General features: G+C 71.2%; 50 protein-coding genes and 5 tRNA genes (1 of these 55 only partly in view). 19 read left to right on the top strand and 36 right to left on the bottom strand.

The features are described 5' to 3' along the window. Positions 1-45: 45 nt before the first annotated feature. The gene (locus tag BKA18_RS25955; RefSeq protein ID WP_366047413.1) at positions 46-3078 is read right to left on the bottom strand and encodes a helicase-related protein; all 3033 of its coding nucleotides are present in this window, start codon (positions 3076-3078) and stop codon (positions 46-48) included. A gap of 57 nt (positions 3079-3135) precedes the next feature. After that, positions 3136-4782, bottom strand: a complete 1647-nt coding sequence (locus BKA18_RS25950; protein WP_366047414.1) for a DAK2 domain-containing protein — start codon at positions 4780-4782, stop codon at positions 3136-3138. 232 nt (positions 4783-5014) lie between these two features. Between BKA18_RS25950 and rpmB the strand changes: the two genes are divergently transcribed. Next, entirely contained in the window at positions 5015-5200 is a 186-nt protein-coding gene (rpmB, locus tag BKA18_RS25945) for a 50S ribosomal protein L28 (RefSeq protein WP_006602870.1), read from the top strand. A 125-nt stretch (positions 5201-5325) separates the two neighbouring features. On the opposite strand, the gene thiD is transcribed toward rpmB, so the two are convergent. Beyond that, a complete protein-coding gene (gene thiD, locus BKA18_RS25940; protein ID WP_366047415.1) occupies positions 5326-6135 on the bottom strand; it encodes a bifunctional hydroxymethylpyrimidine kinase/phosphomethylpyrimidine kinase in 810 nt (269 codons plus the stop codon). Positions 6136-6210: 75 nt separating this feature from the next. Further along, positions 6211-7188 (bottom strand): thiamine-phosphate kinase, encoded by a 978-nt coding sequence (locus BKA18_RS25935; protein WP_006602872.1) that lies wholly within the window; start codon positions 7186-7188, stop codon positions 6211-6213. Positions 7189-7346: 158 nt separating this feature from the next. Between BKA18_RS25935 and BKA18_RS25930 the strand changes: the two genes are divergently transcribed. Together BKA18_RS25930 and BKA18_RS25925 are read left to right on the top strand one after the other, a co-directional pair. Beyond that, complete coding sequence (locus tag BKA18_RS25930) at positions 7347-7580, top strand: Lrp/AsnC ligand binding domain-containing protein (protein WP_006602873.1); 234 nt, start codon at positions 7347-7349, stop codon at positions 7578-7580. Between the two features lie 21 nt (positions 7581-7601). Then, on the top strand, positions 7602-8081 hold the full coding sequence (locus BKA18_RS25925; RefSeq protein ID WP_078568609.1) for a DUF3515 domain-containing protein: 480 nt from the start codon (positions 7602-7604) through the stop codon (positions 8079-8081). 34 nt (positions 8082-8115) lie between these two features. Here BKA18_RS25925 and BKA18_RS25920 read toward each other — a convergent pair whose 3' ends face one another. The 3 genes from BKA18_RS25920 to BKA18_RS25910 form a co-directional block, all read right to left on the bottom strand. Beyond that, entirely contained in the window at positions 8116-9270 is a 1155-nt protein-coding gene (locus tag BKA18_RS25920; RefSeq protein ID WP_359370913.1) for a D-alanine--D-alanine ligase family protein, read from the bottom strand. A gap of 156 nt (positions 9271-9426) precedes the next feature. Next, entirely contained in the window at positions 9427-10428 is a 1002-nt protein-coding gene (locus BKA18_RS25915; protein WP_366047416.1) for an NAD(P)H-dependent glycerol-3-phosphate dehydrogenase, read from the bottom strand. Beyond that, positions 10425-11291: a lysophospholipid acyltransferase family protein gene (locus BKA18_RS25910; protein ID WP_366047417.1), complete on the bottom strand. Its 867-nt coding sequence runs from the start codon at positions 11289-11291 to the stop codon at positions 10425-10427. The genes BKA18_RS25915 and BKA18_RS25910 overlap by 4 nt, the downstream gene beginning before the upstream one ends. A 141-nt stretch (positions 11292-11432) precedes the next feature. Between BKA18_RS25910 and cofC the strand changes: the two genes are divergently transcribed. Beyond that, complete coding sequence (cofC, locus tag BKA18_RS25905; protein WP_366047418.1) at positions 11433-12167, top strand: 2-phospho-L-lactate guanylyltransferase; 735 nt, start codon at positions 11433-11435, stop codon at positions 12165-12167. Here the strand turns inward: cofC and BKA18_RS25900 are convergent. From BKA18_RS25900 to leuC, 5 genes are all read right to left on the bottom strand, one after another. Further along, positions 12148-12351: a hypothetical protein gene (locus tag BKA18_RS25900; protein WP_006602879.1), complete on the bottom strand. Its 204-nt coding sequence runs from the start codon at positions 12349-12351 to the stop codon at positions 12148-12150. The two genes, cofC and BKA18_RS25900, sit on opposite strands and share 20 nt — an antisense overlap. A 90-nt stretch (positions 12352-12441) precedes the next feature. Continuing rightward, a complete protein-coding gene (locus BKA18_RS25895) occupies positions 12442-13092 on the bottom strand; it encodes an HU family DNA-binding protein (protein ID WP_366047419.1) in 651 nt (216 codons plus the stop codon). Between the two features lie 124 nt (positions 13093-13216). Next, positions 13217-13462, bottom strand: coding sequence for an SCO5555 family protein (locus tag BKA18_RS25890; RefSeq protein WP_006602881.1), 246 nt, complete (start codon positions 13460-13462; stop codon positions 13217-13219). 135 nt (positions 13463-13597) lie between these two features. Beyond that, on the bottom strand, positions 13598-14191 hold the full coding sequence (gene leuD, locus BKA18_RS25885) for a 3-isopropylmalate dehydratase small subunit (RefSeq protein ID WP_429638634.1): 594 nt from the start codon (positions 14189-14191) through the stop codon (positions 13598-13600). A 3-nt stretch (positions 14192-14194) separates the two neighbouring features. Continuing rightward, on the bottom strand, positions 14195-15625 hold the full coding sequence (leuC, locus tag BKA18_RS25880; protein ID WP_429638633.1) for a 3-isopropylmalate dehydratase large subunit: 1431 nt from the start codon (positions 15623-15625) through the stop codon (positions 14195-14197). 174 nt (positions 15626-15799) lie between these two features. On the opposite strand from leuC, the gene ndgR reads away from it, so the two are divergent. Then, entirely contained in the window at positions 15800-16516 is a 717-nt protein-coding gene (gene ndgR / locus BKA18_RS25875; RefSeq protein ID WP_006602884.1) for an IclR family transcriptional regulator NdgR, read from the top strand. Between the two features lie 54 nt (positions 16517-16570). On the opposite strand, the gene BKA18_RS25870 is transcribed toward ndgR, so the two are convergent. Beyond that, positions 16571-17053, bottom strand: a complete 483-nt coding sequence (locus tag BKA18_RS25870; protein WP_366048802.1) for a DUF4188 domain-containing protein — start codon at positions 17051-17053, stop codon at positions 16571-16573. An 80-nt stretch (positions 17054-17133) separates the two neighbouring features. On the opposite strand from BKA18_RS25870, the gene BKA18_RS25865 reads away from it, so the two are divergent. Then, on the top strand, positions 17134-17781 hold the full coding sequence (locus BKA18_RS25865) for a MerR family transcriptional regulator (RefSeq protein WP_366048803.1): 648 nt from the start codon (positions 17134-17136) through the stop codon (positions 17779-17781). A gap of 41 nt (positions 17782-17822) precedes the next feature. Here BKA18_RS25865 and BKA18_RS25860 read toward each other — a convergent pair. From BKA18_RS25860 to BKA18_RS25820, 9 genes are all read right to left on the bottom strand, one after another. Next, positions 17823-17898: transfer RNA gene (locus BKA18_RS25860), tRNA-Glu, on the bottom strand. Positions 17899-17938: 40 nt separating this feature from the next. After that, positions 17939-18010: transfer RNA gene (locus BKA18_RS25855), tRNA-Gln, on the bottom strand. 16 nt (positions 18011-18026) lie between these two features. Beyond that, a tRNA-Glu gene (locus BKA18_RS25850) sits at positions 18027-18099 on the bottom strand. 89 nt (positions 18100-18188) lie between these two features. Next, positions 18189-18261, bottom strand: a tRNA-Glu gene (locus tag BKA18_RS25845). A gap of 21 nt (positions 18262-18282) precedes the next feature. Then, positions 18283-18354 (bottom strand) — tRNA-Gln (locus BKA18_RS25840). 88 nt (positions 18355-18442) lie between these two features. Continuing rightward, positions 18443-19237 carry an HAD family hydrolase gene (locus BKA18_RS25835; RefSeq protein ID WP_366048804.1) on the bottom strand — a complete coding sequence of 265 codons (795 nt, stop codon included), beginning with the start codon at positions 19235-19237 and terminating at the stop codon, positions 18443-18445. A gap of 117 nt (positions 19238-19354) precedes the next feature. Continuing rightward, the gene (gene gltX, locus BKA18_RS25830) at positions 19355-20836 is read right to left on the bottom strand and encodes a glutamate--tRNA ligase (RefSeq protein ID WP_366048805.1); all 1482 of its coding nucleotides are present in this window, start codon (positions 20834-20836) and stop codon (positions 19355-19357) included. After that, positions 20829-21602: a fumarylacetoacetate hydrolase family protein gene (locus BKA18_RS25825; RefSeq protein WP_235448151.1), complete on the bottom strand. Its 774-nt coding sequence runs from the start codon at positions 21600-21602 to the stop codon at positions 20829-20831. Before BKA18_RS25825 ends, gltX begins: the two co-directional genes overlap by 8 nt. Positions 21603-21684: 82 nt before the next feature. Further along, a complete protein-coding gene (locus BKA18_RS25820; RefSeq protein ID WP_006602890.1) occupies positions 21685-21852 on the bottom strand; it encodes a hypothetical protein in 168 nt (55 codons plus the stop codon). 602 nt (positions 21853-22454) lie between these two features. On the opposite strand from BKA18_RS25820, the gene BKA18_RS25815 reads away from it, so the two are divergent. The 8 genes from BKA18_RS25815 (at position 22455) to BKA18_RS25780 (ending at position 32822) form a co-directional block, all read left to right on the top strand. After that, entirely contained in the window at positions 22455-26099 is a 3645-nt protein-coding gene (locus BKA18_RS25815; RefSeq protein ID WP_366048806.1) for a nitrate- and nitrite sensing domain-containing protein, read from the top strand. A gap of 9 nt (positions 26100-26108) precedes the next feature. Then, the gene (locus BKA18_RS25810) at positions 26109-26522 is read left to right on the top strand and encodes a roadblock/LC7 domain-containing protein (protein WP_093485348.1); all 414 of its coding nucleotides are present in this window, start codon (positions 26109-26111) and stop codon (positions 26520-26522) included. A 104-nt stretch (positions 26523-26626) separates the two neighbouring features. Beyond that, positions 26627-27037 (top strand): DUF742 domain-containing protein, encoded by a 411-nt coding sequence (locus BKA18_RS25805; RefSeq protein WP_006602894.1) that lies wholly within the window; start codon positions 26627-26629, stop codon positions 27035-27037. After that, positions 27018-27611 (top strand): GTP-binding protein, encoded by a 594-nt coding sequence (locus tag BKA18_RS25800; protein ID WP_211823508.1) that lies wholly within the window; start codon positions 27018-27020, stop codon positions 27609-27611. The genes BKA18_RS25805 and BKA18_RS25800 overlap by 20 nt, the downstream gene beginning before the upstream one ends. Before the next feature lie 403 nt (positions 27612-28014). Continuing rightward, on the top strand, positions 28015-31140 hold the full coding sequence (locus BKA18_RS25795) for a sensor histidine kinase (protein ID WP_366048839.1): 3126 nt from the start codon (positions 28015-28017) through the stop codon (positions 31138-31140). 10 nt (positions 31141-31150) lie between these two features. Then, on the top strand, positions 31151-31564 hold the full coding sequence (locus BKA18_RS25790; protein WP_018087204.1) for a roadblock/LC7 domain-containing protein: 414 nt from the start codon (positions 31151-31153) through the stop codon (positions 31562-31564). Positions 31565-31648: 84 nt separating this feature from the next. Beyond that, entirely contained in the window at positions 31649-32263 is a 615-nt protein-coding gene (locus BKA18_RS25785; RefSeq protein ID WP_040898265.1) for a DUF742 domain-containing protein, read from the top strand. Next, positions 32244-32822, top strand: a complete 579-nt coding sequence (locus BKA18_RS25780) for a GTP-binding protein (protein ID WP_073447656.1) — start codon at positions 32244-32246, stop codon at positions 32820-32822. Before BKA18_RS25785 ends, BKA18_RS25780 begins: the two co-directional genes overlap by 20 nt. A gap of 205 nt (positions 32823-33027) precedes the next feature. On the opposite strand, the gene BKA18_RS25775 is transcribed toward BKA18_RS25780, so the two are convergent. The 4 genes from BKA18_RS25775 to BKA18_RS25760 form a co-directional block, all read right to left on the bottom strand. Continuing rightward, positions 33028-33684 (bottom strand): DUF4360 domain-containing protein, encoded by a 657-nt coding sequence (locus BKA18_RS25775; RefSeq protein WP_006602899.1) that lies wholly within the window; start codon positions 33682-33684, stop codon positions 33028-33030. A 344-nt stretch (positions 33685-34028) separates the two neighbouring features. After that, a complete protein-coding gene (locus BKA18_RS25770; protein ID WP_366048783.1) occupies positions 34029-34238 on the bottom strand; it encodes an acyl-CoA carboxylase epsilon subunit in 210 nt (69 codons plus the stop codon). Between the two features lie 54 nt (positions 34239-34292). Further along, positions 34293-35876 (bottom strand): acyl-CoA carboxylase subunit beta, encoded by a 1584-nt coding sequence (locus BKA18_RS25765; protein WP_006602901.1) that lies wholly within the window; start codon positions 35874-35876, stop codon positions 34293-34295. 220 nt (positions 35877-36096) lie between these two features. After that, positions 36097-38565 carry a polysaccharide lyase 8 family protein gene (locus tag BKA18_RS25760; RefSeq protein WP_366048784.1) on the bottom strand — a complete coding sequence of 823 codons (2469 nt, stop codon included), beginning with the start codon at positions 38563-38565 and terminating at the stop codon, positions 36097-36099. A 243-nt stretch (positions 38566-38808) separates the two neighbouring features. Here BKA18_RS25760 and BKA18_RS25755 point away from each other — a divergent pair, with 243 nt between their 5' ends. Then, positions 38809-39465 carry a YceI family protein gene (locus tag BKA18_RS25755; RefSeq protein WP_366048785.1) on the top strand — a complete coding sequence of 219 codons (657 nt, stop codon included), beginning with the start codon at positions 38809-38811 and terminating at the stop codon, positions 39463-39465. Between the two features lie 91 nt (positions 39466-39556). On the opposite strand, the gene cimA is transcribed toward BKA18_RS25755, so the two are convergent. Both cimA and BKA18_RS25745 read right to left on the bottom strand, forming a co-directional pair. After that, on the bottom strand, positions 39557-41191 hold the full coding sequence (cimA, locus tag BKA18_RS25750; protein WP_366048786.1) for a citramalate synthase: 1635 nt from the start codon (positions 41189-41191) through the stop codon (positions 39557-39559). A 282-nt stretch (positions 41192-41473) separates the two neighbouring features. Continuing rightward, a complete protein-coding gene (locus BKA18_RS25745) occupies positions 41474-42793 on the bottom strand; it encodes an MFS transporter (RefSeq protein ID WP_006602905.1) in 1320 nt (439 codons plus the stop codon). Between the two features lie 242 nt (positions 42794-43035). Between BKA18_RS25745 and BKA18_RS25740 the strand changes: the two genes are divergently transcribed. Next, on the top strand, positions 43036-43353 hold the full coding sequence (locus tag BKA18_RS25740) for a hypothetical protein (protein ID WP_359368351.1): 318 nt from the start codon (positions 43036-43038) through the stop codon (positions 43351-43353). A 98-nt stretch (positions 43354-43451) separates the two neighbouring features. Here BKA18_RS25740 and BKA18_RS25735 read toward each other — a convergent pair whose 3' ends face one another. The 4 genes from BKA18_RS25735 to ureA are packed head-to-tail and all read right to left on the bottom strand — an operon-like array spanning position 43452 to position 47595. Continuing rightward, positions 43452-44069 (bottom strand): TetR/AcrR family transcriptional regulator, encoded by a 618-nt coding sequence (locus BKA18_RS25735; RefSeq protein WP_366048787.1) that lies wholly within the window; start codon positions 44067-44069, stop codon positions 43452-43454. A gap of 34 nt (positions 44070-44103) precedes the next feature. Beyond that, positions 44104-45144, bottom strand: a complete 1041-nt coding sequence (locus BKA18_RS25730; RefSeq protein WP_366048788.1) for an agmatine deiminase family protein — start codon at positions 45142-45144, stop codon at positions 44104-44106. A gap of 43 nt (positions 45145-45187) precedes the next feature. Further along, the gene (locus tag BKA18_RS25725) at positions 45188-46894 is read right to left on the bottom strand and encodes an urease subunit alpha (protein ID WP_366048789.1); all 1707 of its coding nucleotides are present in this window, start codon (positions 46892-46894) and stop codon (positions 45188-45190) included. Then, a complete protein-coding gene (gene ureA, locus BKA18_RS25720) occupies positions 46891-47595 on the bottom strand; it encodes an urease subunit gamma (protein WP_366048790.1) in 705 nt (234 codons plus the stop codon). Before ureA ends, BKA18_RS25725 begins: the two co-directional genes overlap by 4 nt. Positions 47596-47857: 262 nt before the next feature. Here ureA and BKA18_RS25715 point away from each other — a divergent pair, with 262 nt between their 5' ends. Beyond that, positions 47858-49312, top strand: a complete 1455-nt coding sequence (locus BKA18_RS25715) for a cytosine permease (protein ID WP_366048791.1) — start codon at positions 47858-47860, stop codon at positions 49310-49312. An 84-nt stretch (positions 49313-49396) separates the two neighbouring features. Here the strand turns inward: BKA18_RS25715 and BKA18_RS25710 are convergent, their stop codons facing one another. After that, the gene (locus BKA18_RS25710; RefSeq protein ID WP_006602912.1) at positions 49397-50503 is read right to left on the bottom strand and encodes a branched-chain amino acid aminotransferase; all 1107 of its coding nucleotides are present in this window, start codon (positions 50501-50503) and stop codon (positions 49397-49399) included. A 380-nt stretch (positions 50504-50883) separates the two neighbouring features. After that, on the bottom strand, positions 50884-51924 hold the full coding sequence (locus BKA18_RS25705) for a 3-isopropylmalate dehydrogenase (RefSeq protein ID WP_235448077.1): 1041 nt from the start codon (positions 51922-51924) through the stop codon (positions 50884-50886). A gap of 130 nt (positions 51925-52054) precedes the next feature. On the opposite strand from BKA18_RS25705, the gene BKA18_RS25700 reads away from it, so the two are divergent. Further along, the gene (locus BKA18_RS25700; RefSeq protein WP_366048793.1) at positions 52055-53644 is read left to right on the top strand and encodes a purple acid phosphatase family protein; all 1590 of its coding nucleotides are present in this window, start codon (positions 52055-52057) and stop codon (positions 53642-53644) included. Positions 53645-53813: 169 nt separating this feature from the next. On the opposite strand, the gene BKA18_RS25695 is transcribed toward BKA18_RS25700, so the two are convergent. Then, entirely contained in the window at positions 53814-53945 is a 132-nt protein-coding gene (locus BKA18_RS25695) for a hypothetical protein (RefSeq protein WP_006602915.1), read from the bottom strand. A 351-nt stretch (positions 53946-54296) separates the two neighbouring features. Here BKA18_RS25695 and BKA18_RS25690 point away from each other — a divergent pair, with 351 nt between their 5' ends. Continuing rightward, positions 54297-54953: a Uma2 family endonuclease gene (locus BKA18_RS25690; RefSeq protein WP_366048794.1), complete on the top strand. Its 657-nt coding sequence runs from the start codon at positions 54297-54299 to the stop codon at positions 54951-54953. Positions 54954-55023: 70 nt separating this feature from the next. Here the strand turns inward: BKA18_RS25690 and pruA are convergent, their stop codons facing one another. Further along, positions 55024-55913 carry the 3' portion of an L-glutamate gamma-semialdehyde dehydrogenase gene (gene pruA / locus BKA18_RS25685; RefSeq protein ID WP_366048795.1) on the bottom strand. Its footprint extends 751 nt past the window's final position, so only the last 890 of its 1641 coding nucleotides appear in the window; its start codon lies off the right edge, out of view; it ends in the stop codon at positions 55024-55026.

Below are 55913 nucleotides of genomic sequence, written 5' to 3'. Positions count from 1 at the left end.
GGCGCCGGGGCTCCAGGGCCGGGCGCCTCCCGGCCGCGGCCCTGCTCACCCCTTGTCCAGATACTGCTCCCGCTCCTCGTCCAGCAGGGCCGAGAGGGCGATCCGCAGTTCCGGGTAGCCGGTCAGTTCGGGATCGGCGGTGACCAAGGCGGTGGCCTCCTCGCGGGCGGCCGCGATCACGTCCTCGTCGTCGATGACCGCGAGCATCCGCAGCGAGGAGCGGACACCGGACTGCGCCTGGCCCAGGACATCGCCCTCCCGCCGCTGTTCGAGGTCGATACGGGAGAGTTCGAAGCCGTCGAGGGTGCGCGCCACGGCGGCGAGCCGGGCGCGTGCGGGGCTGGCCTCGGGCATCTCGCTGACCAGCAGACACAACCCGGGGGCCGCGCCACGGCCGACCCGGCCGCGCAGCTGGTGCAGCTGGGAGACGCCGAAGCGGTCCGCGTCCATGATCACCATGGCGGTGGCGTTGGGGACGTTCACGCCGACCTCGATGACCGTCGTCGCGACGAGTACGTCCAGCTCGCCGGCGGCGAAGGAGCGCATCACGTCGTCCTTGTCGTCCGGCGCCATCCGGCCGTGCAGCACCGCCACCCGCAGACCGTCCAGCGGGCCCGCGCGGAGCTGCTCGGCGATGTCGAGCACCGCGAGCGGCGGCCGCTTCTCCGCCGCGTCCTCGGGTGAACTCTCCTCGGCCGCCGCGGCCTTGGCGCCCGCCGCGCCCTTCTTCGCCTTGGGCGCCTCCTCCTCGTCGCCGATCCGCGGGCACACCACATAGCCCTGATGCCCGGCCGCCACCTCCTCGCGGACCCGTTCCCAGGCGCGCGCGAGGAAGTGCGGCTTGTCCTTGGCGGGCACCACATGGCTGGCGATCGGCGAGCGGCCGGCGGGGAGCTGGTCCAGGACGGAGGTCTCCAGATCGCCGAAGACGGTCATGGCGACCGTGCGCGGAATGGGGGTCGCCGTCATCACCAGGAGATGCGGGGTCTGCTTTTCCCGCTGGGAGTTCCCCTTGCCGCGCAGTGCGTCGCGCTGCTCGACGCCGAAGCGGTGCTGTTCGTCGACGACGACCAGGCCCAGGTCGTGGAACTGCACCTTGTCCTCGATCAGGGCATGGGTGCCGACCACGATCCCGGCCTCGCCGGTGACCAGATCGAGCAGCGCCTGACGGCGGGCGGCGGCCCCCATGGAGCCGGTCAGCAGCACGACCTTGGTGCCCCGCTCCGCGCCGCCGAGCATCCCGCCCTCGGCCAGCTCCCCCATCATCTCGGTGATCGAGCGGTGGTGCTGCTGGGCCAGGACCTCGGTGGGCGCCAGCATCGCGGCCTGGCCGCCGCTGTCGACGACGCCGAGCATGGCGCGCAGCGCGACCATGGTGTTGTGGGTGACGGTGAAGTGGTCGGTCACGTAGGCGTGGGAGGGATGCGCGACGCTGATGCACTGGACGGGCTTGCGGCCGAGGTGCTCGATGGCCTCGACAGCGCGCCGGACGCCCGGCTCGCCCACGATGGGTGCACCGTTCCCGTCGCTGCGCGCGCGGAACGGCGGGTACCCGGCGGGCAGCGCCACGAAGACGTCGCACGCACCGTCGCGTACGGGGACGGGCCGGGCGGAGCCGCCCAGGGAGCGCACCAGCCACGCCAGGTCGCCGGCGAGCGGGCCGGGGGCCGCGCGGTAGACCGCGGCGGCTCCGGCGGGCCCGCCCCCGGTGTCCATCAGCCCCTGCACCACGGCCAGCCGGTCCTTGAGGGGGGCGTGGCGATAGGCCTCCGGCAGGCGGTCCGCCGGGCCGCCGCCCTCGGCCAGGCGCTGCCCCACCAGATACGGATCGAGCGGCCGGTCCCCGCCCCCGTCGAGATCCACCGGGGTGGCCGCCGCGATCGACCACTTGGGCCGGCCGTCGGGGCCGAGCAGATCGCCCCGCAGCTCGCGCGTGGTCAGCACCCGCTCGCCCGTCTCGCGGGAGCCGACGATCCACAGATGCTCGTCGTCGCACTCGACGGCGCTGCCGTCCGACAGCACCAGTCGCCAGACCTCCCGCTCGCCCTGCGGGAAGACGCCGTCCACCACGGCGCGCTCCCCGCTCGGCACCACCACCTCCGTGCCGACGGCCATCTCCCCCATGGGGCAAAAGCCGCGCGGGGTCAGCACCAGGGCGTCCAGGGGCTGCGCCTTGCCGGAGCCCACCTCGCCCTGGAGGAGGCGGTGCATGGGGTGTTCGGCCGCCAGGTCGTCGAAGATCTCCCGACTGACCTTCTGCTGGCCGTCCGTGAGCGTGAAGGGCAGCTTGGCGTCGAAGGCGTCGAGGATGCCGCCTTCGGTCACCCGCCGTGCCACGGCGGGGAGTTGGGTCTCGGCGAGCCGGCGCCGGGCGAGCGCGACCTGCAGGACGAAGGCCTCGTCCCACTTCAGCCGGTCCCGTGCGGCGGCGATGTCGGCCTTGCTCTCCGGGCGGTGGATCTTGAGCAGAGCCTCGGTGAGCGGGACCAGCGCCCGGCCCTCGCGCAGCGCCCCGGGCAGCGGGTCGACGGCGTCCTGCGCGCTGGGCAGCACCGCGTCGACCGCCTTGGCGATCTTCCAGGACGCCATCTGCTGGCAGGCGGGGTAGATCGGCAGGAGCTGCCGGGCGAAGGCGTCGACCGCCTCGGCCCCGCTGTCGGCGTCGGCGTCGAGGAGCTCGTATTCGGGGTGGGCCAGCTGGAGTTTGTGCTGGAAGACCGACACCTTGCCGGCGAACATCGCGCGGCGCCCCGGGAGAAGGTCCTTGTGGGGCTTGTGAATGCCCTTGCCGAAAAAGACCAGCCGGAGCCGGCCGCTGCCGTCGGTGAGCGTCACTTCGAGGCGCTGTCCCCGGCCGCCGTTGAATTTCAGCACCCGCGAATCCGCGACCTGCGCGACGACCGTGACATGTTCGTCCAGCGGAAGATCCGCGAGGCGGGTCAGTTCGCCGCGCTCGGCATAGCGCCGCGGATAGTGGTGCAACAGGTCGCCGACCGTCTGCAGGCCGAGATGCTCGGCCAGCACCTTCGCGGTGGTGCCACCGAGGATTTTCTTCAGGGGTTCATCGAGCGCTGCCACGTCTCCATTGCACACCACGCCTGTGACAATCGCGGTGCGCCGAGCGCCCCGGCGCCCTCACTCCACACCCATGAGCAGCGGCACTGCATGCTGGCCGCCGTGGTAAACCACCGTGTCCACGGCGAGATGGCGCGCGCGGACGTGCCGCTCCAGCCGCTCGGCGACCGCGTCGGGCACGCCGGCGCCGAGGACCAGGGTCACCATTTCCCCGCCCGCCGACAGCATCCGGTCGAGCACGGTCGTCGCCGTCGGCACGAGATCGGAGCCGATCACCGCCACGTCGCCGTCGATCAGGCCGAGGATGTCCCCGGCCTGGCAGACGCCGGCCATCGTCCACGACTGCCGCTCGGCGACCGCCAGCTCCGCGTAGCGGGTGGCGCCGGCGGCCGCGGTCATCGCGACCACGTCCTCGTCGAAGCTGCGGCCCGGCTCGTGCACGGCCAGCGCCGCGATGCCCTGGACGGCGGAGCGGGTGGGGATGAGGGCGACCCGGACGCCTTCGGTGCGGGCCTGTTCGGCGGCGGCCGCCGCGGTGTGGCGCAGGTCGGGGTCGTTCGGCAGCAGCATCACCTCTCGGGCGCGGGCCTGCCGGATCGCCTGCAGCAGTTCGCCGCTGGCGGGCGGCTCCCCGGGACGTACCGCCACGGGGGTCGCCCCGGCCTGCGCACACAGCCCGGCGAGCCCGGCGCCCGGCACCACCGCGACCACGGCCCGCGCGGTCATCGCCGGCTCCTTGACGCGGGCGGCCCCGCCGAAGTGCGTGATCTGGATCCGGTACGGGCGTCCCGCCTCGATCCCGGCCTCCACGGCGGCCCCGGCGTCGTCGACGTGGACATGGACGTTCCACAGCCCGTCCCCGCCGACCACCACCAGGGAGTCGCCGAGCCCGTCGAGCCGGTCGCGCAGCCGCGCCACGGCCGCGTCGCCGGCCTCCAGCAGATAGATCACCTCGAAGGCGGGCCCGTCCGGGTCGCCGCAGCCGTCCGCCGCCCGGCCCGCGAGCTCGCAGCCGGCCGCCTGCGGGAGCGGGGCGTCGGCCCGTACGGCGACCGGTGTCGCCGAGACCTCCCCGCAGAGCGCATCGGCGAGCGCTCCCAGCACTGCGACGAGTCCGCAGCCCCCGGCGTCCACGACACCGGCCCGGCCGAGCACCGCCAGCTGCCCGGGGGTCGCCTGCAGGGCGGCGGACGCGCCGTCGTGGGCGGCGCGGGCGACCTCGGCGGGCCCCGCGGTCCGGTCGGCGGCGCACGTGGCGGCGGCGTCGGCGGCGGCGGCCGCCACCGTCAGGACGGTGCCCTCCACGGGGTGGGCGACGGCCTCGTACGCCGAGGCGGCGGCCCGGCGCAGCGCCTGCCCCAGGGCGTCACCGGAGCCGTCGGCGGCCGTCAGTACCTCCGTCATCCCGCGCAGCAGCTGCGCCAGGATGGTGCCGGAGTTGCCGCGCGCCCCGATGAGGGCGCCGTGTGCCATGGCGCCGATGGCGTCGGTGAGGCGGGGTGCGGTGCCGGCGGAGCCGTGCCCGTCGAAGGCGGCCTCGACCGCACGGGCGGCCGATTCGAGCGTCAGATAGAGGTTGGTGCCGGTGTCGCCGTCGGCCACCGGGTAGACGTTGATCGCGTCGATCCGCTCGCGTTCCCGGCCGAGCGCCTCCAGTGCCAGCCCGCACCATGAGCGGACCGCGGCGGCGTCGAGCGGGTGCGGCACATCGTCCTCCTGGGTCGCGGGATGCCTCGCACAGTAGCCGCGCTCCGGGAGTGAGGCCGGGGCGGGGGGCCGGGGGTGCGTGGTAGTTTCGTTCTACGGGAGCGGCCGTTGTATGCTGCTCCGGTTGCCCGATGAGAATCGGGCCATTCCTCTCCTGACGGTGCCGGTCGGGCAATGCACTCGGCTCGTCGGGATTTCACCGTAAGTGCATCTGAAGTCTTTGGAGTGACCCGTGGCTGCCAACTGCGACGTCTGCGGCAAGGGGCCGGGCTTCGGCAAGAGTGTCTCGCACTCGCATCGCCGCACCAACCGTCGTTGGAACCCCAACATCCAGACGGTGCGTGCAGTGATCGGGCGCACGCCGAAGAAGCTGAACGCCTGCACCTCGTGCATCAAGGCCGGCAAGGTCTCGCGCTGACGTCTTAGCCGTAGCGCAGCCCAGCCGGTTGCTTGTGAAGCCGGTCCACCTCCGTGGTGGGCCGGCTTTTGCCGTTCCCGGGGCCGGGCGCCGCGCCCGGCCGGGGCACCGCGGTGTCCGTGCCGTCAGTGCCCGTCGCCGAGCCGCCAGCCGTGGTGGACGGGGCCGATGCCCGCGCCCAGCCGGAAGCCGGCCGCGATCGCGCCCGTGACGTAGTCCTTCGCCGCCGCCGCGGCCTGCGGGACGGTGTCCCCCTTGGCGAGCTGCGCGGCGAGCGCGGCGGCCAGGGTGCAGCCGGTGCCGTGGGTGTGCCGGTTGTCGTGGCGGGGGGCGCGCAGCCAGTGCTCCTCGGTGCCGTCGGTGAGCAGATCGACGGCGCCGTCGCCGGCCCCGGCCGGGAGATGTCCGCCCTTGATGAGCGCCCAGCGCGGCCCGAAGTCCAGGATCGCGGCGGCGGCCCGGCGCATATCGGCCCCGTCCTCGACGCGTACGCCGGTCAGCTGGGCGACCTCGTCCAGGTTGGGGGTGGCGACGGTGGCCGCCGGCAGCAGCGCGGTGCGGACCGCTTCCAGGGCATCGGCGGCGAGCAGCGGGTCGCCGTGCTTGGAGACCCCCACGGGGTCGACGACGACCGGGGCCCGCAGGCCGGCGAGCAGTTCGGCGACGGTGGCGACGAGTTCGGCCGAGGAGAGCATTCCGGTCTTGACCGCCTGGACGCCGATGTCGTCCACGACGCTGCGGAACTGCGCGCGTACGGCCTCGGCGGGCAGGTCCCACGCGCCCTGCACCCCCAGGGAGTTCTGGGCGGTGACGGCGGTGAGCACGCTCATGCCGTGGGTGCCGAGCGCCAGCATCGTCTTCAGGTCGGCCTGGATGCCCGCGCCGCCACCGGAGTCGGACCCGGCGACGGTCAGGACGCGTGGAGGGATGTGCATACCGCCGAATCTACTCGGCGGCGTCCGGCCGTCCCACGGCCGGAGGGCGCCGGTCGGCCGGAGGGCGCCTGCGCCTCACAGGTGCGCGTCGGCGTCCCCGTTGTCGCCGAAGTGGTCCCAGCCGGCCTTCACCCAGGGGGCACCGTCCACCGTCACCTGGGGCAGCGCGGAGGGGTGGAGCACCTCGCCGATGACCTTCCACCGGGCGGGCAGCTTCACATCGGGCGGGAAAGTGGCCACGATCGCGTGATCTTCACCGCCGTTGAGCACCCACTGCATCGGGTCCACGCCGACGGCCGTACCGATGTCGGACATCTGCGAGGGGATGTCGATGCCGGCGGACCGCAGGTCGATCCGGACCTTGCTGGCCTCGGCGATGTGCCCGAGGTCGGCGACCAGCCCGTCGCTGACGTCCGTCATGGCGGTGGCGCCGAGTCCGGCGGCCGCGGGGCCCGCGTGGTACGGCGGCTCGGGTCGGCGGTGGGCCTCCACGAAGGCGCGCGGCGAGCGGAAACCACGGGTGAGGACCGCATGCCCGGCGGCGGACCAGCCCAGCCAGCCGGTCACCGCGACGACATCGCCGGGCTGCGCACCGGCGCGGGTGACCGGCTCCTGGTTGCGCAGATCGCCGAGCGCGGTGATGGCGACGGTGATGGTGTCGCCGCGTACGACGTCCCCGCCGACGACCGCGGCACCGGCCACCTGGCACTCGTCGCGCAGCCCGTCCATCAGCTCGGTGGCCCAGGTCGCGGGGAGTTCCGCGGGGACGACCAGGCCCAGCAGGATCGCGGTGGGCACCGCGCCCATCGCCGCGATGTCGGCGAGGTTCTGGGCGGCGGCCTTGCGGCCGACGTCGTAGGCGGTGGACCAGTCGCGGCGGAAGTGCCGGCCCTCCAGGAGGATGTCGGTGCTGGCGACCACCCTCCGGTCCGGTGCGGTGACCACCGCGGCGTCGTCACCCGGCCCGATCCGTACCGCCGGAGTGGAGGTGAGCCGGGAGGTGAGCTCCCTGATCAGCCCGAATTCCCCCAGCTCGCCCACGGTGCCCTTCATGCTGTTGCCCTTCCCATGTGTACGGACGGTCCGTACGTGGCTGACGACTGTGCCGTACTCGCCGTGTTCACCGCGCGGGTCTCCCCGCTCCCCGCGGTGACGCGGTACCGTGGCGTCCCTTCTTCCCACATGATCCTCGTAGCCGCCCTGGAGGTTCCGTGGTACAGGCCTACATCCTGATCCAGACCGAGGTCGGCAAGGCCTCGGCGGTAGCTGAGGTGATCTCCACGATCCACGGTGTGCTGCAGGCCGAGGACGTGACCGGGCCCTATGACGTCATCGTGCGCGCTCAGGCCGACACCGTCGATGAGCTGGGCCGCATGGTGGTCGCGAAGGTCCAGCAAGTGGAAGGCATCACGCGCACCCTTACCTGCCCGGTCGTCCATCTCTAGCTCCCCCGTATCCTCTGCCGGGTGATCTCTGTGCGCCGCCGGTACCTGGCCCTTCCCCCGCTCGCGGTGCTGATCGCCGCGGTGAGCTGTTCCTCGTCCGATGACGTGGCCGTCCCCTCCCCGAAAGGGGAGGCGGCACGGTATTGCCGAGCGCTCCACAAGGAGTTGCCGCGGACCGTGGACCGGCTGGAACGGGGTAGCGCCGAACCGGTCTCGGACTTCACTGCCATGTGGGGCGATCCTGCCGTGAAACTCCGCTGTGGAGTGCCGAAGCCCGATGTCCTGACGTACGGGAGTGAACATTACAACCCCAACGCCGACGCGGCGGAAGTCAACGGGGTGCAATGGCTCTTCGAGAAGCAGGACGACGGCTACCGCTTCACGACGGTGCTGCGGAAGGCGTACGTCGAGGTGACCGTCCCCGGGAAGTACGCCCCCGAGGTCAATGTGCTCACCGACCTCGCGGACGCCGTGAAGAAGACCGTTCCCGCCGGGGTCTAGGGCCGGGGCGGCCGGCCCGGAGGCCGGCCGCGGCTCAGCGCAGTCCCGTGGACCGCTGGAGTGCGGCCTGCAGGAGCCGGTCGATCAGCTCGGGGTAGCTCACACCGCTTTCCTGCCACATCCGCGGGTACATGGAGATGGGCGTGAAGCCGGGCAGGGTGTTGATCTCGTTGATCACGAACTCGCCGTTGTCCTGCAGGAAGAAGTCCGCGCGCACCAGGCCCTCGCAGGACGCCGCCTCGAAGGCCGCGACGGCCAGCTCCTGGACCTTGGCGGTCTCCTCGGCGCTCAGCGGCGCCGGCACGATGCCGTCGGCCGAGTCGATGTACTTGGCCTCGAAGTCGTAGAAGTCGTGCGCGCTGACCGGCGGGATCTCGGCCGGCACGCTGGCCCGGGGGCCGTCGGCGAACTCCAGCACCCCGCACTCGATCTCCCGGCCGCGCAGCAGCGCCTCCACGAGGATCTTGGGGTCGTGCCGACGGGCCTCCTCGATCGCCTCGTCCAGGCCGCCGAGGTCGTCGACCTTGGTGATGCCGATGGACGAACCGGCCCGGGCGGGCTTCACAAAGAGCGGCCAGCCGTGTTCCGCGGCGAAGTCCACGATCTTCTTGCGGGCGGCCGCCCCCTTTTCGCCATTCGGAGCGGCCTGCTCCCACTCACGGGGGCGGATGACCTCATACGGGCCGACCGGCAGCCCGAAGGAGGTGAACACCCGCTTCATGTAGTCCTTGTCCTGGCCCACGGCGGAGGCGAGCACGCCCGAGCCGACGTAGGGGACGCCGGAGAGCTCCAGCAGGCCCTGCAGGGTGCCGTCCTCGCCATAGGGGCCGTGCAGCACGGGGAAGACGACGTCGACCTCGCCCAGCGCCTTGGGCACCGCGCCCGGCTCGGTGTAGACGACCTCGCGGTTGGTCGGGTCGACGGGGAGCACCACGCCGCCCTCGGGGGACTCGGCGAGCTCGGCCACGCTGGGCAGCCGCCGGTCCGCGATGGCCATCCGCTCGGGGTCGTCGGCGGTCAGCGCCCAGCGGCCGTCGGAGGTGATGCCGATTGGCAGCACGTCGTATTTGTCGCGGTCGATGGCGCGCAGCACCGCTCCGGCGGTGAGTACGGAGATCGCGTGCTCGGAGCTGCGTCCGCCGAACACGACGGCGACGCGGGGCTTGTGGGAGGAGGTCTGGCTGCTCATATCGCGTTGAGGGTACCTGCTGACCGGCGCGGAGTCAGTGCTGCTGCGGCCGTCGGGGACCACGCGCCGCCCTGCCGCGGATCACGGGCCCCCGACGGACCGCGCAGAACCGGATGAATCGGTTCCACTGCCGGTGTCACTCGGACTGCGCGCTTGTCAGTGCCGCTCGGACTTGGCGCTGCGCGCCATCAGGTCCTTCAGGGCGGCCATCGACTGCTTGCCCTCGTGGACGATCTCGACGACCGTCTCCGTGAGCGGCATGTCGACGCCGTGCCGGCGGGCCAGATCCAGCACGGATTCGCAGGATTTGACGCCCTCGGCGGTCTGCTTGGTGACCGCGATGGTCTCCTCCAGCGTCATCCCCCGGCCGAGGTTGGTGCCGAAGGTGTTGTTGCGCGACAGCGGTGAGGAGCAGGTGGCGACGAGGTCGCCCATGCCGGCCAGACCGGCGAAGGTGCGCGCGTCGGCGCCCATGGCCAGGCCGAGCCGGGTGGTCTCGGCCAGACCGCGGGTGATCAGGGACGCCTTGGCGTTGTCACCCAGGCCCATGCCGGTGGCGATGCCGACGGCCAGCGCGATGACGTTCTTGACCGCGCCGCCCAGTTCGCAGCCCACCACGTCGGTGTTGGTGTACGGGCGGAAGTACGCGGTGTGGCAGGCGGTCTGGAAGCGCCGGGCGACCGCCTCGTCGGCGCAGGCCACGACGGCGGTGGCGGGCTGCCGGGCGGCGACCTCCTTGGCGAGGTTGGGGCCGGTCAGCACCGCGACCTGCTCCGCCGGCACCTTCGCGACCTCCTCGATGACCTCGCTCATGCGCTTGGCCGTGCCCAGTTCGACGCCCTTCATGAGGGACACCAGAACCACCCCGTCGGGCAGCAGGGGCGCCCACTCGGCCAGATTGCTGCGCAGCGTCTGGGCGGGAACGGCCAGTACGGCGAACTCCGCGCCGCGCGCGGCCTCCGCCGGGTCGGTGGTGGCCCGTACGGACGCGGGAAGCTCGACCCCCGGCAGGTAGTCGGGGTTGGTACGGCCGTTGTTGATGGCGTCGACGAGGGCCGGGCGGCGCCCCCACAGGGTCACCTCGCAGCCTGCGTCGGCGAGCACCATCGCGAAGGCGGTACCCCAGGACCCCGTGCCGTAGACGGCGCAGCGCGTCACTTGCTTTCATCCTCCTGTGCCTGCTGGGTGCTTCGGGCCTGCTGCGATCCGACGGCCGGTTCGGGGGCGGCGGCCGGTTCGGCGGGGGCGGCGGTCGCTGCGGCGCCCCGGCCCGCCTTGGCGGCTTCCCGGGCGGCGCGGCGTTCCCGGGCGACCGCCTTGCGCCAGTCGTACGGTTCGGCCGGCACGGGCTCACCGCGGAGGACGGCCAGCTGCTCGGTGATCGCGGCCATGATGACCTCGGTGACGGCCCGCAGCACCTCGGCGGTCGGCTCCTGGTCGTAGAACGCGCTCAGGTCGACCGGCGGACCCGCCTGCACCAGCAGCGTCTTGCGCGGGAGGAGGCGCAGCTTCTTCTCCTTGGCGTACGGCGGCATCGCCTCATGGGCGCCCCACTGCGCGACGGGGATGACCGGCGCCTTCGTCAGCAAGGCCACCCGCGCGGCACCGGTCTTGCCCTGCATGGGCCACAGCTCCGGGTCGCGGGTGAGGGTGCCCTCGGGGTAGAAGGCGACGCATTCGCCCGTCTCGATGGCGCTGACGGCGGCGCGGAACGCGGTGGCGGCGTCGGTGGTTTCCCGGTAGACGGGGATCTGCCCGGTGCCGCGCATCATCAGGCCGACAAAGCCGCTCTTGAAGAGGCCCGCCTTGGCCAGGAATCGCGGGACCCGCCCGGTGTTGTACTGATAGTGCGCATAGGAGAGCGGGTCGAGATACGAGTTGTGGTTGACCGCGGTGATAAATCCGCCGTCGGCCGGAATGTGCTCCATTCCCCGCCAGTCACGCTTGAACAGAACCAAGAGCGGCGGTTTGCAGATGACCGCGGCCAAGCGGTACCAGAAGCCGATTCTGCGGCGGGACACTGGGACACCCTCCTTGTGGGGACCTGCGAAGCTGCTGCGAGCCGGCAGCCGCACAAGTGTCGCCCCAGGTACCCGCTATGTCGAGAACACCGTAACCCCGACGCTCCCGCCGAGCGGCGGCAGCAGGTGAGAATGGCGCCGATGCGAAGAGACGGAGCAGATGGCGAAGCAGAGACGGCCTGGAGCCTGGTGGTGCCGCTGAAACCGCTGGTGCGAGCCAAAAGCAGGCTCTCCGGGGCCGCCGGTGAGGAGTTCCGCCCCCGACTGGCCCTCGCCTTCGCCCTCGACACCGTCACAGCGGCGCTGGCCTGCAGGAACGTCCGGGATGTGGCGGTTGTCACGGACGACCGGCTGGCGGGTGAGCGGCTGGCGGCGCTGGGGGCGCGGATCGTTCCCGACACACCGGGCCGGGGGCTCAACGCGGCGCTGTCCCATGGTGCGGGCGCGGTCCGGGCGCGTCGCCCGGGCGCGGCCCTCGCCGCGCTCAACGCCGACCTCCCCGCGCTGCGCCCCGCCGAACTGGAACTGGTGCTCCATTCCGCTTCGCTATTTCCCCGCGCATTTCTCGCGGATGCGGCGGATATCGGCACAACACTTCTGACCGCGACTTCCGGCACGGAATTGGAACCGGCATTCGGGGGTGCGTCGCGGGCCCGTCACCTGGCATCGGGGGCGCGGGAGATCACCGCGCCCGGGGCGCCCTCGGTACGCCGGGACGTGGACACCGCCGAGGATCTGCTGGCCGCGCTGGCGCTGGGCGTGGGCCCGCACACCGCGCCCTGGGCCCCGCATCTCGCCGGTGGGGCGGCACGGGGGCACGGCGCGCCCGGGGAGCCCCCGCTGCGGCCGCCGCAGGTCAGAGCGTCTGGAGCGTGATCAGCACGATCCGCCGGTCGTCGCCGTCGCCGGTGACGTCGATACGGACCCGCTGACCGGGGCGCAGCAGCAACAGGCCGCCGGCGTCAAAGGCCGCCGCGTCGAAGGGCAGCGGGGTGCCGTCGTCCAGCAGCACGCTGCCGGAGCGGGTCTCGGAGTCGTACGTGTACGCGGTGGCCTGCATGGGAGAGAGCCTAGACGGCTCCGGAATACACCGCGGGCCGGGCTCCCCGAAGGGAGACCGGCCCGACGCATGCGTCTCGCCGATGCTGCACTACCGCTTGCGGGCAGTGGTCTTCTTGGCGGTGGTCTTGCGCGCCGTGGCCTTCTTCGCCGGGGCCTTCTTCGCCGTTGCCTTCTTGGCGGGGGCGGTCTTCTTCGCCGTCGCCTTCTTCGCGGTGGTCTTCTTGGCCGTGGTCTTCTTGGCGGCGGCCTTCTTGGCCGTCGTCTTCTTCGCCGTCGTCTTCTTCGCGGTGGCCTTCTTCGCCGCCGTGGCCTTCTTCGCGGTGGTCTTCTTGGCCGCGGTCTTCTTGGCGGCGGCCTTCTTGGCGGTGGCCTTCTTCGCCGCGGCCTTCTTGATGGCCGCGCCGCCGGTCAGGCTGCCCTTGGGAGCCTTCTTGACGGAGACCTCGCCGCCCTTGGGGAGCTTCTTCGAGCCGCTCACCAGGTCCTTGAAGCCCTGGCCGGCCCGGAAACGCGGCACCGAGGTCTTCTTGACCCGCACGCGCTCACCCGTCTGCGGGTTGCGGGCGTAGCGGGCGGGGCGGTCGACCTTCTCGAACGAACCGAATCCGGTGACCGATACGCGGTCACCGGTGACCACCGCACGGACGATTGCATCCAGTACCGCGTCGACCGCTTCCGCGGCGTTCTGGCGGCCGCCGAGCTTGTCGGCAATGGCTTCTACGAGCTGCGCCTTGTTCACGTCTTCCCCTTCGGAGACATTGCTGGAAGGAAAGTTCCAAGCTTTTTCGCACGTTAGGCAGATATATACCGCAAATCAAACACGAAACGGGCTAATCACCCTTGTGCCGCAACGAAGTCGACCTTTACGGACTTCCATCGGCGTGCACATCTTCGGGATAACGACCTTCGTCGAGGTCTTCCATGAACCACTCCAGACGCCTTGCCGCGTCCGCAAGATCGTGTTTAGCCGCGGCCGTGATGACGAGCAGCTTCCGGGTCAGCGCCATCCGTACGCCCTCCGGGACTTGCAGTGTCCGCACTCTTGCGTGTGCGTCCTTGAGTCGGTCGGCGACGACTCCGTAGAGCTTGAGTTGCTCGTCGCGTTCCATGCGCTAATTGTGCCATCTGCGGCGAGTTGTCGCTTCACGGGGCCTCAACAGGCGCCCCAACGCAGCGATGCGCCCCCTGCCAACTGCACAGGGGGCGCATCGTACGCAATAACGCTTTGAGCCAAAAACCCGAGGTCAGACCTCGAGGGTACGCGGCTTGAACGGCGGCCTGTTCGCCTCGTACTCCACGATGGACGACTCCTCCCGAAGAGTGAGGCTGATGTCGTCCAGCCCCTCCAGGAGGCGCCAACGCGCATTCTCGTCCAGCTCGAAGTCGGCGGTGATGCCCTCGGCGCGGACCTGCCTGCCGACCAGGTCGACCGTGACCTCGGCGCTGGGGTCGGCCTCCAGCAGCTGCTGGAGACGGTCGACGGTCTCCTGCGGCAGGACCACCGTCAGCAACCCGTTCTTGAGGGAGTTGCCGCGGAAGATGTCGGCGAAACGCGAGGAGATGACGGCCTTGAAACCGTAGTTCTGCAGCGCCCAGACGGCGTGCTCACGTGAGGAGCCGGTACCGAAGTCGGGGCCGGCGACCAGCACGGTGGCGCCCTTGTACCGCTCCTGGTTCAAGGCGAACTCCGGGTCCTTGCGCCAGGCCTCGAACAGCCCGTCCTCAAACCCGTCACGGGTGACCTTCTTGAGCCAGTGAGCAGGGATGATCTGGTCGGTGTCGACATTGCTGCGGCGCAGCGGGACGGCCCGGCCGGTGTGGGTGGTGAAGGCTTCCATGGTTCAGACTCCCGCGGGCGTGGCGACGGCGACGTCAGAGAGATCGGCCGGTGAGGCCAGATGGCCGAGAACCGCTGTTGCGGCGGCGACCTGCGGCGAGACCAGGTGGGTGCGGCCACCCTTGCCCTGGCGGCCCTCGAAGTTGCGGTTGGAGGTGGAGGCGGAGCGCTCGCCGGGCGCCAGCTGGTCGGGGTTCATACCCAGACACATCGAGCAACCCGCGTGCCGCCATTCGGCGCCGGCGGCGGTGAAGACCTTGTCCAGGCCCTCGGCGACGGCCTCCAGGGAGACGCGGACCGAGCCGGGCACGACCAGCATCCGTACGCCGTCGGCGACCTGGCGGCCCTGAAGGATCGCGGCCGCGGAGCGCAGGTCCTCGATGCGGCCGTTGGTGCACGAACCTACGAAGACGGTGTCCACCGTGATGTCGCGCAGCGGCTGGCCCGCCGTCAACCCCATGTATTCCAGGGCCTTTTCGGCGGCGTAGCGCTCCGAGGCGTCCTCGTACGAAGCCGGGTCGGGGACGCTGGACGAAAGCGGTGCGCCCTGGCCGGGGTTGGTGCCCCAGGTGACGAACGGCGCCAGCGCGGAAGCGTCGATGTGCACCTCGGCGTCGAAGACCGCGTCCTCGTCGGTGCGCAGGGTCTTCCAGTAGGCGACCGCGGCGTCCCACTCCTCGCCCTGGGGGGCGTGGTCGCGGCCCTGCAGGTAGTCGAAGGTGGTCTTGTCGGGGGCGATCATGCCGGCCCGCGCGCCCGCCTCGATGGACATGTTGCAGATGGTCATCCGGGCTTCCATCGACAGTTTCTCGATGGCCGGGCCGCGGTACTCCAGGACGTAGCCCTGGCCGCCACCGGTGCCGATCCGCGCGATGATCGCCAGGATCAGGTCCTTGGCGGTGACGCCCTCGGGCAGCTCACCGTCCACGGTGATCGCCATGGTCTTGAACGGGGCCAGCGGCAGCGTCTGGGTGGCCAGGACGTGCTCGACCTGGCTGGTGCCGATGCCGAACGCCAGCGCGCCGAAGGCGCCGTGGGTGGAGGTGTGGCTGTCACCGCAGACCACGGTGGTGCCGGGCTGGGTCAGTCCCAACTGCGGTCCCACGACGTGGACAACGCCCTGCTCGACATCGCCCAGCGGGTGCAGCCGCACCCCGAACTCCGCACAGTTCTTGCGCAGCGTCTCCAGCTGCGTGCGCGAGACCGGGTCGGCGATCGGCTTGTCGATGTCGAGGGTCGGGGTGTTGTGATCCTCGGTGGCGATGGTCAGATCCGTCCGACGCACCCGACGACCCGCCTTACGCAGACCATCGAAGGCCTGCGGGCTGGTGACCTCGTGCAGCAGGTGCAGATCGATGAAGAGAAGGTCGGGCTCGCCTTCCGCGCGCCGGACGACATGATCGTCCCAGACCTTCTCCGCGAGTGTCCGTCCCATCGCTTTCCCTCCGGCCGGCCGCATTGCCGGCCTTGCTCGTCCGTGCGCGATGCCGGCAGAAATCCCCTTGCCGGGCCGTACGCCGGGCCCTGGTAGAGGGCCACACCTACAGATTGACGACTTCCCCGGAAAATTGAACTTGCGTTTCACAGTGTGAGACGCGAATATCGTTGCATGGACAACTCTAGCGGCGTCGGCGTTCTCGACAAGGCAGCTCTGGTTTTGAGTGCCCTGGAGTCCGGTCCGGCCACCCTCGCCGGGCTGGTCGCGGCGACCGGGCTTGCACGGCCCACGGCCCACCGTCTGGCCGTGGCTCTGGAACACCACCGGATGGTGGCGAGGGACATGCAGGGCCGGTTCATCCTGGGCCCACGGCTCTCCGAGCTGGCCGCGGCGGCCGGCGAGGACCGCCTGCTGGCCACGGCGGGACCGGTGCTCACGCATCTGCGCGATGTGACCGGCGAGAGCGCGCAGCTCTATCGCCGGCAGGGCGATATGCGGATCTGCGTGGCGGCGGCGGAACGGCTGTCCGGACTGCGGGACACCGTCCCGGTCGGCTCCACGCTCCCCATGAAGGCGGGCTCGGCCGCCCAGATCCTGATGGCCTGGGAGGAGCCCGAGCGGCTGCACCGCGGCCTGCAGGGCGCGCGCTTCACGGCCACCGCCCTGTCCGGCGTACGGCGCCGCGGCTGGGCCCAGTCGATCGGCGAGCGGGAGCCGGGCGTGGCCTCGGTCTCCGCCCCCGTACGCGGCCCCTCCAACCGCGTGGTGGCCGCCGTCTCGGTCTCCGGCCCGATCGAGCGGCTGACCCGCCATCCCGGGCGGATGCACGCCCAGGCGGTCATCGACGCGGCGGCCCGGCTCTCCGAGGGCCTGCGCCGCAGCGGCTGAGACGGCTCCCGGCGCCCGGCCCGCAGACCGGCGGGACGGGCGCCGCCCGTCCGCTCAGGCCGCCAGCCGGTCCGCGGCCCGCTCCCCGCGACGGCCGACCGGCACCGTCCCCTGGGCCGCGCCCAGGCCGAACTCCGGCATGTTGATGTAGATGCTCTCGTACGCGCCCGCCGGGACGACGAAGGTCTCGTGCCAGAAGCCGACCTTGCCCTTGCCCTCGCGCGCCCGCCGGTTGAACGCCGCCCACGCCGGCCGGTGCTCGCCGTCCCGGTCCGTGGCGTAGGCCAACAGCTTCTCCTTCGACTCCCAGTACTGCAGGACGGCGATGCCCCTCGGGAGCCCCGGCAGCAGGCGGTAGCCCAGCATCCCGCTCTCCGGGTCCCGGGCCAGCTCCCTGATCATGCGCGGCATCGCCCGGAACACCGGCAGCCAACTGCGCACCGCACGCCAGTTGTTGACCCGCATCCCGATGAGGAAGACCACCACCTCCCCGGCACCGTCCGCCGTCATCCGTCCCTGCACCGGCTCACCGCTCATGGCAGCCTCCTCGGTCGCATTGGATAGCATCGCTATCCTTAGTTAGATAGTGACACTCCCCAAGGGAAGGCGCAAGGGGTATGCGACTGGCGGAACTGAGTGAACGCAGCGGCGTGCCCACCGCCACGATCAAGTACTACCTGCGCGAACGGCTGCTGCCGGCGGGCCGCCGGATCACCGCCACCCGGTCCGCGTACGACGAGGAGCACCTGCGACGCCTGCGGCTCGTCCGGGCCCTGATCCAGGTCGGCCGGATACCGGTGAGCACCGCGCGAGAGGCGCTGGCCGCCGTCGAAGACGACTCCCTGGACCAGCTCTCCCGCCTGGGCGTCGCCGTGGAGGCACTCCCCCACGGCCCGGGGCCCGACGAGAGCTCCCCCTCGACGGCCGTCGCCCGGCGCACCGCCGCCGAGTTGCTCCGGCAGTGCGGCCGGCACGTGAACCTGGAGATCGCGGACGGCTCCCGGGCCTTCGGCATGCTCGTCGCGGCCCTCGCCGCACTGCACCGCCTCGGCTACGCCTGCGACACCGCGCATCTGCTGCCCTACGCCCGACAGGCGGCCCAACTCGCCGTCGTCGACCTGGATCTGGTCGAGGAGTGCGCCACCCCGGCGGAACAGGTGGCGGCGGCAGTGGCGCTGACCGTGCTCTACGAGCCGGTGCTGCTGAGCCTGCGCCGGCTGGCGGCGGCCGAGGAGTCCAACAAGCGCTACGGAAGCGGCAGTTGACGCGAAAGAGCCCCTCGCCTGAAGCGAGGGGCTCTTTCGTGTGGTACCCCCGACCGGATTCGAACCGGCGCTACCGCCTTGAGAGGGCGGCGTGCTAGGCCGCTACACAACGGGGGCAAGTTTTCCTGCAGTTGAGCTGTCACGAGGACACGCTGCGCTGGGCTACCAGGACTCGAACCTAGACTAAATGAACCAGAATCACTCGTGCTGCCAATTACACCATAGCCCATGGTGGTTTAGACCAGTACCCCCGACCGGATTCGAACCGGCGCTACCGCCTTGAGAGGGCGGCGTGCTAGGCCGCTACACAACGGGGGCCCTAGCGATCCCCACCCGACGGAAGCCGGATGTTTGTCTCCGTGAGCGACAGTGGGTGCGACCCGGACTGTCCCCCTGGGAAGGATCTGTACCCCCGACCGGATTCGAACCGGCGCTACCGCCTTGAGAGGGCGGCGTGCTAGGCCGCTACACAACGGGGGCTTTGCAGATGAGCTCTGCGAGCTGGCCTACCAGGACTCGAACCTAGACTAACTGAACCAGAATCAGTCGTGCTGCCAATTACACCATAGGCCATCAAAGCGCAACCCCCCGCGGGGGGCTTGATTTGATCTGCGCTTCCCGGCCCGGCCTTTCGGCCCTCTCGGGCGGCGCAGGAAGAACATTACCTGATCGTGGACGGCGCACCAAAACCGATAACTCCGCGCAACAGCTCGGGGAGCTCCGCCAGACCCGCGATCCGCCGCACCCCCGTCGGCGGCTCCTCCCCGGTGTCCGTACGGTCCAGCCATACGGCGGCCAGGCCCGCGTCCCGGGCGCCGAGCGCGTCGATGTCGAGCTTGTCGCCGACGTAGACGACCTCGGCGGGCGTTAGGCCGAGCGCCTTACAGGCACTGCCAAACGCCTCGGCGGCGGGCTTGGCGTGCCCCAGTTCATCGGCGCAGAGCACCGCCTCGAAGCGTCCGCGGATGCCCAGGGCGGCCAGCTTGCGTTCCTGGTTGGCGGTGGTGGAGTTGGACAGCACCGCCTGGCGTACCAGCGGGGTCAGCGCCTCCAGTACGGGCGGCGCGTCCGGGAAGAGCGTCCAGCACGCTTCATAGTGGGCGACGTAGCGGCCGAACCAGGCATCCGCCTCGGCGTCGGAGAGCGGCAGGCCCAGAAACGTCCGGGCGCGCGCCCGGCGGTGATCGAGAAACCCGAGCTCACCGGCGAGGAAGCGGGCGAACTCGGTCTCCATGGCATGGCGCCAGCGCGCGAGTGCCGCCTCCTCGCCGCCGTAGGTGTCCAGGAGCCCTTCGGTCCGCAGATGCCGCAGCACGCCGGCCCGGTCCGACCCGGTGTAGTCGAAGAGGGTGTCGTCGAGGTCCCAGAGGACGGCGCGCAACGGGGTGTCGGCCGCGCCTCCGGGCGGGGTGCGGTCCGGTGCCGGGGCGTGCGGGCCCTCGGTGCGCGCGGTCATGCTCAGCCCTCCTGGTGCCGGTGCGGCCATTGTGCCCGCAGCGACCGGCCCCCGTCCCGGCATATACCGAGGGCCCGGAAGCCGTGGTGGCTTCCGGGCCCTGAGGGCGGTACGGGGTCAGCCGGCCAGCTTGGCCAGTGCCGCGTCGATCCGCTGGAGGGTGCGCTCCTTGCCGAGGATCTCCAGGGACTCGAAGAGGGGCAGGCCGACCGTGCGGCCGGTGACCGCCACCCGGACGGGAGCCTGGGCCTTGCCGAGCTTGAGGCCGTGCTCCTCGCCGGCGGCCAGGACGGCCTCCTTGAGGGGGTCGGGACCGGAGGTCCAGTCGGCGGCGTCGAGCTTGGCGCGGGCCGTGGTGAGCAGGGCGACGGGGTCGCCCTTCATCGCCTTCGCCCAGGAGGCCTCGTCCTCGACCGGCTCCTTGAGGAAGAGGAAGTCGACATTGGCGGTGATCTCGGAGAGGACGGTGAGGCGGGTCTGGGCGTGCGGGGCGATGGCCCGCCAGGCGGCCTCGTCGAAGTCCTCGGGGGCCCAGTTGGCGTGCGGGGCCTTCAGCCAGGGCTCACAGGCCGTGATGAAGTCCGCCACGTCCAGCTGCCGGATGTGGTCGGCGTTGATCGCCTCGGCCTTCTTCAGGTCGAAGCGGGCCGGGTTGGCGTTGACGTCCGCGATGTCGAACGCCTCGATCAGCTGGGACACCGAGAAGATGTCCTGGTCGGCGGAGAAGGACCAGCCGAGCAGGGCAAGGTAGTTGAGCAGGCCCTCGGGGAGGAAGCCGCGCTCGCGGTAGAGGTTGAGGCTGGCCTGCGGGTCGCGCTTGGAGAGCTTCTTGTTGCCCTCGCCCATGACGTACGGGAGGTGGCCGAAGGCCGGGATCTCCTTGGCCACGCCCAGCTCGATCAGCGCCTGGTAGAGGGCGATCTGGCGGGGGGTGGAGGAGAGCAGGTCCTCGCCGCGCAGCACGTGGGTGATCCCCATCAGGGCGTCGTCGACGGGGTTGACCAGGGTGTACAGCGGGGCGCCGTTGGCGCGGACGATGCCGTAGTCCGGGACGTTCTCCGGGGTGAAGGTCAGCTCGCCGCGCACCAGGTCGGTGAAGGTGATCGGCTCGTCGGGCATCCGGAAGCGGACGATCGCGGTGCGGCCCTCGGCCTCGTAGGCGGCCTTCTGCTCCGCGGTCAGCGTGCGGCACGTGCCGTCGTAACCGGAGGGCCGGCCGGCCTTGCGGGCGGCGTCGCGGCGGGTGTCCAGCTCTTCGGTGGTGCAGTAGCAGTGGTAGGCGTGGCCGGCGGCGAGCAGCTTGTCGGCGACGTCCCGGTAGAGGTCCATGCGCTGGGACTGGCGGTAGGGCGCGTGCGGGCCGCCGACCTCGGGGCCCTCGTCCCAGTCGAAGCCGAGCCAGTGGAAGGAGTCCAGCAGCTGCTGGTAGGACTCCTCGGAGTCGCGGGCCGCGTCGGTGTCCTCGATCCGGAAGACCAGGGTGCCCTTGTGGTGCCGTGCGTAGGCCCAGTTGAACAGGGCGGTACGGATCAGGCCGACATGGGGGTTACCGGTCGGGGAGGGACAGAAACGGACGCGGACGGGGGTCGCGTTAGCCACGCTTGATCACCTTGTTGGTGAGAGTGCCGATGCCTTCGATGGTGACGGCGACCTCGTCGCCGACGTTGAGGGGGCCGACCCCGGCCGGGGTGCCCGTGAGGATGACGTCCCCGGGGAGCAGGGTCATCGCCTCGGTGATGTGGACGATCAGGTCCTCGACCGGGCGGACCATGTCGCTGGTGCGGCCGAGCTGGCGCTGTTCGCCGTTGACGGTGCACTGGACGGCGAGGCCGGCGGCGATGTCCGCGGGCTCCAGGCCGGTCTCGACCCAGGGGCCGAGCGGGCAGGAGCTGTCGAAGCCCTTGGCCCGGGCCCACTGCTTCTCGCGCTGCTGGACATCGCGCGCGGTGACGTCGTTGGCGCAGGTGTAGCCCAGGATGACGTCCTTGGCGCGCTCGCGGGGCACCTCACGGCACATCCGGCCGATGACGACGGCGAGCTCCGCCTCGTGGTGCACCTCCTGGGAGAAGGAGGGGTACCCGATGGGGTCGCCGGGGCCGATCACCGAGGTGGACGGCTTGAAGAAGGTGACCGGCACGTCCGGGACGGCGTTGCCCAGCTCGGCGGCGTGCTCGGCGTAGTTGCGGCCGATGCCCACGACCTTGTTGGGCAGGACGGGCGGCAGCAGCCGGACCTTGTCGAGGGGGACCTTTTGGCCCGAGCGCTCGAATTCGGCGAAGGGATGTCCCTTGATGACGTCGAGTTCGTCGCCTTCGACGACGCCGAATCCGACGTTGCCGTCGATGGAGAATCTGGCGATGCGCACGGGTTGCCGCTGCCCCTCATTGATCACTGGCCGGAGTTGACACTCCAGGCTATCGCGGGGCCGCTGCCGCTCCGTCGCCGCTTTACGCCGACACGTCCTGCGTGGGGGCGACCATCAGGACGGTCCGGCGGGGGTTGGCCGTCTGGGCCGGCAGATCGACGGAGTGCTCCGCGGCCTCGGTGCCGAGCTCCTCGGCGTCGTCGAGGTGGGCCAGGGTGGTGCGCCGCGGGTTGGCTATGTTGCGGAACATCGTCGTCTTCACTGCTGCATGCCTCGCGTCATCAAGAGATCGGAAAGGGTCTTACCACAGCTGCCTTGTCGCTCTGGGCAACTGTGTAAAGCGTCAGGCTATGCACGCTATTCCCGACGACGTGCGCGGGAACTCGACGATCTTCCTGTGAGTTTGCTCACGACCTGTACGACAAATGCCGCAATTACCATGATCAACAACCTTGGGCGAATCGGACAATGGCGGATTGAACCGCACGTTCCGCGCCCGATCACCCCACCTGGGACAGCGGATGCGGGCGGTCGACTCGCGGATAAAAGTCCGTTATCGACGGCGAAAACTTCTACAAGTCGTGACGCGGTCCGTACATTGCGTCACCCAAGTCACAGTGCATGACTCCGCTCTTGTTGGAGATCCTGCACTGTGCTGGAATTCCACGGACCGCCGCACGTTTCAGCCGGCGCGCAGGGCGCAACGTAGCGCCGCGCGGTGGTGCCGCTCTCTCGGCCAGAGAGGGCAGCCCGCCGGTCACTCACGACCGCCATGGGGGACTCAGCGGTCCCCCATACGACTCGACTCCGTCCCGCCGAGGTGGGACGCCTGGTCCAGAGGTTGCGACGCTAGTGCAGGGACGTTTCAAGAGGGATGGCAGCGCTGCGGCGGACCCGGAGCTCCGCGGCGGGACCGATCGCGGCTCCTCGCCCCAGCGCGCCCAGAACCAAGCTTCCGCCGGGGGCACCGTGCCCACCGACGGGGGCGGCCAGGCGCCGGGCAATGACGCCGCGGACGGCAAGCCCAAGGGGCCGAAGGGGTCCAGCGGGCCCGGTTCGCGAATAGCGCTGCGCAACTGGCGCATCAGCACCCGCCTGGTCTCCCTGCTCGCGCTTCCCGTGGTCGCCGCGACCACGCTGGGCGGCATGCGCATCGCCACGTCGATGGAGAACATCGACCAGCTCGACAAGATGCAGATGCTGACCGAGATGACCCGGCAGGCGACCGAACTCGCCGACGCCCTCCAGGTGGAGCGGGACAAGTCGGCCGGTCCACTGGCCGGCAGCGGCAACACCAAGGACGATGCGAACGTCGTCGCGCCCCGCGAGGCGACCGACCGCGCCAAGCTGTCGTTCAACCAGGCCACCGGCGACATCCAGGGCCAGGACGCCACGATGGCCGGTGTCCGGGCGACCGTCCTGGAGATCGGCCGGCAGCTCAACACCCTCAACGAGATCCGCGGCAACGCCTACAAGGACGGCGACAACGCCGCGCGGACCGTCACGAGCTACGACCAGCTGATCAACTCGCTGCTGTCGCTGTCCCAGGACATGGCGCAGGCCACCAGCAACCCCGAGATGATCCGCAGTACCCGTGCGCTGGCGGCGTTCTCGTCGGCCAAGGAGTACGCGTCGATCCAGCGCGCGCTGGTCAGCGCCGGCCTCGCCCACGACGGCGGCCCTCAGCTGTCCGCCAACGACCGGCTGGCCGGCCGTAACGCCGAGGACAGCGAGAAGGCCGCCCGGGACCGCTTCTCGCAGATCTACACGAACAACGCCGGCGCGCTCACCCGCGGTCTGGACGGCAACAACGACGAGATCAAGGCCGCGGTCGCCTTTGCGCACCGCTCCTTCGCCAGCGCCACCGGCATCCGCAGCCAGGACATCAGGTACCTCGACTGGTACGACTCCGACACCGTCAAGATCGACGAGATGTCGCGTATCGAGACGACGCTGCTGTCCGAGATGGAGCAGAAGGCCCGCGAGCTGCGCAACGAGGCCACGCAGACCGCGATCATCAGCGGTGCGCTGATCCTGCTCGTCCTCGGCGTCTCGCTGGTCGGCGCGTTCGTCGTGGCGCGGTCCATGGTCCGCTCGCTGCGCCGGCTGCAGGACACCGCGCAGAAGGTCGCCCAGGACCGGCTGCCCGAGCTGGTCAAGCAGCTCTCCGAGTCCGACCCCCAGGACGTCGACACCTCCGTCGAGTCGGTCGGTGTGCACAGCCGGGACGAGATCGGCCGGGTGGCCGCGGCGTTCGACGACGTGCACCACGAGGCGGTCCGCCTCGCCTCCGAGCAGGCGCTGCTGCGGGGCAACGTCAACGCGATGTTCACCAACCTCTCGCGCCGCTCGCAGGGCCTGATCCAGCGTCAGCTCTCGCTGATCTCCGAACTGGAGTCCCGCGAGGCCGACCCGGACCAGCTGTCCTCCCTCTTCAAGCTCGACCACCTCGCCACCCGCATGCGTCGTAACGGTGAGAACCTCCTGGTCCTCGCCGGTGAGGAGCCGGGACGCCGGTGGACGCGGCCGGTGCCGCTGGTCGACGTCCTGCGTGCCGCCGCCTCCGAGGTGGAGCAGTACGAGCGGATCGAGCTCAACGCCGTTCCGCAGACCGAGGTTGCGGGCCGGGTCGTCAACGACCTCGTGCACCTGCTCGCCGAGCTGCTGGAGAACGCCACCTCGTTCTCCTCCCCGCAGACCAAGGTCAAGGTCACCGGCCATGCGCTGCCCGACGGCCGGGTCCTGGTCGAGATCCACGACACCGGCATCGGCCTGTCCCCCGAGGACCTCTCGGCGATCAACGAGCGGCTGGCCAGCCCGCCGACCGTGGACGTCTCGGTCTCCCGGCGGATGGGCCTGTTCGTGGTCGGCCGCCTGTCGCTGCGGCACGGCATCCGTATCCAGCTGCGGCCCTCCGACTCCGGCGGCACCACCGCGCTGGTCATGCTGCCGGTCGACGTCGCCCAGGGCGGCAAGAAGCCGGCGCCCAGCAACGCCAAGGGCGGCGGCGGTGACCACGGCGGCACGCCGTCCAGCCGGCTCGCGGGGCTCCAGCCGCGCGGTCAGGTCGGTTCGGGTCCCTCGGCCGGCGGGCGCCCCGCGCTGCCCGGCCGCGGCGGTCCCGGTGGCGGTGCGCAGAACGCCTTCGGTGCCGCGGCCCCGTCCGGCCGTACGGCGCCTCCCGGCGCGGCCTCCCCGGGCGGCGACCGCCCGGCCGCCGGCCGCCCCGGCGCCGCGCGTCCCTCGCTGCCCACCCGCGGCCAGGACAGCGGCCCGGCGTCCACCGTGGCCCCGCCCACCGGCGCACCGCGCCGCGAGGAGCGTCCGCAGCTGCCGGCGCGGGGTGCCGCGGCCGAACTGCCCGGCGGTCCGTCCGCCGGCGGTCAGGGCGGCCAGGGCGAGCAGGGCGGTACGAGCTGGGGTGCGCGCCGTGAGCGCGGCGGCTCCGACGACTGGCCGCTGACGCCCCGCGAGGCCCAGGACCGGCCGCGCGGCCACGAGGAATCGGCCGGTACCAGCACCGGCAGCTTCGAGCGGCCCGCGCCCGCCGGCGGCCCCGGTGACACCGCGGCGTTCGCTCGTCCCGACTTCAACGCGCCGCCGCCCGCCGCGGACGACTCCCGCAGTGGGCGCGACCCGCAGGGTGCGGGCAACGGGCGCGGTGACACGGGCCAGTTCCCCCGGCCGGACCGCGAGCCGGCCCGCTACGAGACCGGCCAGTACGAGACGGGTCAGTACGAGACCGGTCAGTACCAGACGGGCGAGTACCAGCGTCCGGACAGCGACACCGGGCAGTACGAGCGGCCCGGCAGCGACACCGGCCAGTACCAGCGGCCCGGCAGCGACAGCGGCCCGTACGACACCGGCCGCAGCCGCCGCCCGGACACCGACCGTGCCGCGTACGCCGACGAGCCGCAGAGCACCGGGCAGTTCCCGGTGCAGCAGCCGCAGGACGGCGGTGCGCAGTCCGGCGACGTGCTCGGCGGCGCGGACGCCGGCCCCGGCGACGGCCGTACGCCGATCTTCGACACCATCGAGTCCAACTGGTTCAACCACCCGGCCGCCGCCGCTGCCGGTGTGCCGCCCCAGGGCTCCGAGCCCGAGGCTGCCGACCTGCCGCGGCGGGGGGCCGCACAGGACGGTGCCGCACGCTCGGAGACCCCGGCCAACGGCACGGAGCGCAACCCGGCCGAGGCCTCGCAGTGGCGCAGTTCGCCGAACGACGAGACCTGGCGGCAGGCGGAGCAGATCCGCCAGCCCGCCGCGGGCGGTATCACCACCTCCGGGCTGCCCCGCCGGGTCCCGCGCGCGAACCTCGTCGCGGGCACCGCGCAGCAGCAGGCCGACCAGAGCGGGCCGCAGGTCTCCCGGTCGCCCAGCGATGTCCGGGGGCGGCTGACCAATCTCCGTCGGGGTATCCAGCAAGGCCGGCAGGCCGGGACGTCGTCCACCGGCACCCACGGCATTGTCGATCCCACTCACCAGCAGGAGCGTTAGTTGAGTCCGATGAGCCAGGCGGCGCAGAATCTGAACTGGTTGATCACCAACTTCGTGGACAACACCCCCGGGGTGTCGCACACGGTGGTGGTCTCCGCGGACGGGCTGCTCCTCGCGATGTCCGAGGGCTTCCCCCGCGATCGTGCCGATCAGTTGGCGGCGGTGGCCTCCGGCCTCACCTCGCTGACCTCCGGCGCGTCCCGCATCTTCGAGGGCGGGAGCGTCAACCAGACCGTGGTGGAGATGGAGCGCGGCTTCCTCTTCATCATGTCCGTCTCCGACGGATCCTCACTGGCCGTGCTCGCACACCCCGAGTGCGACATCGGCCTCGTCGGTTACGAGATGGCCCTGCTGGTCGACCGCGCGGGCACGGTCCTGACGCCCGACCTGCGCGCCGAACTCCAGGGCAGCCTGCTGCACTGAGGCGTCCGCAGCGCCACCCCGTCCAGCACCACCCCACCCCATCGTGCCGCCACCCCCCACCGGCCCAACCCGACGACAGTCCCACTGTCCCGTCCGGAGGACCCATGACCCCGCCACCTGCCACTTCCGGCCCGTACGGCGCGTACAGCCAAGCGCCGTACGGGGACGAAGGTGACCAGCCGCTGGTGCGCCCGTACGCCATGACCGGAGGCCGGACCCGGCCGCGCTACCAGCTCGCCATCGAGGCGCTGGTCAGCACGACCGCCGACCCCGCCCAGCTGCCCGGGCTGCTGCCCGAGCACCAGCGGATCTGTCATCTGTGCCGTGAGGTGAAGTCGGTCGCCGAGGTCTCCGCTCTGCTCAACATCCCGCTCGGTGTGGCGCGGATCCTGGTCGCGGACCTGGCAGAGGCCGGGATGGTGGCGATCCACCAGCCCGGTGGCAGCGGCGAGGCCGGCGGAACACCGGACGTGACCTTGCTCGAGAGGGTGCTCAGTGGACTTCGCAAGCTCTGACAGCGGCTTCGGGGGCAGTGCGGCCCGCGCCACGACGTCCGCCAAGATCGTGGTGGCGGGCGGCTTCGGCGTGGGCAAGACCACGTTCGTGGGCGCCGTCTCAGAGATCAACCCGCTGCGCACCGAAGCCGTGATGACCTCCGCCTCGGCGGGCATCGACGACCTCACGCACGCGCCGGACAAGACGACCACCACCGTGGCCATGGACTTCGGCCGGATCACCCTGGACCAGGACCTGATCCTGTACCTCTTCGGTACACCCGGACAGGACCGCTTCTGGTTCATGTGGGACGACCTCGTCCGCGGCGCCATCGGCGCCGTCGTCCTGGTCGACACCCGCCGCCTCGCCGACTGCTTCCCCGCCGTGGACTACTTCGAGAACAGCGGCCTGCCGTTCGTCGTGGCCCTCAACGGCTTCGAGGGGTACCAGCCGTACGCCCCCGAAGAGGTGCGCGAGGCGCTGCAGATCGGCCCCGGGACCCCGATCATCACCACCGACGCCCGGCACCGCAGCGAGGCCAAGAGCGCCCTCATCACGCTCGTGGAGCACGCGCTGATGGCCCGCCTGCAGTAGCGCGCCGTACGGCCCGCCCGCCATCCGGTGCGGGCCGTACGGCAGTTGTCCCACTCGGGGTATGCCGCCCTTCTCCGGGGCAGGTTCCCGAGATGCCCTAAGTCGATCTGTGTCCTTCGACACGCAGACAAATTTGCTTCATAACGTTTCGACAGTGAATCACAGGTGTTTCGACACCCCGCGCGCATGCCCGGCTTCGCTGCGCTCACATTTCTCCTGCATTTTGACGCGGCTCGCCCTTAACGCCCCTTTTATCTAAGGCACTTCCGCGCCCGCTCCGTCTTTGCCCAGTGTTTGGAACGCACCGCCCTGACGTGCTGAAATTCGCTGAAACTCCGGAGTAGGAACGCCCAGAAGAAACGGCACAGCAAGTCAGTGCCGGCGCCGAGAGGTTGTTGGTCGAGTGAGGCGAAGCAAGGAGAGCCCCGAGCCGCAGGAACCGCGGCGGGGCAACTTCACCCCGCCACCCAGAGGTGGCGTACCGGCTTCCGACGCGCCCGAAAACACGGTCGCGAAGCCTCCGGTCAGTGGTGGGAAGTACTCCCCGCGCAACTGGCGCGTGGCCACCCGTCTGAACGCCATTCTGCTGATCCCGGTGCTGCTCGCCCTGGTATTCGGTGGCCTGCGGGTGAACAGTTCGTTCGCCACCTGGCAGGAAGCACAGGACGCGGAGAACACCGCGAAGCTCGTACGTGCCGCGCTCTCCTACAGCACCGCCATGATCGACGAGCGGGACCGCACCGCGGCGCCGCTGTTGAAGGGCAAGAAGGACGACCCGGTCGTCCAGGAGGCGCGGGACACCACCGACGCCGCCGCCACCAAGTTCCACGAAGCCGCCAAGGCCATCCCGGACAAGCCCGGCCTCAAGCGCCGGCTCACCTCCTTCGAGAAGGTCGAGCCCAAGCTCCAGAAGCTGCGCCAGGTCGCGTACACCTCCAAGCTGCACGGTGTGCAGACCGAAGAGGGGTACGTCGAGATCCAGCACCCCCTGATGGAGTTCGCCAACGAACTCGGCCTGGGCACCGGCAACATCACCTCCTACGGCCGTACCGTCTACGCCATCGCGCTGGCCAAGGCCGCCGAGTCGCTGGAACGGTCCATCGGCACCCACCTCCTGGTCGACCCGGCGACCCCGCAGGGCGGCAAGGAGCACAAGCTCCAGCTGACCGCCTTCGCGTCGTACCGCTACCTGGAGGGCATCGCCATCGGCGAGTTCACCTCCGGCGGCACGCCCGAGGACGTCGCCCGGCTGAACAAGGACGCCGCGGCGCTCAAGCAGACCGCGCAGCACAAGATCGCCCAGGCGAAGGCGCAGGCCCAGGCCGCCGGCCGGCCGTTCCGCACCCCGCCGACGATCGACCAGATGTCGACGCTGATCGCCACCGGCGCGGCGCCGGAGTCCCTGAGCACCCGCGGCATCACCTCCGACAGCTACTTCGCCTCGGCGACCGGCAAGTTCAGCATGTACCGGTCCATCGAGAAGGACCTGGCGGACAAGGCCGTGAACGAGGCGGCGCAGATCTCCGACGACGCCCGGCAGTCCACCTTCGTCGACTCCGGCATCGTGCTGGCCGCGCTGATCATCGCCTTCGTCGTGGCCGGTCTGATGGCCCGCCGGATGAGCCGCAACATGCGCCAGCTGCGCACCGCCGCCTTCGGCATCGCCGAGCAGCGGCTGCCGATGCTGGTCGACCAGCTCTCGCGGACCGACCCGGGCCGGGTCGACACCCGTGTGCAGCCCATCCCGATCTCCACCACCGACGAGATCGGCGAGGTCGCCCGCGCCTTCGACCAGGTCCACCGCGAGGCCGTCCGGCTCGCCGCCGAGCAGGCGCTGCTGCGGGGCAACGTCAACGCGATCTTCACCAACCTCTCCAGCCGCAACCAGGGCCTGATCGAGCGCCAGTTGGAGCTGATCACCGACCTGGAGAACAACGAGGCGGACCCGGACCAGCTGGAGAGCCTCTTCCGGCTGGACCACCTCGCCACCCGCATGCGGCGCAACGGCGAGAACCTCCTCATCCTCGCGGGCGAGGAGCCCGGCCGCCGCTGGAACCAGCCCGTGCCGCTGGTCGACGTCCTGCGGGCGGCGATCAGTGAGGTCGAGTCGTACGAGCGAATAGACCTCACCGGCGTCCCCGAGAGCGAGATCCACGGCACCGCCGTGACCGACCTCGTGCACCTGCTGTCCGAGCTGCTGGAGAACGCCACCACGTTCTCCTCGCCGCAGACCAAGGTGCGGGTCGCCGCGACCAGGCTGCCCGACGGCCGGGTGATGATCGAGATCCACGACAAGGGCATCGGGCTCACCCCCGAGGACTTCGCGGACATCAACCACAAGCTGGCCAACCCGCCGAGCGTGGATGCCGCGATCTCCCAGCGCATGGGCCTGTTCGTGGTCGGCCGGCTGGCCGACCGGCACGGGATCCGGGTGCAGCTGCGCCCCTCCGGCGAGCAGGCGGGCACCACGTCCCTGGTCATGCTGCCCGAGGCGATCACCCACGGCGGTGGCGGCGAGGAGCGGTTCGACGACGACTTCACCGTCTCCCGGATCGTTCCGGAGCACCAGCAGGCGTCGTACGACGGCCAGGGCCGCCAGCCCACCGCCGCCGAGCTGGGCTTCGACGACAGCCGCTACGGCCGCCAGGACGCCGGGGACATGGACATGGTGGGCCGCTCGCTGGTCCGCGAGGAGCGCCGGGCCGCCCTGGAGGCCCAGGCCTCCGGTGAGCAGCCGGTCGGCGGTGACCGTCCGCTGTTCCGTGACGAGGTGCCGTCCGCCGACGCCTACCAGGACTTCCCGGGTCAGGCACAGGACTTCCCCGGCCAGGCTCAGGACTACCCCGACCAGGCATATGCGGAAGCCGATCAACCGCTCTACGACGACCGGTCCCACGGCAGCCAGGCGTTCGCCGACCCGGGCTTCGCAGAGACCACCGGCCAGCAGCCATACGTGTCCCACGAGGCGGCGCAGCCGGACGAGTGGAGCGAACGGCCTGCATTCGAGAGCTACTTCGGGACCGAAGCGGAATCTGACCGGAATACAACTGCCGCTCCCGCTGACGGCCCTGAGCGCGTACCATTCCAGCGTCCGGGCCCCACACCGAGCGACGCACCCCCGCTGACGGATGCCGGCCTTCCGCGCCGCGGAGGCCGCGACCAGCAGGCACCGCAGGTGCAGCAGCAGCGGAGCGCGCCGGAGACCGGCCAGGACGGCTCCGACTGGCGCAGTTCCAACGATGCGCGCTGGGAGCGGGCGGAGCAGCTGCGCGAGCCGAAGGCGGGCGGAGTCACCTCCTCCGGCCTCCCCCGGCGGGTGCCCAAGGCCAACCTGGTCGAAGGTGCCGCGGAGCAGACGCCACAGGGCGGCCCCCAGGTCTCCCGCGCCCCGGAGGACGTCCGCGGCAGGCTGAGTAACCTGCGCCGCGGTGTCCAGCAGGGACGCAGCGTCGGCACGGACCCCTCCGGGGTCCCCCAGAATGACCAACAGGGCTACGGCCCCGGCAGCACCTACGATCAGGAGCGTTAGTGTGAGCCCGATGAGCCAGGCGGCGCAGAATCTGAACTGGTTGATCACCAACTTCGTGGACAACACCCCCGGGGTGTCCCACACGGTCGTGGTCTCCGCGGACGGTCTCCTCCTCGCCATGTCCGAGGGCTTCCCTCGTGACAGAGCCGATCAGTTGGCGGCGGTGGCCTCCGGCCTCACCTCGCTGACCTCCGGCGCGTCCCGCATCTTCGAGGGCGGGAGCGTCAACCAGACCGTGGTGGAGATGGAGCGCGGCTTCCTCTTCATCATGTCCGTCTCCGACGGATCCTCACTGGCCGTGCTCGCACACCCCGAGTGCGACATCGGCCTCGTCGGTTACGAGATGGCCCTGCTGGTCGACCGCGCGGGCACGGTCCTGACGCCCGACCTGCGCGCAGAACTGCAGGGCAGCCTTCTCAACTAACAAACAGGCAGTGCGTTTCCCGCCACCGCGCCTTATGGTTCGGTGGCGCGACCGGCGTCAGACAGGCAAGTTGGAGGAGGAGACGTGGCAACGCCCCCGAGCGGATACCCGTATGGTTCCGGACAGGAGTCCGGGCCTGTGGGCGAGACCCATCACAACCGCTTCAACTTCCCGTCTGCGCCGAGCCAGCGGCCGCAGCGGCCCCAGCCGCCGCAGCAGCCGCAGCGCCCCCAGCAGCAGCCCCGGCCGTACGACTCCCAGCCGTACGAGCCGTCGGTGTACGACCAGCCGCAGGCACCGCGCATCCAGCCGGTGCAGCCGCAGCGGCGGGCTCCCGAGCCCGCCTCCACCGGCACGAACAACCCCCTCGTGCGCCCGTACGCCATGACCGGAGGCCGGACCCGGCCGCGCTACCAGCTCGCCATCGAAGCGCTGGTCAGCACGACCGCCGACCCCTCCAAGTTGCAGGGCCAGCTGCCGGAGCACCAGCGCATCTGCCACCTCTGCCGCGAGATCAAGTCCGTTGCCGAGATCTCCGCGCTACTCTCCATCCCCCTCGGCGTCGCCCGGATCCTCGTCGCCGACCTGGCGGAGGCCGGGCTCGTCGCCATCCATCAGCCCGGCGGGGACGAGACCGCCGGCGGACAGCCAGATGTGACACTGCTCGAAAGGGTGCTCAGTGGACTTCGCAAGCTCTAGCGGTGCAGCCCGCTCCACCACCTCCGCGAAAATCGTGGTGGCGGGCGGCTTCGGCGTGGGCAAGACCACGTTCGTCGGGGCCGTCTCAGAGATCAACCCGCTGCGCACCGAAGCCGTGATGACCTCCGCCTCGGCGGGCATCGACGACCTCACGCACGCGCCGGACAAGACGACCACCACCGTGGCCATGGACTTCGGCCGGATCACCCTGGACCAGGACCTGATCCTGTACCTCTTCGGTACACCCGGACAGGACCGCTTCTGGTTCATGTGGGACGACCTCGTCCGCGGCGCCATCGGCGCCGTCGTCCTGGTCGACACCCGCCGCCTCGCCGACTGCTTCCCCGCGGTCGACTACTTCGAGAACAGCGGCCTGCCGTTCGTGATCGCCCTCAACGGCTTCGACGGCCACCAGCCGTACACGCCGGACGAGGTGCGCGAGGCGCTCCAGATCGGCCCGGACGCGCCGATCATCACCACCGACGCCCGGCACCGCAGCGAGGCCAAGAGCGCCCTCATCACGCTCGTGGAGCACGCGCTGATGGCCCGCCTGCGCTAGGTCGGGTGCGGGCCCCGTGCCCGCAACGCCGTACGACGAAAGGCCCCCACATCGGTCAGGTGCGGGGGCCTTCGTCGTACCCCGCGTCCTCGGGCGCTCAGCGGGGAGCCTGGCCGCCCCTGCCGTCGGCCGGGCTGCTCAGTCGACCGCCCGGCCGCGGGGCCCGCACGCAGCCGCGTACGGGCCCGTGGCCGGCGCTGCGGCCTCACTTGTGCGCGGGGCACTCCTTCCATGCGAAGTGGTACACGGTGTTGATGCTGCCGTCGGTGGAGTCCATGGCCATGTAGCTGGTGGACTTGGGGTCCGCCGACTTGGCGTCCACCCGCATCTCGGTGTTGATGTTGAAGTAGCGCTCCTCGCCACAGGGTGCGTAGACGAGCGCGTCGACACCGGTCTCGTCCGACGTCTGCCAGTTGGCGTCGTAGGCGCCGGTGAAGGTGTGGCTCTTACGGGCCGTCTCCTGCTGGCCCTGGAAGTAGTAGCCCGCCTGCTCCAGTCCCCTGGCGCCCTTGGCCAGGGAGGCGTAGCCGCGGTAGTCGGCCCGGGCGATCGCGTACGTGAAGCCCTGCGGGACATGCACGTTCAGTGCGATCTGGCAGTTCTTGCGGGAGTCGGTCGGCTTGGTGCCGGCGCCCGCCTGGGCGAGGTATTCGCTGTACGTGACGGTGAAGGCGGTGTTGTCGGGCGCGATGGCCACGGCGGCGCTGCCGGGTCTGCAGCCCGATCCGTTGACCGTGGCAACGGTGATCGTGATCTTTCCGGTCGGCGGTTCGTCGCCGAACCCTGCTGCGGCGGTGGGGGATGCCGATCCGGCGAGGAGCAACGATGCCACTGCGGCACCAGCACTGAGCCTGCTGAGCATGGGCTCTTCCTTCCGGTCGTCCTGTGGCCCGCGGCGCGGAACATCAGGAGTGGAATGACGAGCGCATGCCAGCACGGGGACGGGCGCCTTGAACAGCTCTGCTCCCCAGGGTTGGGGCGAACCTACGCCTTGATTCGGACGCGGCATGCCGAACCGGAACACCGGGTCGAAAAAGTGATGTCGCCTCATATCACGGGGATTCAGCGGCTGTTCGGCGGTATATGCCCTGATGGGGATGGCGTGGGGGCGCGGCACGTGCCGCTCCGAGGCTCGCAGGCGCACACGACGCGGGGCCCGCAGCACCTGCCTGCGGGCCCCTCGTTCGTGCGGTGGTGCGTCGGGCGTCAGCGCTGCCAGCTGGTCGCGCCGTGGAAGCCGTTCTGGCGCTCCAGGCGGCGCCAGCGGGCGGCGGTGGCGTGCGGACCGGCCGGGGCGGCGGCCGTGGGCCGGTGGGCGGCGCGGGCCAGCAGGACGGCGGTCAGGGCGGCCAGCTCCTCCTCGCTGGCCTGGCCCTTCTCCACGCGGATGGAATCGGTGCGCTGGGCAGTGTTCACGGTCTTCTCTCCGTCGTCGCGGTGGCGTGGTGCCGGATGCGGGTGCGGGCGTGGTTACTGGGGCGGGTTGCCGTGCTTGCGGGCCGGCAGGTCCGCGTGCTTGGTGCGCAGCATTTCCAGGGAGCGGATGAGGGTGTGGCGGGTTTCGGCGGGGTCGATGACGTCGTCGACCAGGCCGCGCTCGGCCGCGTAATACGGGTGCATCAGCTCGGACTTGTACTCCTTGACCATCCGCATCCGCATGGCGTCGGAGTCGTCGGCCTCGGCGATCTGCTTGCGGAAGATGACGTTGGCGGCGCCCTCGGCGCCCATCACCGCGATCTCGTTGGTGGGCCAGGCGTAGGTCAGGTCGGCGCCGATGGACTGCGAGTCCATGACGATGTAGGCGCCGCCGTAGGCCTTGCGCAGGACGAGGGAGATCCGCGGGACGGTGGCGTTGCAGTAGGCGTAGAGCAGCTTGGCGCCGTGCCGGATGATGCCGCCGTGCTCCTGGTCGACGCCGGGCAGGAAGCCGGGCACGTCGAGGAAGGTGACGATCGGGATGTTGAAGGCGTCGCACATCTGGACGAAGCGGGCGGCCTTCTCGGACGCCTCGATGTCCAGCACACCGGCCAGCGACTGCGGCTGGTTGGCGATGATGCCCACCACCCGGCCGTCGAGCCGGGTCAGCGCGCAGATGATGTTGGTCGCCCAGCGCTCGTGGACCTCCAGGAATTCGCCGTCGTCGACGATCTCCTCGATGACCTTGCGCATGTCGTACGGGCGGTTGCCGTCGGCCGGGACCAGGTCGAGCAGTGCGTCACCGGAGCGGTCGGCGGGGTCCTCGCAGGGCACCGACGGCGGGTTCTCGCGGTTGTTGGCCGGCAGCAGCGAGAGGAGGTAGCGGACCTCCTCCAGGCAGGTGACCTCGTCGTCGTAGGCGAAGTGGCACACGCCGGAGGTCTCGGCGTGCACGTCGGCGCCGCCGAGGCCGTTCTGGGTGATCTCCTCGCCGGTCACCGCACGGACCACGTCCGGGCCGGTGATGAACATCTGCGAGGTCTCGCGGACCATGAAGACGAAGTCGGTCAGCGCCGGGGAGTAGGCCGCGCCGCCCGCGCACGGGCCGAGCATCACCGAGATCTGCGGGATGACACCCGAGGCCTTGGTGTTGCGCTGGAAGATGCCGCCGTAGCCGGCGAGCGCGGAGACGCCCTCCTGGATACGGGCGCCGGCGCCGTCGTTCAGCGAGACCAGGGGCGCACCGGCCTGGATGGCCATGTCCATGATCTTGTGGATCTTGGTGGCGTGGGCCTCGCCCAGCGCGCCGCCGAAGATCCGGAAGTCGTGCGCGTAGGTGAACACGGTCCGGCCGTGCACGGTGCCCCAGCCGGTGATCACGCCGTCGGTGTAGGGCTTCTTCGCCTCCAGGCCGAAGCCCGTCGCGCGGTGCCGCCGCAGCGGCTCGACCTCGTTGAACGAACCCTCGTCCAGCAGCAGCTCGATCCGCTCGCGCGCCGTCAGCTTGCCCTTCGCACGCTGCGCTTCGGTCGCCCGCTCGCTGGGTCCTCGCCTGACCTGCTCGCGGATGGCATGCAGCTCGGCGACGCGCCCGCGGGCGTCGTTGGCGCCGGCGGGCAGATCTTCGACAGTGGTCATGTATCGACGGTACGTGTGCGGGGCGTCCCGCACCGATGTCGGTTTCGTACAACGTCGCATGCGATTTGGTGGGCAGGCAGTACAGAACCGTGCTGTACGTGCCCCGCGTCCCGGCGCCCGTTCGGGTGGCGGAGCGGCGCCGGGTCTGTATGGGACCGACAAATGTAGGGGTCTCCCCAAAGTGCGGCCAGGAAGCGACCGCGCCGCCCGTCCGGGCCGGTCAGCCCAGCCGGACCGTGCAGGTGTGGGTGGCGCAGGCGGTGCCGGGGGTCAGCCGCAGCCGGAGGGTGGGTCCGGCGGCCAGCACCTCGATCGCCGGGTCGTGGCCGAGCACCGCGCGCACCGGCCGTGACCAGATGATCTCCAGCGTCTCCCCGGAGCGCTCCGGCGCGGCCACGCACAGCCGCGCCGTCCGGCCGCCGCCCCCCGGCCGCCGCCCGGGCCGCCGCTCACGGACCAGCACGCTCGCCGGGCCGCTGCTGGTGAGCGGCCCGGCGCTGCCCGCGCGCCAGAAGTTCGCGGCCGTGACGCCGAGCCGCTCGACGGCGATCGCCTGCCGGCCGGCGTCATTGGCGAGCACCGTCAGCCAGCGCCGGTCGGCGGCGCGGGCGGCGAGGGTGCGGCGGCCGGCGCCCGGCATGAGGAGGTAGGCGTAGCCGGCGTCGGCGGGGTCGGTGCCGTGGTCGTGCCAGAGGGTGAGGTAGCGGCGGGTGAACGGGCGGGGGGAGGAGGTGGTGTTGATGTCGTGCCAGGAGCCGGTGCGGGCCTCGCGCAGCGTCGTCAGGGGGGCGCCGCCGGGGAAGACGTAGCCGCCGTGTCCGGCGAGGTGGGCCCAGTGGGCGCAGCGGAAGGAGCGGGTCGCGCCGAGCGTGCCGGGTTGGCGTACCCCGTCGACGGTGAGATGGGCGGTGCCGGACTCGCCCAGGCAGCGGTTGTCGACGACGGTCTCGGCCGGTACCCCGTCGTGGGCGGTGATGCCGGCGCCCAGGCAGACGACGCAGTCCGCGAGCGCGAACCAGGACTTCTTGGCGGTGAGGGTCGAGGCCAGGCCGCGCAGGTCCTGTCCGAGCGCGGCGAACTCCCCGTCGGTGGTGCCGCCGACCCAGCGTGCGGCGGGCTTGGGCTCGCCCCAGCCGCCGCCCTCGTTGTCGGCCAGCCGCTTGGTGGAGACGGTCGTGCCGGGGAGCCGGTAGGGGTCGACGGTCGGCCAGAAGGCGTCCGTGTACTGGTCGCCGCCGAACTCCGCGCCCCACCAATAGAGCATGCCGGCGCCGGTGTGCCAGCCGCGCGGGTTCTCGCCGTTGCCGTTCTCGTAGTACGTGATGCGGTCGGAGGCCATGGCCAGGCCCGCGGCCCAGCCGGGGCGGCGGTGGACGGCACGGTCCATGGCGGGGAAGAGCCGGTGGCCGACGGGTTCGGGGGCGGCCGGCACCGAGCTGTCGGCGATCCGGTGGAGGCGGGCGAGGTCGGCGACCGTGTACTGCCGGTCGGTGAGGACGGGCAGCACGCGGTCCCGGGCGGTCCAGCCCTTGATCATGGCGTGCCAGCGGGCCCGCTCCGCGGCGCTCGCGCCCTCGGCGAGCAGCGCGACGGCGGCGATCAGTGCATGCCCGTGATAGTGGTCGCTGCGCATGATCTGCCGCTCGTCGCTGCGGAGGTAACCGCGGCTGACGGCCCGCCCGTTGACGCTGTCCATCATCAGTCCGTTGTGGAGCAGCGGGGCGTAGGCATGCTCGACGCTGTCGAGGACGATCTGCCGCGCCGGATCGGTGAGCTGCCAGGACGAGCCCCCGAGCAGGGTGAACAGCCGCCCCAGGCCGTCCAGCAGGACACAGCCGTAGGTGCCGGAGTAGGCGACCCAGGTGTGCTGGACGAAGGAGCCGTCGGCGTAGAGGCCGTCGCCGCGGGTGACGTAGGGGAAGACCGGGGAGAGGGCGTCGCGGGCCAGCGCGACCTTGGCGGGGGCGCGGCCGAGGATGCCGCGCAGGGCGACGACCCGGCACAGGTCGACGCGGTTGGCGCCGGTGCTGGTGCCGGTGTAGTCGCCGAGCAGGGCGTCGGGGACGAAGTGGTCGACGGCGGCGAGGCAGCGCTCGCGCAGGGCACCGGGCAGGCCGTCGGGCAGGTGCTCGTCGAGGATCGCGAGGGTGTCGAGGAGGAGTCTGGGGCTGCCGATCTGCCATTCCCACCAGTTGCCGTAGCGAGTGGTGCCGGTGCGGTAGACGGTGGCTTCGAGGTGGCCGAGGCCGGTGAGGACGTCCTCGGCGAGGCCGTGGTCGCCGGTGTGGCCGGTGCCGGGCTGGGCGTAGGCCTGGGCCATGGTGGCGAGCCGGCCGTAGCTCTGGGTGATGCCGGACGGCGGGTCGTAGCGGCAGTCCGGCCAGAGCGAGTCCGCGGCCGGGCGCATGCCCGCCCGGAAGGTGCCGGCGAGCGCGCCGGTCTCCTGGAGGGCGGCGGCGTACGGCGGGGCGGCGGGGTCGAAGCCGGTGCCGAGGGTGAGCGCGCACCAGCGGCCACGGAGGGCGTCGAACTCGTCACCGGCTGACGCGGCGGACGCGGCCGGTCCGGGGGCGGCGTACGAAGGGCGGGCGGCGCGGCCGAGCACGCTCGCGGCGGCGGCGGCGGCGAGGAATCCTCGGCGGGACCAGACGGACGGCGACCAGACGGACGTGGCGGGGGCAGGCGGCACGGTCGGTCCTCTCCATGGCGTCAACCGGTGTGTGGCGCTGCGCACTTGGGAGTTTCCGATGGTCTAGCACGGGCCGTCGCAGCGCGGCAATGACCGCGCCGGAACGCCGCGGGCCACCCGCCCGGCGGAGCCCGATCCGGACAGAGAGGTTGAATATTGAACCATATGGAGTTACGGTGGCGTCTCGTTGAAGGTTAAACAATCTCGGCCCCGGGCCGGGACCACCGTCTTTGAGGAGGAGCCATGGCTCTGTTCAACCGCAAGCGCACCGCCGAAACCGCCGAAACCGCCGACAACACCGCCACCACAGCCCCCGCCGCCACCGCTGCCGTCCTCGACGCGGACCCCGGTCTCGCCGCGCTGACCGGCGACTACACCATCGACCCGGCGCACAGCAGCATCGGCTTCACCGTCCGGCACGCCATGGTCACCAACGTGCGCGGCACGTTCGGCGCGTACGAGGGCGCCCTGCGGCTCGACGGCAGCGAGCCGTCCCGCTCCACCGCCTCCCTCGACGTCGAGATCGCCAGCATCGACACCGGGATCGCGGACCGCGACGGCCATCTGCGCAGCGCCGACTTCTTCGACGCCGAGTCCTTCCCGCGGATGACCTTCCGCAGCACCGCCGCCGAGCGGGTCTCCGGCGACCGCTACCGCATCACCGGCGACCTCACCCTCCGCGACGTCACCAAGCCGCTCACCATCGACCTGGAGTTCCACGGCTCGGCCACCGACGTCTACGGCGCCGAGCGGGTCGGCTTCGAGGGCAGCGCCGAGATCCTGCGCTCCGACTGGGGCCTGACCTGGAACGCCGCGCTGGAGACCGGCGGCGTGATGGTCAGTGACAAGGTCAAGCTCCTCTTCGACATCTCCGCCGTCAAGGCCGCACCGCAGGCCTGACTCCGCACGGCCCGCCACACGACCGCGGCCCCGCACGGCCCCTCTCCCCCGAGGGCCGTGCGGGGCCGCGGTCGTGCCGTGGCCGCGGCGCTCACTCCTGCGGCTCGACCCCGGCCCGCAGCAGTCCGTAGGCGTAGGCGTCGTCCAGCGCCTGCCAGGACGCGGCGATGACGTTCTCCGCGACGCCGACCGTGGACCACTCGCCCTTGCCGTCGCTGGTGGAGACCAGGACGCGGGTGATCGAGCCGGTGCCCAGGTCGCCCTCCAGGATGCGGACCTTGTAGTCCACCAGCTCCATGTGGGCCAGCTGCGGATAGATCCGCTCCAGGCCCATCTTCAGCGCCCGGTCCAGGGCGTTGACCGGGCCGTTGCCCTCGGCGGTGGCGACGATCCGCTCGCCCTTGGCCCACAGCTTCACGGTCGCCTCGTTGGCGTGCGTGCCGTCCGGGCGGTCCTCGACGATCGCCCGCCAGGACTCGACGCTGAAGTAGCGCACCGGCGTGCCCCGGACCTCTTCGCGCAGCAGCAGCTCGAAGGACGCATCGGCGGCCTCGTACGTGTAGCCCGCCAGCTCACGCTCCTTGACCCGCGCGACGAGGCGGCCGACCAGTGCGCGGTCGCCGCTCAGATCGAAGCCCAGCTCCTTGCCCTTGAGCTCGATGGAGGCGCGGCCGGCCATGTCGGAGACCAGCATCCGCATGCTGTTGCCGACCAGCGCCGGATCGATGTGCTGGTAGAGGTCCGGGTCGACCTTGATGGCGGAGGCGTGCAGCCCGGCCTTGTGGGCGAAGGCGGAGACGCCGACGTAGGGCTGGTGGGTGGACGGGGTGAGGTTGACGACCTCGGCGATGGCGTGCGAGATCCGGGTGGTCTCGGCGAGCTTGCCCTCGGGCAGTACCTGACGCCCGTACTTGAGCTCCAGGGCGGCGGCGACCGGGAAGAGGTTGGAGTTGCCGACCCGCTCGCCGTAGCCGTTGGCGGTGCACTGGACGTGGGTGGCGCCCGCGTCCACCGCGGCCAGGGTGTTGGCGACCGCGCAGCCGGTGTCGTCCTGGGCGTGGATGCCCAGCCGCGCGCCGGTGTCCGCGAGGACGGTCCGGACGACCGCGGTGACCTGCGCCGGGAGCATCCCGCCGTTGGTGTCGCAGAGCACCACGACATCGGCGCCGGCCTCGCTCGCGGTGCGCACGACCTGCTTGGCGTAGACCGCGTCCAGCGCATAGCCGTCGAAGAAGTGCTCACAGTCGAGGAAGACCCGGCGGCCCTGGGCGCGCAGATGGGCGACGGTGTCCCGGACCATCGCGAGGTTCTCCTCCGGAGTGGTGCGCAGCGCCAGCTCCACGTGCCCGACATGGGACTTGGCGACCAGCGTGATCACCGGTGCCTGGGACTCCAGGAGCGCCGCGACCTGCGGGTCGTCCTCGACGCGCACCCCGGCCTTGCGGGTGGCGCCGAACGCGACCAGTTGGGCGTGCCGGAAGTCGATCTCCTCGCGGGCGCGCTGGAAGAACTCGGTGTCCCGGGGGTTGGCACCGGGCCAGCCGCCCTCGATGAAGCCCACGCCGAAGTCGTCGAGGTGCCGGGCGATGGTCAGCTTGTCGGCGACGGTGAGGTTGATGCCCTCGCGCTGCGCACCGTCGCGGAGCGTGGTGTCGAAGACGTGGAAGTCGTCGGACACCGCGCCGGCGGGACGGGGGGTGGGGGAGGGTTCGGGTGCGTCCGTCATGCTGGTCTGGCTCCTGTCGGGATCTCGGTCTACCGGAAAAACCGGTTCCACCGCCCCTCCATGCTCCCTCACGCTCCGCCTCCGGTGACGGGTGGGCCGGAAACGAAAAGACCCCTCGCGGGTGCGAGAGGTCTGCGCGCGGGTCTGGGACGACGGTGGCCACGCCGTACTCGGTTCGTACGGGGCGGTCACTGCGGACCGGCGCGCCTGCTGCCAATAATCGTGGCGAACGAGAGCACGGGGGCAGTCTGGCACACGACCACCCCCGGTGCCCGGCCCGTCTCAGGATGCGAGCACGCGGGTGTCGCTGCCCTCGCCCGCGTCCTGCTTGCCGACCTGGTGCAGATCGATGGTGCGGGTCTCGCGCATCGTGACGTAGACGATCAGCGAGACCGCCGCGCAGCCGGCGACGTACCAGTAGTAGCCGGACTCGATGCCGCCGCTCTTGAACCACAGGGCGACATACTCCGCGGTGCCGCCGAACAGCGCGTTGGCGATGGCGTACGGCAGGGCCACGCCCAGTGCGCGGATACCGGTCGGGAACAGCTCGGCCTTCACACAGGCGTTGATCGAGGTGTAGCCGGTGATCACGACCAGCGCGAGCATCGAGAGCCCCAGGGCCGGCCAGAAGCTGCCGGCGTGCTTCAGCAGCGTCATGATCGGCACGGTCAGGAAGGTCGAGCCGACCGCGAAGGTGATCAGCAGCGGCCGGCGGCCGATCCGGTCGGAGAGCTTTCCGGCCAGCGGCTGGAGGCACATGAAGAGGAACAGCGCGCAGAAGCTGACCAGCGAGGCGGTCGGCTTGTCCATGCCGGCGCTGCCCGAGAGGTACTTGGTGAGGTAGGTCGTGTACGTGTAGTACGCGACCGTGCCGCCCATGGTGAGCGCGATGACCAGGAACGCCTCGCGCTTGTGGGCCAGCAGCGCCTTGAGGGTGCCGCGTGCCGGGTCGGCGTGGGCGCCCTCGTCCTCGGCGTACACCTCGGTCTCCAGCATGTTGCGCCGCAGATAGAAGACGATGGCGGCGCCCAGCGCACCGATGATGAACGGGATCCGCCAGGCCCAGCTGTGCAGCGCGTCCTCGGACAGGGTCCGCTGGAGCACGATCTGCAGCCCGAGGCCGAGGAGTTGTCCCGCGGTCATCGACACGTACTGGAAGCTGGAGGCGAAGCCGCGCCGCCCCGGGGCGGACGCCTCGGTGAGATAGGTGGCGCTGGCCGCGTACTCGCCGCCGACCGAGAGCCCTTGCAGCATCCGGGCGAGGAGCAGGACGGCCACCCCGCCGTAACCGGCGACGCCGTACGTGGGCGCGACGGCGATCAGGATCGCCGAGGCGGACATCAGCGTGACGGTCAGCGTGAGCGCGGCCTTGCGGCCCTTGCGGTCGCCGACCCGGCCGAGCACCCAGCCGCCCACCGGTCGCATGAAGAAGCCGACGGCGAAGATCCCCATGGTGTTCATGAGGTTCGCGGTGTCATTCCCCTTCGGGAAGAACGAATCGGCGAAGTAGACCGCGAAACTGGCGTAGACGAACCAGTCGAACCACTCGACCATGTTGCCGGCCGAGCCGACCCAGATCTTCTTCCATTGCTCTCGTCCCATAGCCGGTTACGGTCGCGGACCCGTGGGCCGTCGGCAAGGGCCACGTCAGCAACGATCGCGCGTACTTACGTGCGTTGTGGTCACGGGGCGGGAGGCGGCGGTGGGCCGTGGCCGCAGCGGCGCGCCGCACCCGTACGGCATAGGGTCGCCGTCGAGGCTGCCCACGGCGCGCCACCGCCTGGGTCGCCGCGTGAGGCCCGGGTCGTGCGAGAGAGTCGCGCGCGAGACGAGAAAGAAGCGAGATGTCCGAACCGCAACCGCAAGCAGGGCAACGGCCCATTCCCACCAGCGCCGAGGAGGCGCTGGAGATCGGCCGGGGTCACTTCCCCCAGATCTGGCCGGACGGGGAAGAGCCGACGCTGCACGTCCACGAATTCGACATCGGCTATCTCGTGTACCCGGTGTTCCCGCCCAGGACGGACCCCACCGCCTATCCGCGTGATCCGGGCGGCTCGCACATCGTGATCTCCAAGACGGACGGTGCGGTCAGCGCGCTGCCGAACTACCCGCCGGAGCAGGCCGTCGAGATGTACCGCCGCCACTTCCTGCCGGGGGCGTAGGGAGCTGGACGGGCCGGGGTCCCGGCGCGGGGCGGGGTCCCCGGCGCGGCACGCAGCGTGCGGCGCCGCGGGCTCCCGCAACGCCCGGCCCCCGGCGGTCAGTCCTGCCGGGCGGACAGCGACTCGTCGAAGAAGTCCCTTATGTGGTCCAGCACTTGCTCCCGGTCCGTGCCCGGGAGGCCGACGACGAGGTGGGTGCCGAAGCCGTCGAGGAGGGCACGGGTGCGGGTGGCGAAGCCTTCGGCGTCGACGGGCCGGAACTCGCCCTTGGAGACGCCCTCGACGAGCAGCGCCACCAGATCGCGGTGCCAGGCGAGCTCCAGGTCGAGCTGGCGCTCCCGGGTCTCGTCGTCGGCGTTCTGGGAGCGGTTCCACACCTCCAGCCACAGGGTCCAGCGCGGGTCGCGGTGGCCTTCGGGGAGGTAGAGGCCGACCAGGGCGTCGAGGCGTTCGCGGGCCGGGACGCGGCGGGAGAGGGCGGCCCGGCGCTCGGTGCCGAGCTGCTCCTCGCTCCACTGGAGGGTCTGGACCAGCAGCTCGTCCTTGGTGCCGAAGTAGTAGAGGATGTGGCCGCTGCTCATCCCGACCTCGCGGCCCAGTCCGGCCATGGTCAGCCGGTCCAGGCCCTCCGCGGCGATGGTCGCCATCGCCGCGGCCAGGACCTGCTCGCGGGGCTGGTGGAGCCGGCGCCGGGGACGGCGCGCGGGAGAGGGCACGGGGACCTCCGGAGTCGGCTGGGCGGGCCTGGGCTCAGGCCTTCGGCTGCTGCTGGGTGATGCAGTGGATACCGCCACCCGCTGCAAAGATCGTACGGGCGTCCACGAGGGTCACCGTCCGGCCGGGGAAGAGCCGGCGGAAGAGCGCGGCCGCCTCCTCGTCGCGCGGGTCGTCGAAGCCGCACAGCACCACGCCATCGTTGCAGAGGTAGTGGTTGATGTAGGAGTAGTCGACCGGCTCGCCGTCCACCTCGACGACGGTCGGCGCGGGCACCTCCACGACCTCCAGCCGGCGCCCCCGGGCGTCGGTGGCGGCCCGCAGCAGCTTGCCGGTCTCGGCGCAGATCGCGTGGTCGGGGTGGTCGGGGTCGGGCTGGGTGTGGACGAGGACGGTGCCGGGACGGGCGAAGGACGCGACGAGGTCGACATGGCCGCGGGTGCCGAACTGCCCGTAGTCGGCGGCCAGTCCGCGCGGCAGCCAGATGGCCTTGGTGGTGCCCAGGTGGGCGTGGATCTCGGCCTCGACCTCCTCCCGCGTCCGGCCCGGGTTGCGGCCCGGGTCGAGCTGGACGGTCTCGGTGAGCAGGACGGTGCCCTCGCCGTCGGTGTGGAGGCCGCCGCCCTCGTTGACCAGCGAGGAGGCGTAGCGGCGGGCACCGGCCAGCGCGGCGACCTCCGCGCCGATCTTCTCGTCGCGGTCCCAGCGGGCCCATTCCTGGCCGCCCCAGCCGTTGAACACCCAGTCGGCGGCGGCGAGTCGGCCGCGTGCGTCGGTGAGGAAGGTGGGGCCGGTGTCGCGCATCCAGGCGTCGTCGAGGGGGCGTTCGACGAGGTCGATGCCGGCGCCGAGGAGCGCCCGGGCCCCCTCGGACTGGCCGGGGCCGGCGACGACGGTGACCGGCTCGAAGCGGCGCACGGCGCGGGCGACGGCGGCCCAGGCCCGGCGGGCCCCGGTCAGGGCCTGGTCGCCCTCCTCGCCGAAGGTGAGGTTGGGGCCGGGCCAGGCCATCCAGGTGCGCTCGTGGCGGGCCCACTCGGGGGGCATCCGGAAGCCGTCGGCGTCAGGGGTGTTCATGCGGGGTCCTCAGGGTCTGTAACGGTGTGACAGGCGGGCTGGTTCACAGGAAGTAGAGGCGGGAGAGCGAGACGGTGTCGGCCGGTTCGGAGCGCATCAAAGCGCCGTCGAGGGTGACCAGGCCGCTGCGCCCGTCGACCTGCACCTGACCGACCCGGGAGTTGCGGACGAGATCGCCGGGGCCGATCCCGCGGGTGCCGCGGACGGCGACCCGGCGGCGGCGGGTGGGCATCGAGTCACCGCCCTGTTCGGCCGCGGCGCGCGCGACGAAGGCGACGGAGATCTCGGCGGGGGTCGCGCCGTACGCCCCGAACTGCGGGCCGAGCACCAGGGGTTCACAGGTGTCGGTGGCGGCGTTGGGGTCGCCGGTGACGCCGTAGGCGGGGAAGCCGGACTTCAGCACCAGCTGCGGCTTGGCGCCGAAGAACTGCGGCTTCCACAGCACGATGTCGGCCATCTTGCCGACCTCGATGGACCCGATCTCGTGCGAAAGGCCGTGGGCGAGGGCGGGGTTGATGGTGAGCTTGGCGACGTAGCGCAGCACGCGGGCGTTGTCGTCGTGGGGACCGTCGCCGGCCTCCCCGTTCCGGGGAAGAAGGGGCCCGAGCTCGGCCTTCATCTTGCCCGCCATCGCGAAGGTACGGCGCACGGTCTCGCCCGCGCGGCCCATGCCCTGGGCGTCGGAGGAGGTGATGCCGATCGCCCCGAGGTCGTGCAGCACGTCCTCGGCGCCCATCGTGCCGGCCCGGATCCGGTCGCGGGCCATCGCGGCGTCGCCCGGCAGATCGGTCTTCAGGTCGTGGACCGAGACGATCATGCCGTAGTGCTCGGCGACCGCGTCCCGTCCGAAGGGCAGGGTGGGGTTGGTCGAGGAGCCGATGACGTTCGGGACGCCGGCCATCTTCAGGACGTTGGGGACGTGGCCGCCGCCGCAGCCCTCGATGTGGAAGGCGTGGATGGTGCGGCCGTCCAGGACGCGCAGGGTGTCCTCGACGGTGAGGCATTCGTTCAGGCCGTCGCTGTGCAGCGCGACCTGGACGTCGTGGTCCTCGGCGACGCGCAGCGCGGTGTCCAGGGCACGGGCGTGCGCCCCCATGTCCTCGTGCACCTTGAAGCCGCAGGCGCCGCCCTCGGCGAGCGCCTCGACCAGCGGGGCGTCGCCCGAGGAGGAGCCGCGACCGAGGAAGCCGATGTTGACCGGCCAGGCGTCGAAGGCCTTGAAGGCGTGCCCCAGCGCCCAGGGCGAGTTGACGCCGACGCCCCACACCGGGCCGAATTCCTGGCCGATGATCGTGGTCACACCGGAGGCCAGCGAGGCCTCCATGACGCGCGGCGAGAGCAGATGGACGTGGGTGTCGACGGCACCCGCGGTGGCGATCATGCCCTCGCCGGAGACGATCGAGGTGCCGGTGCCGACGACGACATCGACCCCGTCGAGGGTGTCCGGGTTGCCGGCCCGCCCTATCGCGTGGATACGGCCCTCGCGGATACCGATGGACACCTTGCGGATGCCCTGCACCGCATCGATGACCAGCACGTTGCTGATCACCACATCGCAGGTCTCGCGGACCGCGGCGGCCTTGAGGTGCAGCCCGTCGCGGGCGGTCTTGCCGAAGCCGGCCAGGAACTCGTCGCCGGGCTTCTGGGCGTCGGACTCGACCCGGACGACCAGGCCCGAGTCGCCGAGGACGACCCGGTCACCGGCCCGCGGGCCGTGCACCGACGCGTACTCGTGGGGATCGATGGTCATGCCTGCTCCTCCGCTCCCAGGTAGCCGCAGGCGGCGGCCCGCCGCAGCGCTTCGGTCTTCGCGCCCGGTGCGTCCAGCGGGCCGTCTACGAGACCGGCGAAGCCGATCGCGATCCGGTCGCCGCCGATCGGGACCAGACCGACCTCCGAGCCGCCGCCGGGGTCGAACCGCACCGACGAGCCGGCCGGGACGCACAGCCGCATGCCGTACGCGGCCGCGCGGTCGAAGTCCAGCCGGGGGTTGGCCTCGAAGAAGTGGAAGTGCGAGGTGACGCTGATCGGCACCGTCGCGGTGTTGCGCACCGGCAGCACGACCGCGGGCGCGGGCTCCGGGTCGGCCGGGCCGGGCAGCACGGCGCCCGGTGCGGTCCGCTCCTCGCCGTGGCCGGACGCGGGGCCGGCCCCGATCGGGTCGCTGACCACCGCGAGCCGGGAGCCGTCGTCGAAGACGGCCTCCACATGCACCTCGGTGACGACCTCGGCCACGCCCGGCAGCACCTCGTCCGGGCCGAGCACGCCGCGTGCCGCCTCGATGGCTTGCGCGAGGCGGCGCCCGTCCCGCGCCGCCTCGCAGACTGTGTCCGCGATCAACGCGGTCGCCTCGGGCACATTGAGCCTCAGTCCGCGGGCCCGGCGGGCCCGTGCCAGTTCGGCCGCGCCGAACAGAAGCAGCCGGTCGCGTTCCGTCGGGGTCAACCGCATCCCGTCACACCTCCCACTCGATTAGAGCGACACTCTAACCAGAAAAATCGGCAAGGCGAAAGCATTGACCGAGGGTCAACGGATGGGCGACATTGAGCGCGGTTCTAGAGATGCGGCCCGATAGAGCGCCGATCTAACTGATCTCAGCACGCACAGCGCCCGGTGCGCTCGGCGTCCGCGGCGCGGAAACCGCGCCCCCGCACGGCGTCGACAGCGCGCCGCACTGCCCACACACTGTCGTCCGGCCTCTCAGGGGAGCCTCATGCCGATCGAACAACGCGGAGTCGACACCATCCCGGACGAGGAACGCACCAGCGGCCCTCGTGATCTCGTCTCGATCCTGCTCGGGTCGAACCTCGCCCTCGGCGTGGTGATCTTCGGCTGGCTCCCGGTCTCCTTCGGGCTCGGCTTCTGGCCCTCGGTGACCTCCCTGGTGGCCGGCACCCTCGTCGGCACCCTGCTGACCGCCCCGCTCGCCCTGGTCTCGCTGCGCAGCGCCACCAACCTGTCCACCAGCAGCGGCGCCCACTTCGGGGTGCGCGGCCGGCTCATCGGCTCGGTCATCGGCCTGCTGCTGTCGCTCGGCTACACCGCACTGACCCTGTGGGTCGGCGGCGACGCGGTCGTCGGCACGCTGCACCGGCTCACCGGGCTGCCGTCCGGCGGCGCGGCCTATGCGGTGGTCTACGCCCTGCTGGCCGGCGCCACCGCCCTCGGCGCGGTCTACGGCTACCGGGTGCTGCTGCGGCTGAGCAAGGTGCTCGCCCTCGGCCTGACCGTGCTGCTGGCCGTCGGCATCGTCGCGTACGCCGGCACCTTCACCACCGCCGCGCCGCACGGAAGCGCGTATCTGCTCGGCGGCTTCTGGCAGACCTGGCTGCTGGCCGCCGTCTCCGCGGGCCTGAGCGGCCCGATCGCGTTCATCACCCTGCTCGGCGACTACAGCCGCTACATCTCCCCGCGCCGGCACAGCAGCCGGAAGGTCTTCGGCGCCACCTGTCTGGGCCTGGTGGTGGGGCTGCTGGTGCCGCAGCTGTTCGGTACGTTCACTGCGCTCGCCGTCGGTGCGGGCACCGACTACGCGGGCCCGCTGGTGGCCGGCGCCCCCTTCTGGTACCTGGCATTCCTGCTGCTCAACGCCTCGGCCGGCTCGGTCGGCAACGCCGGGCTGATGCTCTACAGCATGGGCCTGGACCTGGACGCGATCCTGCCGCGCGCCACCCGCACCCAGGCCACCTACGTCGTCGCCGCGGTCTCGACCGCGCTGGTCTACGCCGGTCACTTCCTGTGGGCCGCGCAGGACGCGATGACGTCCTTCGTGCTGCTGATGACGGCCGTCGGCACGCCCTGGGCGGTGATCACCGTGATCGGCTTCGTCCGCTGCCGCGGCGCCTACGACCCGGAGTCGCTGCAGGTCTACAACCGCCGCGCCCGCGGCGGCGTGTACTGGTACCGGGCGGGCTGGCACGTCCGGGCCGCCGTGGCCTGGGCGCTGGGCTCGGTGGTCGGCGTTCTGGGCGTGGACACGCCCTTCTACCAGGGGCCGCTGCTGCCGCTGACCGGCGGCATCGACCTCAGCTTCCTGCTCGCGGCGGCCGTGGGCGGGCTCGCCTACCTGGCCCTCACCGCCCGGGACCCCCGCCCGGTCACCGCCGTACGCGCCCGGCCGCCCGCCGCCCCGGCCGCCGCGCCCCAAGCGCCCGCGGAGGCCGGCTGAACCGGCCCGGACACGGCCGAGGCCGCCCCGGCAGCACGCCGGCGGCGGCCTCGACAAGGCGGGAGGCGGCGGCCTCCGCCGGGATCAGCCCAGGGGGTGCATCCAGCCGTGCTTGTCCTCGGCGACGCCGCGCTGGATGTCCAGGAGCGCCTCGCGCAGCTTCAGCGTGACCTTGCCGGGCTCGCCGTCGGACTGGGTCCACTCGCCGCCCGCGCTCTTGACCGTGCCGACCGGGGTGATCACGGCGGCCGTACCGCAGGCGAAGACCTCGGTGAGAGTGCCGTTCTCGGTGTCGGCCTTCCACTGGCCGATGGAGATCCGGTCCTCCTGTGACGCGAAGCCCAGATCGCGGGCGACGGACAGCAGGGAGTCACGGGTGATACCGGCGAGCAGCGAGCCGGTCAGCGTGGGTGTGACGATCTTGACGCCGTTCGCGGAGTCGTCCTTGTACACGAAGTACAGGTTCATGCCGCCGAGTTCCTCGACCCACTTGTGCTCCACGGCGTCGAGGTAGGCGACCTGGTCACAGCCCTGCGCGGCGGCCTCGGCCTGCGCCAGCAGCGAGGCGGCGTAGTTGCCGCCGGTCTTGGCGTCGCCCATGCCGCCGGGGACGGCCCGCACCCGGTTCTCGGACAGCCAGATGGAGACCGGCTGGACGCCGCCGGGGAAGTAGGCACCGGCCGGCGAGGCGATGACGACGAAGAGGTACTCGTTGGCGGGCTTCACGCCCAGGCCGACCTCGGTCGCGAACATGAACGGGCGCAGGTAGAGCGACTCCTCGCCGCCGTGCGCGGGCACCCAGTCCCGGTCCTGCCGGACCAGCGCGTCGCACGCCTCGATGAAGGTCTCGACGGGCAGCTCCGGCATGGCCAGCCGGCGCGCGGAGGCCTGGAAGCGCCGGGCGTTGGCGTCGGGGCGGAAGGTGGCGACGGTGCCGTCGGGCTGGCGGTAGGCCTTGAGGCCCTCGAAGATCTCCTGCGCGTAGTGCAGGACGTTGGTCGCCGGGTCGAGGGAGAGCGGTCCGTAGGGCACGAGCTGTCCGTCGTGCCAGCCTCTGCCCTCGGTCCACTTGATCGTCACCATGTGATCGGTGAAGTGGCGGCCGAAGCCGGGGGCGGCCAGGATCTGCTCCCGCTCCGCGTCGGACAGCGGATGCGAGGAGGGCTTGAGCTCGATCGTGGGCGTCGTCATGAATGCGTGTCCTTCACTGCGTGTTCCGATACCTGGTGCCCCGCCCAGCGTGAGCTGGAGGAGCGTCACCGGCCCAGCCCTCCGGCCGGGGGCGAGGGGGTCGGCCCCCACCATGCGGCACCGGTGCGGTTTGTCCGGCCGCGCTCGCGGCAGTACCTGAACGTACCGGTCGTTACTGGGACGTCCGAGTTCTCGCGGGCGGCGATGCCACGTCCGATTATCGCTCGTGGGTCCTGGCCGCCGGAACCGTGTGCGCGCTTCGGGTCCGATGGTCCCACCCCGCCGGGCCGCGACGGCGCGCGGGGCAATACGTACAGCGCCGGACCTGGACGTGAGTCCGGGCCCGGCGCTGCGGTGGTGCTTAGGCGCTGCTGCGGGCCTCAGCCCGCTACTCGTGCGGCGAGGGCGTCGCCGATCTCATCCGTGCTGCGCGGGGCGTCGCCGCGGGCCTCCAGGTCGGCCGCGACGGCCTCCTCGATGCGGGCGGCCTGCGGCGCGTAGCCGAGGTGGCGCAGCAGCAGGGCGACGGAGAGGACCGTTGCGGTCGGGTCGGCCTTGCCGGTGCCGGCGATGTCCGGTGCGGAGCCGTGCACCGGCTCGAACATCGAGGGGAACTCGCCGGTCGGGTTGATGTTCCCGGAGGCGGCCAGGCCGATGCCGCCGGTGACGGCCGCGGCGAGGTCGGTGAGGATGTCGCCGAAGAGGTTGTCGGTGACGATCACGTCGAACCGCTCGGGCTGGGTGACGAAGAAGATCGTCGCGGCGTCGACGTGCAGGTAGTCGGTGGTGACCTCGGGGTACTCCTGGCCGACCTTGTCGAAGATGTTCTTCCACATGTGGCCCGCGTACACCAGCACGTTGTTCTTGTGCACCAGCGTCAGCTTCTTGCGGGGGCGGGCGTTGGCCCGCTCGTACGCGTCGCGCACCACGCGCTCCACGCCGTAGGCGGTGTTGAGGCTGACCTCGGTGGCGACCTCGGCCGGGGTACCGGTGCGCAGCGAGCCGCCGTTGCCCGTGTACGGACCCTCGGTCCCCTCACGGACCACGACGAAGTCGATGTCGGGACGGCCGGCCAGCGGCGTGGAGGTGTTCGGGAACAGCTTCGACGGGCGCAGGTTCACGAAGTGGTCGAAGGCGAAACGGAGCTTGAGCAGCAGCCCGCGCTCCAGCACACCGGACGGCACCGACGGGTCACCGATCGCACCGAGCAGCAGCGCATCGTGCTGCTTGAGCGACTCCAGCTCCTCGTCCGGCAGGGTCTCACCGGTCGCATGCCATCGCCGGGCACCGAGGTCGTACTCCTTGGTTTCCAGCTTGACGTCCTGCGGGAGGACCGCGGTCAGGACCTTCAGGCCCTGGGCCACGACTTCCTGGCCGATACCGTCACCGGGGATCACTGCGAGGCGAATGCTGCGAGACATGCTGCGGACCCTACTCTCCGTCCCATTGATTGACACGTAACGTCCGCCATACGGACATGTGGACGGCCCGCCGGCTGCCGTTCACCCCGCGTCCCCACGGCGGTTGGATCATGCTGCGACATTCGGCGGCATGACTGGTACCGCCCCGCAGCCCTCGCACACCCCGCACCTCGGCATACCGGAGCAGCTGGCGGCCCGGATGAGCATGCCCGAGCAGCACGACTACCTCCGTACGAAGCTGACCCGCCGGGGCCTGCTGCGCACCTCGGCCGCCACCGCGGGAGTGGTCGCGGGCTCCGGTCTGCTGTCCGGTTCCGCCCAGGCCTCCTCCCCCACCCTGCTCGCCTCCTCCGCCACCGCCCCCGTCGACGGATCCCTCGTCGCCCCCTTCGGCCGCCACCTCGCCTTCGGCGCCGACCCCACGAGCCAACTGCGGGTGAGCTGGCAGGTGCCGCTCGCGGTCCGGCGGCCGTACGTCCGGGTCGGCCTGCAGCCCTGGGACCTGGGGCGCAAGATCGAGGCCGAGGTGCGCCCGCTGCACACCCCGTCGCTGTCCGCGAAGCTGCCGGCCGTGCAGCAGTACTACCTGCACGCCGCGCTGGACGGGCTGCAGCCGGGGACGACGTACTACTACGGCGTCGGCCACGACGGCTTCGACCCGGCCGGGCCCCGGCACTTCTCCACCGTCGGCACCTTCCGCACCGCCCCGGCCCGGGCCGAGAAGTTCGTCTTCACGGCCTTCGGCGACCAGGGCGTGAGCTACCACGCGCTCGCCAACGACCAGTTGATCCTGGGTCAGGACCCGTCCTTCCATCTGCACGCCGGCGACATCTGCTACGCGGACACAGACGGCGACGGCTCCGAGCACGACACCTACGACGCCCGCGTCTGGGACCAGTTCCTCGCCCAGACCGAATCGGTCGCCAAGTCCGTGCCGTGGATGGTGACCACCGGCAACCACGACATGGAGGCCTGGTACTCCCCCCACGGCTACGGCGGCCAGAACGCCCGCTGGACGCTGCCCGGCAACGGCCCCGACGCCGAAAACGCCCCCGGCATCTACTCGTTCACCTACGGCAACGTCGCGGTCGTCGCCCTGGACGCCAACGACATCTCGTACGAGATCCCCGCCAACCAGGGCTACACCGGCGGCCGGCAGACCCGCTGGCTGGACCGCAGACTGGCCGAACTGCGCGGCACGGACGGCATCGACTTCCTCGTCGTCTTCTTCCATCACTGCGCCTTCTCGACCACCAACTCGCACGCCTCCGAGGGCGGGGTGCGCGACGCCTGGCTGCCGCTGTTCGACAAGCACCAGGTCGACCTGGTCATCAACGGCCACAACCACGTCTACGAGCGGACCGACGCGCTCAAGGGCGGCCGGGTCACCAAGAAGATGCCGGTCGGCGAGAGCGTCGACACGGCACAGGAGGGCCTGGTGTACGTGACCGCCGGCGGCGCGGGCCGGGCCCTGTACGACTTCCCCGTGCCGGACAGCTACGAGGGCCACGTCAAGGACGTCGACCACGTCGACACGTACCACTGGTCGAAGGGCCAGGTGAAGACCAAGGAGACCGTGGAGTGGTCCCGGGTCCGCTACACCGGCTACTCCTTCCTCGCCGTCGAGGTCTCGCCGGGCCACCGCCCGCGGATGAAGGTCACCGCGCTCGCCGAATCCGGCGAGCGCATCGACCACTTCGAGGTGACCCGCTCGCAGTGAGCCGGTCCGCACCTCGCGCCGGGGCGCCCGCGATCCGGGCGCCCCGGGCGGGCGGGGCGGTCAGGAGAGAAAGAGCCAGCGGGCCACGGACAGCCGGATCCGCCAGCAGCAGCGGCAGGGCATCGAGGCCGACCTGGTCGGCACGGACCCGCTTCGCACGCGGAGCATCTCAGTGCCCGGTGGAGCCGCCGTTGTCCCGGCGGTCGAGGGCACGCTGGAGGGCGGCCGCCGCGTTGCGGCGGTCGGCGTCGTTGGTCGTCCGGACGGAGTGACGGGTCCTGCGGACGGCAGTCTCGGCCATGATTCACGTCTCCAATGCCAGAGCCCCGAGAACAAATGGGATGCGTCGATCCAGAAGCGGCCGGAAGGGGCGGGGGCCTCGGCGCCGCAGGGGTCACCTGCGCCATGCACCGGGCCGCATCCGCCTCCGCTCGATGGAGCGGGACGTTCGGCTTCCTACAACGCTAAGACAGCTCGGCCGTGATGTCTGCACAATTACTTGGGCTTCCTACTATCTGAGACGGCGGGGGCGTGCTCGAACGAGTGATCCCCGGACATTCGCAGGTCGAGGGCGTGCCCGGCTCCCTAGCTTGGCGGTGTCGCTTGTGCCACCAGGCCGAGCCCGCCCAGACTGAGGAGGAGGTGCTACACCATGACCGCGCTCGCGCAGGAGGCGCCCGTGACGGCGTCGGAGACCACGACACCGGAGGCGGCGACGCCCGAACCGGACCTGGACGAAGCCCTGTGGCAGGCATGGAAAGCCATGGAACTCCCGGAGGGCCTTCGCGCCGAGATCATCGAGGGGTTCATCGAGGTGTCGCCCACCGGTCGCTTCGCACACGGTCAGATCGCCAACCGGCTCCGTCGCGCCATCGACAAGCACCTGGACCGGGGGGAGTGGGCTGCGTATCAGGACATCTACGTCGTCCACGACCGCAAGGTCTGGATCCCCGATTGCTTCGTCGCGCCCGAAGACCCCGAGGAGCACATCACCGACGACGGCATCGGCATCAAAGCCTCCGCCGTGCAGTTGATCGTCGAGGTGGTCTCTCCCGGTCACGACGGCGTCGAACGTGACCGGGATCGCAAGCGTCGCGCTTACGCCCGTGCCGGCATCCCCGTCTACGTCCTCATCGACGACCACGACGGCCACGGCACGGTCACCGTGCTCAGCACGCCCCGCCCCGACGAGGCGGTCTACACGGACGCGCACTGCGTGGCTTACGGCATCGACGTCATCATCCCCGAAGGCCCCGCCAAGGGCTTCACCATCGGCGAGGCGATCACCGGACCTCCACGCGACGCCTGACGCAACGCCGACGGCCCGGCGCCCCTGGGGAGAGGGGAGCCGGGCCGTCGGCGAACGTACCGCCTGAGGGTCAGCCCATGTGCGGGTAGCGGTAGTCCGTCGGCGGGACCAGGGTCTCCTTGATGGAGCGGGTGGAGGTCCAGCGCATCAGGTTCTGCTTGGCGCCGGCCTTGTCGTTGGTGCCGGACGCGCGGCCGCCGCCGAAGGGCTGCTGGCCGACGACGGCGCCGGTCGGCTTGTCGTTGATGTAGAAGTTGCCCGCGGCGAAGCGCAGCTTCTCGCAGGTCGCGGCGGCCGCGGCACGGTCCTGGGCGATGACGCAACCGGTCAGGCCGTACGCCGAGGCGGACTCCATCTGGGTGAGCATCGCGTCGTAGCCCTCTTCGGACTCGTCGTCGTAGACGTACACACCCAGGATCGGGCCGAAGTACTCGTCCTTGAAGATCTCGTTCTCCGGGTCGGTGGAGACCAGGACCGTCGGGCGGACGAAGTAGCCCTCGCTGTCGTCGTACGTGCCGCCGGCCACGATCTCGACCGTCGGGTCGGCCTTGGCGCGGTCGATCGCCGCCTTGTTCTTGGCGAAGGAGCGCTCGTCGATGACGGCACCGATGAAGTGCGACAGGTCGGAGACGTCGCCCATGGACAGGCCGTCGACCTCGGCCGCGAACTCCTCCTTGAGGCCGCTGTTCCACAGCGAGGCCGGGACGTAGGCCCGGGAGGCCGCGGAGCACTTCTGGCCCTGGAACTCGAAGGCGCCACGGGTCATGGCGGTCTTCAGCACGGAGCGGTCGGCCGAGGGGTGGGCGACGATGAAGTCCTTGCCGCCGGTCTCGCCGACGAGCCGCGGGTAGGTCTTGTAGTTCTCGATGTTGTTGCCGACCGTCTTCCACAGGTGCTGGAAGGTCTTGGTCGAGCCGGTGAAGTGGATACCCGCCAGGTCGGGGTGGGTCAGCGCCACCT

Source organism: Streptomyces auratus (assembly GCF_050433025.1).
GTDB lineage: Bacteria > Actinomycetota > Actinomycetes > Streptomycetales > Streptomycetaceae > Streptomyces > Streptomyces sioyaensis.
This window is presented reverse-complemented; position numbering and strand designations above follow the sequence as displayed.

Excerpts from the sequence above, each read along its gene's own strand:
- thiD (WP_366047415.1), bottom strand. The coding sequence starts at position 6,135 with ATGCACATCCCTCCACGCGTCCTGACCGTCGCCGGGTCCGACTCCGGT.
- BKA18_RS25935 (WP_006602872.1), bottom strand. The coding sequence starts at position 7,188 with ATGAAGGGCACCGTGGGCGAGCTGGGGGAATTCGGGCTGATCAGGGAG.
- BKA18_RS25920 (WP_359370913.1), bottom strand. The coding sequence starts at position 9,270 with ATGAGCAGCCAGACCTCCTCCCACAAGCCCCGCGTCGCCGTCGTGTTC.
- cofC (WP_366047418.1), top strand. The coding sequence starts at position 11,433 with ATGCGAAGAGACGGAGCAGATGGCGAAGCAGAGACGGCCTGGAGCCTG.
- BKA18_RS25900 (WP_006602879.1), bottom strand. The coding sequence starts at position 12,351 with ATGCAGGCCACCGCGTACACGTACGACTCCGAGACCCGCTCCGGCAGC.
- BKA18_RS25890 (WP_006602881.1), bottom strand. The coding sequence starts at position 13,462 with ATGGAACGCGACGAGCAACTCAAGCTCTACGGAGTCGTCGCCGACCGA.
- leuD (WP_429638634.1), bottom strand. The coding sequence starts at position 14,191 with ATGGAAGCCTTCACCACCCACACCGGCCGGGCCGTCCCGCTGCGCCGC.
- leuC (WP_429638633.1), bottom strand. The coding sequence starts at position 15,625 with ATGGGACGGACACTCGCGGAGAAGGTCTGGGACGATCATGTCGTCCGG.
- ndgR (WP_006602884.1), top strand. The coding sequence starts at position 15,800 with ATGGACAACTCTAGCGGCGTCGGCGTTCTCGACAAGGCAGCTCTGGTT.
- BKA18_RS25870 (WP_366048802.1), bottom strand. The coding sequence starts at position 17,053 with ATGAGCGGTGAGCCGGTGCAGGGACGGATGACGGCGGACGGTGCCGGG.
- BKA18_RS25865 (WP_366048803.1), top strand. The coding sequence starts at position 17,134 with ATGCGACTGGCGGAACTGAGTGAACGCAGCGGCGTGCCCACCGCCACG.
- BKA18_RS25835 (WP_366048804.1), bottom strand. The coding sequence starts at position 19,237 with ATGACCGCGCGCACCGAGGGCCCGCACGCCCCGGCACCGGACCGCACC.
- BKA18_RS25820 (WP_006602890.1), bottom strand. The coding sequence starts at position 21,852 with ATGTTCCGCAACATAGCCAACCCGCGGCGCACCACCCTGGCCCACCTC.
- BKA18_RS25810 (WP_093485348.1), top strand. The coding sequence starts at position 26,109 with ATGAGCCAGGCGGCGCAGAATCTGAACTGGTTGATCACCAACTTCGTG.
- BKA18_RS25805 (WP_006602894.1), top strand. The coding sequence starts at position 26,627 with ATGACCCCGCCACCTGCCACTTCCGGCCCGTACGGCGCGTACAGCCAA.
- BKA18_RS25790 (WP_018087204.1), top strand. The coding sequence starts at position 31,151 with ATGAGCCAGGCGGCGCAGAATCTGAACTGGTTGATCACCAACTTCGTG.
- BKA18_RS25775 (WP_006602899.1), bottom strand. The coding sequence starts at position 33,684 with ATGCTCAGCAGGCTCAGTGCTGGTGCCGCAGTGGCATCGTTGCTCCTC.
- BKA18_RS25765 (WP_006602901.1), bottom strand. The coding sequence starts at position 35,876 with ATGACCACTGTCGAAGATCTGCCCGCCGGCGCCAACGACGCCCGCGGG.
- BKA18_RS25755 (WP_366048785.1), top strand. The coding sequence starts at position 38,809 with ATGGCTCTGTTCAACCGCAAGCGCACCGCCGAAACCGCCGAAACCGCC.
- cimA (WP_366048786.1), bottom strand. The coding sequence starts at position 41,191 with ATGACGGACGCACCCGAACCCTCCCCCACCCCCCGTCCCGCCGGCGCG.
- BKA18_RS25745 (WP_006602905.1), bottom strand. The coding sequence starts at position 42,793 with ATGGGACGAGAGCAATGGAAGAAGATCTGGGTCGGCTCGGCCGGCAAC.
- BKA18_RS25740 (WP_359368351.1), top strand. The coding sequence starts at position 43,036 with ATGTCCGAACCGCAACCGCAAGCAGGGCAACGGCCCATTCCCACCAGC.
- BKA18_RS25730 (WP_366048788.1), bottom strand. The coding sequence starts at position 45,144 with ATGAACACCCCTGACGCCGACGGCTTCCGGATGCCCCCCGAGTGGGCC.
- BKA18_RS25725 (WP_366048789.1), bottom strand. The coding sequence starts at position 46,894 with ATGACCATCGATCCCCACGAGTACGCGTCGGTGCACGGCCCGCGGGCC.
- ureA (WP_366048790.1), bottom strand. The coding sequence starts at position 47,595 with ATGCGGTTGACCCCGACGGAACGCGACCGGCTGCTTCTGTTCGGCGCG.
- BKA18_RS25715 (WP_366048791.1), top strand. The coding sequence starts at position 47,858 with ATGCCGATCGAACAACGCGGAGTCGACACCATCCCGGACGAGGAACGC.
- BKA18_RS25710 (WP_006602912.1), bottom strand. The coding sequence starts at position 50,503 with ATGACGACGCCCACGATCGAGCTCAAGCCCTCCTCGCATCCGCTGTCC.
- BKA18_RS25705 (WP_235448077.1), bottom strand. The coding sequence starts at position 51,924 with ATGTCTCGCAGCATTCGCCTCGCAGTGATCCCCGGTGACGGTATCGGC.
- BKA18_RS25700 (WP_366048793.1), top strand. The coding sequence starts at position 52,055 with ATGACTGGTACCGCCCCGCAGCCCTCGCACACCCCGCACCTCGGCATA.
- BKA18_RS25695 (WP_006602915.1), bottom strand. The coding sequence starts at position 53,945 with ATGGCCGAGACTGCCGTCCGCAGGACCCGTCACTCCGTCCGGACGACC.
- BKA18_RS25690 (WP_366048794.1), top strand. The coding sequence starts at position 54,297 with ATGACCGCGCTCGCGCAGGAGGCGCCCGTGACGGCGTCGGAGACCACG.